Consider the following 57,671-nt stretch of genomic DNA (forward strand, 5'->3'; position numbering starts at 1 on the left):
CGATTAACACAATGCTCATTGAAATGATTACGCCAGCACGCAAAAGTGTCCCCAGAATTACCTGGATATCTTTATCATTCAGATTTTCTTTTTTTGCTGTCCCCATTATAATCCGCTTATTCCTTTATAAATCATCTGCAGAGCCAAAAAGGCAACCACTACGGCAAATACAATTTTCAGTTTATCTGTTTTTGCCTTTAATAAAACTTTAGAGCCTAAAGAAGCGCCTGTTAAAACCCCGATACAGACTGGCATGGCAATACCAGGATCAATCTGCCCGCGATGCAGGTACACTACCGCACTTGCTGCAGCGGTAACACCCATCATAAAATTACTGGTGGTGGTTGATACCTTAAAGGGTAAACGCATGATGTTATCCATCGCGATTACTTTTAACGCTCCACTCCCAATACCCAGCAATCCGGATAATGTTCCTGCAAAAAGCATCATCAGGAAACCGCCTGGCACATGTTTTACAGCATAAGGATGATCAACACCTTTATCGGGAAAAGACCCGTTCAGTTTAAAAAATTTGGCCCATTTATCGGTATCATCAAGAGTGCTATGGTCTACCTTTTTCTTTAAAGTCATGATGGCAGAAAAGATGAGGATACAGCCGAAAAGAATGGCAATGTAATTGGCATTGAGGTAAACGGCTACAATTGCCCCGCACACCGCCCCTATTGTGGTCGCGATTTCCAAAAACATCCCGATCCGGATATTAGTGATGCCCTCCTTCACATAAGCTGCAGCCGAGCCTGAAGAGGTCGCAATTACCGAAACAATAGATGCACCAATGGCATAATGAATATCTACACCCAGGGCTAAAGTAAGTAAGGGAATAATAATTACCCCTCCCCCTAAGCCTGTTAGCGAACCTAATAATCCGGCTAAAAAGGCACCTAATAAAACGATAATCGTAAACAGCAATACCGACATGCGGGCAAATATAATGCACTGTTTTTGGGGAAACGAAAGATTAAGCGAATAAAATAAAGTCTATATGTTATATGGATAAATAGAATTTTAAATGAGTGAATGATTGAGTAGGTGAGTTTTATAATAGAGAAGAATAGGCGTTTACTCATTCAATAATTGATTCATTCAAAATTCAATAATTCTCTCATTCCATAATTACTTATAAAGCTTGCTTTCCTTACTCAAATCAACACCCCGAAAACTTTCAAGTAGTTCGAAAGCAATTTGCCTTACTGTTTCGGCTATTGGAGAAATAGTTGATTTGTTGCCATTCGCATCTTTAACTGTCCAGCCTGAAGTATTTAGCGATAATGGACTGGAACTAGCCAGCGATTTAATTATTTTAGCTCTGGTAAAAGGCAAACCATCCGAATCGACAATCACTTTTTTATTGTTCCACCAGTTTTCTTGCGATACGGTTGTTAAAGCAGAACGATCTAATTTGGCCAAATAACTCCACCCCTTTTCAGCACAATGTGTCAGTTTTAACAACCCTATAAAATTGGTGAGGCTTTTGGAGTTGTAAATCTCAGAACTGCAATACAGATCGAGATGACTTAATTTAAGCTGACTTACCAATGCTTTTGCCTGACCGGAGTTATGGAAAATCACCACGATTCGCTCTGCAATCGGATAGATAACAGATTCGTTTCCGCTATCGTACTCATCACAAAGTATTTCTATCTCTTTTAGTTCTCCCTCCAGCTGCGAAACCAGTTCAGGTTTATTTAAAATGGGTTTCATTCTTAGTGGTTACTTACCCAATCGCTTAATCATTTCTGCACTCAAATCCCTACCATCATTTAAACGGTTGGCAAAAAATGATTTGGCAGCTTCGAAATGTTCTTTATACCCTTTTAAATCACCATAACCAATAATCGATGCCCATTCGTGCACGGCGGTATGGAATTCCAAATCATCACCACGAATAGATTTATCATATAATGCGGTATGAATCGATTCTTCGAGCATTTCTTCATTCTTGAAAAGATATTCGGCAATACCCAATCTCAATTTAAAAGGAGGCGTTTGGCAGATCAGATTATCGTAAGGATTTACGCCCATTTTATACCAGGCATATACCATACTCAGCAAACTTAAATGCGAATTGGGTTTTTGTTTATGGCTGGCATCCGATAGGCTGAATTCTTTCATGATCTTATCATCCAACAGTAAAAGCGAACGACTTTCATGAAAAACAAAATCGCGGGCAGCGTAAATCTTTTCCCTAAACTCAGCTTCATTTTCACAGATCATCAGTTTAAATAGCTCAGATTCTGCCTGCGCGTAATATTTTACCTGTTTTTGTGCATAAGGGTTTAAAATGGCCAGACCTGCATAAATGTGAGATTTATAACTAAAAATTCTCAGCGTAGTCAAAATTTTCACATTATCAATTCCACCCGCATAGGCAGGATTATCCCAGGGGAAGAAACCGGCATTTTTCCATGCAGAGCCCATGCTCTCGAAACCCATGTGTGTTACAGCCTGTGTATCGGCTACAATACGATCGTGTTCCCTGTAATCGTCCATTTCAATAATGTTCGATTTTAAAGATTTATAGACCTCAAGGGCCTGCGCATAAACCTCATCTGTAGCACGATGACGCACCACCACTAATGTTTGCCCTTCAGGGCTAAAAGCAGGACCATGCAAAGAATGGCAGGTTACAATCTGGGTATCGTTTGGAAGGTATTTTTCAAAAGCAGCAATTTCCGGATGTTTAACCGATGTTTGGCCCGAAACAATTGCACCATATTTAGTAGAGCGCGCAAAAACAGCTACCACTTCATCAATTTTTTCGGCTTCAACGCAATAGATGATAAAGTCAGATTTACGCGCTACCTCATGGCCATCAATTAAAACTTCGATTCCTTTTGGTTCCAGCTCATTTTTTAAATCTGCAAAACGTAAGGGCATATCTGCCCCAAATACTTTATAACCTGCATTTACAAACGATACAGCGTACAATTTGCCCATATCGCCTAAACCAATAATTCCTATTTGCATGAAACAAATGTAACCTATCGCAAATAATTTTATAATAAAACTTAGATAAAATTGTTATTTAACATGTTAAACACAAACATTTTGATCTATCGTTCCTAAACTTCACCTAAAAATATTAAACAGGGAAATAGATAAAAATGTAGTTTTACATTCAAACACCTATATTTAAACTATGCAGAAAATTAAACACACCCTATTGTTTTTAGGCGCTATGCTATTTTTAAACGTTGCGTTTGGGCAAGTTAAGCCAGACACGACCAAGAATACTGATCCATCTCTAAATGGACAGTATCAGTTCATGTTAAAAAAATCTAAAAGTTTGTATGGCGCAAGATTGATCAATCCTTCAAGGTTATCATCTTTATGGAAAAGTGTTAACGATACGCTGAAAAAGGAACGCAAGCAATTGCAGGAAGCCAGGCAGGAAATTAAGGCACAGGCAGGCAATATTTCGAGTTTAAAAGGAGAAGTAACCGGAAAAGAGAGCTCGCTGGCCAATGCTACCGCTTCGCTGAACGAAATTAAGTTTTTAGGAATTTCTTTTGATAAAGGCACTTATAATACCATTGTGTGGACCATTATTATTCTGTTAGGTATAGGTTTGGCCTTTGTTATTTTCCAATCTGGCAAATTTAGGCACGAAGCAAAGTACAGAACAGCGCTTTACCAGGAAGTAGCCGATGAATTTCAGGCGCATAAAGTAAAGGCAAAAGATAAAGAAATGAAACTTGCCCGTGAGCTTCAGGACGAACGGAATAAATGGGATGATGGCCGGGGAAGATAAAAAAGATCTAGCCACAGATGCGCAGATCAACACGGGGAAATTGCTTGTATCTGGCACAAAGATTAAATTGTTCGAATTGAATGAGTGTCAGATGGCAACATCTGACACCACTGAAAATTCAATCAAAGCCAATACCAGTTCCTTTAATTGGCAAATTGTGAGCGGGTTATTTTACCTAGAAGTACAGCTTTAGGTTTCTGACGGGAAAGATATTCCCTTAATATTCCGATATAAATCTACGGCGTATAGGTCTGTCATTCCAGAAACAAAATCCAGTACACTCTGTATAATAGAATAAATATCGGTCAAATCGGTATGATACTGTTTAGGAATAAGTTTAACCAGTTTTTTGTAATAGTGTGTATTATTATGAATAAGTGCAGGAACAAACTCTTCTAATAAACCAGCCATAATTTTGTACCCTGCTACCTCTTTCTGTATAACCGACGAGAAATTGTATATGCGCTCCACTGAGATTTTTTCAACGGCTATCCAGGCCGAGATATACGGTTCGGGTAATAGATCGGTTAAGCTATAATTGAGTTCACCCTTTAATAGTTTTTCTTGTTCTCTAAAAAATATGGCAGCACATTGGTTGGTTAAGGTATTAATCGCTTTAGCACGGAGCAGACCAATTTTGGCATCATCGTCTTCGTAATCGTTTTTTAAACGTTCTTCTATTGTTGTTGAATTGGCAAAAGGTAACAGGTAGTTTTTCACCTCTTCATACGACAGAATTTTTAAACGGTGTGCATCTTCCAGATCAATGATGCTGTAACAAATATCATCAGCAGCTTCTACCAAGTAAACCAAAGGATGGCGTTTATAAATGAGGTATTCATTATCTTCCTGCGCCAGGTGAAGTTCGGCTGCAATCTTTTTAAAACTCTCTTCTTCTGACTGGAAGAAACCGTATTTTTTACGGTGCAAAAGGCCTTTTTGTTTACCGGCAATCGAGGCACATGGATATTTAGCTATAGAGGCCAAAGTAGAATAAGTAAGCGCATAGGCATCATTTCCTTTTCCCTTTAGCGGATGAGTAAGAATGCGGATGGCATTGGCATTTCCTTCGAAATTAATCAAGTCGTGCCATTGTGTTTCGCTCATTTCCTTCTGATACACCTTACCATCACCATCGGTAAAGTAGCGCGAGATGGCTGCTTCTCCTGAATGGCCAAAAGCCGGGTTACCCAAATCGTGCGCTAAAGCAGCAGCAGCCACAATATTACCTACTTCATTAATTAAAGGAACATCTTTAATAAGTTGTGGCTGATGTTCTTCTATACCTTTTAAAAATATATTTGCCATTGAACGGGCCACACTTGCCACCTCTAAACTGTGGGTTAAGCGGTTGTGTACAAAAACACTTCCAGGCAATGGAAAAACCTGGGTTTTATTCTGCAATCTTCTAAAAGGAGACGAAAAAATTAACCGGTCGTAATCACGCTGAAAATCTGACCGTGCACGATCTGTGCTGGCACCATATTGCTCTTGTCCGTATCTCTTATTCGAAAGTAAATATTTCCACTCCATTTATCCCGTTGGCATTTAAAATTTGGCGCAAGTTAAACAAAACGGGAAAATGGTTAAGCATAAAGCTTCAGTTAAAATTAAATTACATTCATTAAAAGATATCTTTATATTCACCAGAAAATTAAACAAACAAATAATGAAAAAAATCTTATTAACGCTCGCAATCATATGCTGCTTTACGGTTTTAACCAAAGCACAATTTGAAGGCTCGAAGCAAATTTTTGAAAGTCCAAAACTGAAAGAAACGATCAAAACGCACAAAATTGTAGCCATTTTACCTTTCGAAGTAAAAATCTCTTACAGGAAACAACCAAAAAATTTTAGTGCAGAAGCAAACAAAAGTCAGGAAGAATCAATGGCCAGGTCTATTCAGGCAAGCATGTACACTTTTTTGTTAAGAAAAGCTTCAGACTATACCGTAACTTTTCAGGATGTTGATAAAACAAATATCCTGTTAAAAAAAGCTGGAGTTTTAAATAAGTTAGACGAAACTACTAAAGATGAAATAGCTAAAATACTTGGAGTTGATGCCGTAATTGGTGGCCGTTTTGAAACAGAGCAAACCAAAACTGAAGCTGGCGCAATTGCCTCAGCGGTTTTATTCGGTGGTTTTGGAGGTAAATCTGGAACAGGCACCATGTTCTTAACCATAAATAATGGAGCGGACGGGGAATTATTGTGGCGTTTCTTTAAAACAATGGACGATAACATTATGAGTTCTACTGATGATATGGTAGAGCGGATGATGCGAAAAATATCACGGAATTTCCCATATAAAAATTAAACCGGAGGCAGATAGAAATATCTGCCTTTTTTTTGTTAATACTGTTATTGATTTATCCTGATTCAAACTATTTGGCCTTCGCCCTGTTTATTGGTAAAGCGATAATAGTATGAAAACGAGCATCTATAATAAGGAAGAACACACTGAGGGTTACGTAGGACCAGATGGTGGAAAAGAAGAAAAATCTGATGTGCAGAAAGCTTACGAAGAGGGCAATGATACCAATGTTGTAACCGCTTATGGAAAGGAACCAAGCGAATTGATTAAAGGCAATCCTTTAGCAAAAGATGGTTTCGATAATTCTGGTACACAGGGTAAAGATTCGCTTAGCGATGATGCATATAACAGTGCTGATAAAAACCCAACCATACAGAGTGCTGAAAGCCATACCGGGAGTTCATCTGAAGATTTTAAAGCAAATGCCGGCATCAATGAGGATGATGAAAACCATGCATTAAATACAGGAATATAAAGAGACGGTTATGGGATTATTAAAATATGCAATTTTAGGCGCAGCAGCTGTATACGGTTTTAAATACGCCACAAAAAAGCGTGCAACTGATGGAAAATCTTTAATTGATGACTTTAAGGAAAAAGTTCCGGAATATGTCGATGAAATTAATAATTATACTACAAAAATAAAGCAGGATTACCGGCAAACCAGCGAGTTATATTAATAATGTTATAGATTATCACCCAAATAAATTAGCTTAGGTAAACCCGCTTAAAGCACGGTTTACTACGGAGTTTTCTGCTGCACTACAGGTGAGTATACCTACTTAGAATTGAAAGATCTACTAGATCTTAAAGGCAGTTTATTAATCAAGTTTGGGTTAATGAGTACACATTACCGGGACACAAAATTGATATATATCAATATCTTAAAACCGGATTCTTTGTGAATTTACCATAAGTTCTTGAAATTTGCTGTACTGTAGGATTCGCGACAAAGATTAAAAAATCATTAACTAACTATTTAAGGGCATTTGCTACTTAATTAACGCATTACAGTTGTCGAATCCTAAATAAATTCCATCTACCGGAAAATGCATAAGTCTTGTAAAGGGATTATTCTATAAGAATAGTCTCTTTATAACTAAATCATAAATCTTTCCCACTTAAACCCTTCTCATTATTCTTATTTCTGTTTCCAATGTCTTCACCCTGACTTAAATTTGAATTATTTAAATTTTCATTTACAGCATGATTAGGATCATTTTCTGTTTTCAATAAATGCGATGCCTCTGGTTCATCCTTACGTTTAAAATCAGTGCGTTTATGGCCGTAAGTAGCCTCTCCATTATCCCATTCTATATGCTCGTCATTGTGGTTAACCCCAGCATTAGGATCAACATTTTTATTTTCGTTACTTTCCATAGCCATTTTTATTTGTAGATAATCTCCTTTAACAACATTGGCACAATAAAAAAAGTTTAACAGATCCCTTTATATATTGCCCAGTCTTTCCACCTCATCTTACCGATCCGCCAGTCAATTGCAGTTACTATACACCTTCACTTTGATCAATCTCTGTACTACTATCCAAATCGTCTTTGGTTGATCCATTTTCATCACGATGTTTTGGTGGATTTTCCATTCTACTTTTTTCCAGTTCTGAAAAATCACCGTCTTTTTGATTGGCCACTTCCCCATGTGAAGAAGGTTTATTTGTTAGTTCTTCCTTTGGGTCGGCAAAATCCTGTCCCTCAATTGGTAATTCTTCTTGTTCCTTATCCTTAGTCATATTATTACAACCAGTCTGCACAGCTTTTGTTTTGGAATTTGAATGCATAAAAAAAGGCCTCGATTTGCATCGAGACCTTTTCTGTTCTTTTTAAAATCAATTAAACTTTGATTTCAACTTCAACACCGCTAGGCAATTCAAGTTTCATTAAAGCATCAACTGTTTTAGAGTTAGAGCTATAAATATCCAATAAACGTTTGTAAGCGCACAATTGGAACTGCTCTCTAGCTTTTTTGTTTACGTGTGGAGAACGTAAAACAGTAAAGATTTTTTTCTCTGTAGGAAGTGGAATCGGACCACTAACCACTGCACCCGTAGGTTTAACAGTTTTTACGATTTTCTCAGCAGATTTATCTACTAAGTTGTAATCGTAAGATTTTAATTTAATTCTGATTCTTTGGCTCATCTTATTTTTAATTATGGTTTCCTGTTAGAGCTATTAACAACAGAAACCGGATTTATCTTTTAGTAGCAAGTATTTAGTAGCAAGTACTTAGTAGCAAGTATTTAGTATTAAGTATCAAGACTGATAATCCATCTTGATACTTGATACTTTTATCTTAATACTAATTAGTCTTCAGATTTAATTCTGCCTTTAGATTTAGCAATTACTTCATCCTGTACATTTTTAGGCGCAGCTTCATAGTGGTCAAATTCCATGGTAGAAGTTGCACGGCCTGATGTGATGGTACGTAACTGCGTTACATAACCAAACATTTCAGAAAGAGGCACAGTTGCTTTAATTACCTGAGATCCGTTACGGGTATCCATACCTAATAACTGACCACGACGACGGTTCATATCACCGATCACATCACCCATGTTTTCTTCAGGGGTTAAGATTTCGATTTTCATGATTGGCTCCATCAAAGTAGGTTTACATTTAGGTAAAGCCTCACGGTATGCCATTTTAGCAGCAAGCTCAAATGATAAAGCATCTGAATCGACCGCGTGGAATGAACCATCTGTTAAACGAACTTTCATATCAGGAAGTGGATAACCAGCTAATACACCATTTGCCATAGAAGCAGCAAAACCTTTTTCTACTGAAGGGATAAACTCACGAGGAATTGAACCACCTGTAATTTCGTTTACAAACTGTAAACCACCTTTTTCAAAATCAGCATCAATTGGGGAGATAATTACTGAAATATCAGCAAATTTACCACGACCACCTGATTGTTTCTTGTATGTTTCGCGGTGTGTTGTTGAACCGAAAATAGCTTCTTTGTAAGCTACCTGTGGTGCACCTTGGTTAACCTCTACTTTAAATTCGCGTTTTAAACGGTCAATTAAAATATCTAAGTGTAACTCACCCATACCAGAGATAACAGTCTGACCAGTTTCCTGATCTGTTTGAACTCTAAATGTAGGATCCTCTTCAGCTAATTTACCTAAACCAATACCTAATTTATCAACGTCAGCCTGAGTTTTAGGCTCAATAGCTAAACCGATAACTGGTTCTGGGAAATCCATTGACTCAAGAACGATTGGGTTTTTCTCATCACAAAGCGTATCACCTGTTTTGATATCTTTAAAGCCAACTACCGCAGCAATATCACCAGCAGCCACATTTGGCACAGGGTTTTGCTTGTTAGCATGCATTTGGAAGATACGGGAAATACGCTCTTTATTTTCTGAACGAGAGTTATACACGTAAGAACCTGCTTCTAAGTTACCCGAGTAAACACGGATAAAACATAAACGCCCTACGAATGGATCGGTTGCAATTTTAAAAGCTAAAGCTGCAAATGGCTCACTAATGCTTGGTTTTAATAAAACCTCCTCGTTAGTATCTGGGTTTGTACCAATAACACCTTCGCTATCCATAGGTGAAGGCAATAATTCCATCACATAATCAAGCATAGTTTGTACACCTTTATTTTTGAAAGATGAACCACAAACCATAGGTACAATTTTAGCATCTAAAACAGCTGCACGTAAAGCATCTAAAACTTCGCGTTCTGTGATTGTTTCTGGCGCTTCGAAGAATTTTTCCATTAGAGACTCATCATAATCAGCAACTGATTCTAACAATTTCTCTCTCCACTCAGCAACCTCATCAATCATATCTTCTGGGATTGGCACTTCAGTAAAGGTCATCCCTTTATCATGCTCATTCCAAACGATACCACGGTTGTTGATCAAATCAACCACACCTTTAAATCCGTCTTCAGATCCGATAGGTAATTGTAACGGAACTGCATTACTACCCAACATTTCTTTAACCTGTTTAACAACTTTTAAAAAGTCTGCTCCAGAACGGTCCATTTTATTAACGAAACCAATACGAGGTACACTGTAGTTGTTTGCTAAACGCCAGTTTGTTTCTGATTGAGGCTCAACACCATCAACAGCTGAAAACAAGAATACTAATCCATCTAGTACACGTAGTGAACGGTTTACCTCTACGGTAAAATCCACGTGACCTGGAGTATCAATCACGTTAACGTGATACTTTTGACCCCTGTAATTCCAATCAACAGTAGTTGCAGCAGAAGTAATGGTAATACCACGCTCTTGCTCTTGTGCCATCCAGTCCATTGTTGCAGCACCTTCGTGCACTTCACCAATTTTATGACTTACACCAGCATAATAAAGGATACGCTCAGTTGTTGTAGTTTTACCCGCATCAATGTGAGCCGCGATTCCAATATTTCTTGTAAATTTTAAATCTCTTGCCATGTTATGTTTTTGATTTATCTGATTTTAAATGATTACACCGATTATGTTAAAACAAATCGGTGTAATTTATCTAATCAGTATAATCTTCTAATTAAATCTGTGTAATCTTACTAATCTGTTAATCCTAAATTAGAATCTGAAGTGAGAGAACGCTTTGTTAGCCTCAGCCATTTTGTGCGTATCTTCTTTCTTCTTAACAGCAGCACCTTCACCTTTAGCAGCAGCTACGATTTCACCAGCTAATTTCTCTTTCATGGTTTTTTCACCACGACGACGAGCGTATAAAATTAACCATTTCATACCTAAAGCTGTTTTACGCTCTGGTCTAACCTCAGTTGGAACCTGGAAGTTAGCACCACCAACACGACGAGATTTAACCTCTACAGCTGGCATAATGTTAGTTAATGCGCGTTTGAATATCTCTAAACCGTTTTCACCTGCTTTTTTCTCAGCAATTTCAACAGCATCATAAAAAATTGAATAAGCGATAGATTTTTTTCCATCGTACATCATATTGTTTACAAAACGAGTTACCTGAACATCATTAAATTTTGGATCAGGAAGAATAATTCTCTTTTTTGGTTTTGACTTTCTCATTTCTTATTTCCTCCCGATTATTTCTTTTTACCTTTTGTTGGTGCCGCAACTACCTGTCCTGGTTTAGGACGTTTAGTACCATATTTAGAACGACGTTGGTTACGACCAGCCACACCTGATGTATCTAATGCACCACGGATGATGTGGTAACGTACACCTGGTAAATCTTTAACACGACCACCACGGATCAATACGATTGAGTGCTCCTGTAAGTTGTGACCTTCTCCAGGAATGTAAGCATTCACCTCTTTACCGTTCGTTAAACGAACACGGGCTACTTTACGCATTGCTGAGTTTGGTTTTTTAGGGGTAGTGGTGTACACACGTGTACATACACCTCTTCGCTGTGGACAGCTGTCCAACGCTGGAGACTTACTCTTGAACTCCAGTGCTACTCTACCTTTTCTAACTAATTGTTGAATGGTTGGCATTGTGCTTTTTTATGTTTTTTTATTAAAAAATTTACCGCTCCCCCGGCATCCTTGCAGATAGCCCATAAAACGGACTGCAAAAGTAGAACAATTCTTTTTAAAAATCAAGGGGTTAGCGTAAAAATTTTTCAGTTGGCACTAATCAGTTTTCAGTTGAAGATTAAGGAGTTGCAATTCTTCCTTTCTCTTGTCGTCATTGCGAACTGAAGCAGAGGCAATGATAGTGGCGTGAAGCAATCTTTCTCGCCTTAAACATTCAAGTCACCTAGGCATCGTTTCATCATTATTATACGCTTATTTGGAAAGCAGTTTCACTATCCTTAGGCTGGGTTCGGCCCCGCTAATGTTACAAGCTCGTGAAGGACTCGCTTTCCACGTATATCGGGTTTAGGTTGCAAAGCAGGCTTAAGTTGGCTTTTTTATCTAATGATTCAGGAGTTGAGGCTATTCCTTCTTCTTGTCGTCAATTGCGAACCTAAGCGAGGGAAATGGCGATGGCGTGAAGCAATCTATCTCACCTAAACATTAAATAATGCAAAAAAGTCTTCCAGTTTTACCTGAAAGACTTTCCTTTTCTAAGCTTTAGCTGCTTTTTTTGTGTGTTTTTTATGATGATGTTTTTTATGACTTTTTTTAGTCATAGATTTTTCTGTAGTTGGTTTTGCAGGTGCTGCAGTTTGCGCATTAACCGTTGCAAAGGTAAACATGGCTAATAAAGCGATGCTTAAAACTTTAATTGCTTTCATTTTCAAGTTGATTAATAATGAATAAACCTTGTTATTTTTTTATTAAATCTCGGAAAGCAAAATGAAGATTTAATGAATTATGGCAGGTCAAAAGCAAAAGTATAATTTAGCTTTTTACCAGTCAAAATATATTCGGAAACCACTTTCCCATCCACCAGAATTTTATACTCTCCTTTTGATTTGGATTTAGCGGTAGCCAATGTTTTAAGCAGAACAGGTGTACCTGATTTTAAGGTTACAGTCTTTTCCCATACACCCTTAATTTCTTTTAGTTCTGTCTGTTTTCCACTTTTAGTGGTGTAAACAATATCTGCCATTAAACCATCGCCAAAATTTGCCTGATACACTACGCTATAAGTTTCTTTCTGAGGAATATCTATTTTACCACGCGACATGGAATAGATGGTTGTCATGGTTGATAAAGCACAACTGCTTAAAATGATCGCCAGCAAAAAAGAACAGAAAATATTTTTCATTTGATATGGTTTAGATCGAGATGACGATGGTTTTAAAGAAAAGGTTGCAAAGGAAAGAGAAATGATTAAATGATAGCATGATTGAATGAGAAAATATTGGATTAGACTAGCCTATTCACTCATTTTATCATTCAAAACTCACTCATTCTAAACACACTCATTCCATCATTTATCAAAGGTATCAAGGTATAAATCTTCAACCTTTTTTCTGGCCCAGGGCATCCTTCTTAAAAATTTTAAGCTCGATTTGATCGTTTGGTTATTATTGAAACAATCAATCCTGATCAATGATCCCAGTTTTTCCCAACCATAATGCGTTTGCAGATCGGTTACTATTTTTTCCAGAGTGATACCGTGTAAAGGATTATTTTTTTGCTGTTCGGCCATTTGGCAAAGTTAAGGCAAAATTATCAGGGTTTGTACCGAGCCATCCAAACATTTGCACCACCGCAATCCGGATCGTTTATTTTGTACCTGAGCACTTCAAATTGATTTGCCTGAAGCAGGGTCTGATATTCAGCGGTATCCAAAGAAGCATGAAATAAATTTTCGCCACCATTCATGCCCCATACTTCTCCCCTTTCCGTTCCAGACGTAAACAGCAAAATACCGTTGGGCCTAAGGTGAAGTTTAAAAATAGTAAACATATTTGGCTGATCATCGGCAGGAAGATGAAAAAAACTGTGCCAGGCAATAATCGCATCAAATTTTTCGTCGAGATCGAGTTCACGCATATCTTTTAGCAGAAATCTGGTAGAGGGGAAATTAATTTTTGCCAGCCCGATCATTTGCTTGCTGGCATCAACCCCTAAAACATTTACCCCATGGTTAATAAAATATTCCAATATGGGTTTTCCATCACCGCAGCCCAGGTCTAAAACCTTTGCATCTGCTGGAAGTTGTTGGAGGATATCATTTAAATAAGCTTTCTCTACCGAATCAGCATAACGGTTTTCAGCAAACCAGTGGCCTATCTTATTGTAAACTTGGTAAACGTTTTTGCGTTCTCCTTTTTCCATCCGTGTAAATTTTCGATTATTGATGTTAATCTTTAATTCAAAGTTTTAAAATATCCTGGACACCACCCCTTGCATTAACAACACTAAAATAAATATATTCTATTTTTTTTTGGAAACAAAAATGCAGTGGTTCTTGACAAATGCAGCCCTGCCATCCGCTTTACTCCGTTGCACTTCATGCCCGCTACTGTCAGGTTTAGGATGTACGGTCTGCTTCCAGCATCACGCCAAAGGTATTGGACCCTTCATTTTCAAAACAATATCGGTTTAACAATTGTAAACGGGTTTATAAATTAACCAACAGCCGTAGCATCAATTTCGATTAACATGCCATTTAAGGCCAGCCTTTGTACCGGGATAAGCGTGTTTACCGGGAATTTCTGATCAGGCCATATTTTGTTCGATTCTTCGATCAGAATCTCATGTTTAGCGTCATCGTAATCTACCACCAAAGTAGTCAGTTTTGCAATGTTGGCCATGGTTAAATTTCTGCTTTTTAAGGCTAAAGCAATATTCTCGAATACAATAACAACTTGTGTTCTAAAATCATCACTTAAAATGCCGTCTGTTCTACTGCCGCCCTGACCTGCAACAAATACTAGCTGACGATCGGCAGGAACGGAGGCAAGGTGAGAATAACCATGTGGACGGGGATCATATATGCCGGTGGGATTGGTAATTTCTAAAATAGGTGCTGCCATATCTGTAAATTTATACTGCTAAATTATCTGATAGTTTTCCGTAAACCGTCGGTAATTTGCAATAAAAAACCTCCTGATCTTTTAAAATCAGGAGGTCTGGAATTATTTAAGGTAAGCCCGGTTGCTCATTAAGCTAAAGGGTAAACCTCAAGAAGTCTTCGACTACGCTACCATCGACAGAATCTATCAGTACGGCCGTCATTCTCGCGCAGGCGGGAATCTTAAAGCGCTTGCATTACGATTCCCAATCAAGTTGGAAATGACGATTCCTCGCAACTATAATTCCCTAAAAATTCTGTCACTCATATTGATTTTAATACAATAAATTAACCCTCAGACTGACAACCGCAGCACTTAATTTAATAACATTGGCTTAGTTGCCTGTAGCGGTCCACGTATCGTTATCAGGATTTGAATCTGGCAATACTTTATCCGGGTCTAAAGTAACCGATTCAATTTCTTCAGTTGTAGGGAAACGAACCAGCCAGCTTGTATTTTTCATCCAAACATCAACCGGAACTTTTACCGTTTCAGTTTTTCCGCTTTTGGTTTTAACCTGAAGAATGATCGGCATTGGCATTTTCTCTAAGTTTACCACTTTAATGTTATAGCCTACCAATTTATCATCTTTTTTAACGGCTTCAACGGCAGCGATACCCTGATCCATTTTCCAGCTGTTTAAAAACCAGCTTCTCCAGAACCAGGCCAAATCTTCACCCGCTCCGTTTTCCATTGAACGGAAGAAATCGAATGGCGTTGGATGTTTAAATGCCCAGTTTTTAATGTACTGACGGAAAGCATAATCAAAACGGTCTTCGCCTAAGACCTGGTTTCTCAAAATATCCAGGCCCCATCCTGGCTTACTGTATAAGTTAACACCTATATTTCTTTCGGCCATACCATCAGGCATCTGCATAATATTTTCGTAAATCGGGTTACCGATCACATTTTTACCAATTCTGTGTAAATCAGCCGGAGGACCTGCATATTCGCCATTATTAAAGTTTTTCTTAGAAATACCGTTGATGAAAGTATTAAATCCTTCGTCCATCCAACCATATTTACGCTCGTTAGAACCCACGATCATCGGGAACCAGGTGTGCCCAAATTCGTGATCGATTACTCCCCATGCGCCGGCCTTTTTAGCAGTCCAGCCACAGAAAACAATGCCAGGATATTCCATACCACCAATATTGGTAGCCACATTAACAGCCATTGGATAAGGATATTCGAACCATTTTGATGAATAATGCTCGATGGTAGATTTCACGTATTCTACGCCACGGCCATAAGAATCAATACCATTGCTTTCTACCGGTTGCGCAGAAACGGCCAAACCTGTTTTTCCACTTGGCAGTTTATACCTTGCGGCATCTAATACAAATGCTTTTGATGAAGCCCAGGCCGCATCGCGTGCATTGGTAATTTTAAATTTCCAGGTTAATTTATCTTTCGCCGGACGTGATTTTGGATCGGTTACTTCTGCTTCGGTACGGATGTGCACGGTAGCATCGCTCAGTTTAGCCGCATTCCATCTCTTTAACTGCTCTGGTGTAAAAACTTCAGCAGGATTTAATAATTCTCCGGAACCCATAACGATATGGCTTGCCGGTGCAGTAATGGCAAAGTTGATATCGCCATATTCGCAATAAAACTCACCCCCACCCCAGTATGGCAAAGTATTCCAACCAATTACATCGTCATACACACACATACGTGGGAACCACTGTGCAATGGCAAAAATTTCACCGTTTTTTGTAGTTAAATGTCCGGTCCTGTCCGATCCTTCTTTCGGTACAATGTACGAATAATCCATTTTGATGGTTACCAAATCGCCATTAGCGGCCAAAGGTTGATCTAAACGGATCTGCATACGGGTATCTTCAACAATAGAGGTGAATTTTACTGCACCTGTTTTTTGAGCTACGCTGATGTTCTGGATTTTATAACCTCCATCAAATTTTTCGCCCTGTGCACCATAACGGCTACGTGAAGGGGTAATGGCATAACCACGTGAAGTTTCTTTAAAAGTATTCTGATCTAACTGCAACCATAAATAAGGCAATTTATCGGGACTGTTGTTTTTGTAGGTAATGGTAACTGTTCCGCTAACCATGTTCTTCGTTTCATCGAGGTTTGCGGTAATGTTATAATCAACATGGTTTTGCCAGTATTTCGGACCTGGTGAACCAATTGCCGAGCGGAATTCATTTCCGTTTTGGGTATAAAATAGTGGTCCAAATGCTTCAGCGGGATTATAGTTGCTTGCTGGTGCGGGGGTTGTAGCCTGTTGGGCTGATGCTGAAAAAGCAAAAACACAACAAACCAAACCAAAATTAATCAGTTTAGTCAATTTCATGATCATAATAAGGTTGTAATACTGCGGTAAATATAAAAAATAACCACATATAGATTTATATGTGGTTATAATGTTACCAATAATGGTATAATGTTATCAAATTCTGTGAAGAAGTACCTAATTAGCCTTTAATTTTGGCAGATCCTGCAATTTTCTTTCCTGTGGTGTTAATTTTTTCCATGCTACAAAGGCACGTGAGATGTAAAAAGCATAACGGAATGGTCTTTCAGCCTTTACAGCCTCAATAGACGGCCTATAAATGATCATAAAATTTTTAAGGTCTTCACCTTCCAGTTTAGTAAGATCAGTGATAGCCTTTGGCGTGAAGTTTTCATCGATTTCATCCTGGTACATTTCCTTTTCTTCTAAATCGGCTTCTTTACGCTGCTGTCTTTTATATTTACCGTAACCTAAATTCAGGTTCAAGCCACCCACCTTATCTTTCATACGCTTACGGTTTAGGTTGCCCCCGGTATTAAGCAAGGTATATTTTTCTGCCAGGGGATCTTTAGCGTCAGTTACCTGGCTGTTCATGCGGACCGCAGTAATATCGACATCTTTTAAACTGTTCGATTTTACCGGAAGGTAGATGGTTCTGTTTAGGAGATTGGTTAAATAAAGCGTGTCGGTATGATACCCTATTGCCGAAAATTCAATCAAATCGCCAATGTTGGCTGCAATGGTATACTTACCTTCTTTGTTGGTACTGGTAGATTTTTTACTGTTCAGGTTTCTGATGGAAACGCCAGGCAGTGAGAGTGTTTTTTTCGAATAATCGAAAACTGTACCTGTAGTTACCGTTTGTGCAAAAACGCCAATCGGCAAGGCAAGCAATAGAAAAATGATCAGTTTGTACATACTCAAAAGTAACTTAGTTCGACATTTAAAAGCTGCATTTAACAAACTTTAACATTAGAACAATTGAATCAGGCTAGTGTTTTTAAATAATTTTCATCGTCAAATCCAATTAATATGGCTTTGTTGTTTTGCTCGATAATCGGTCGTTTTATGGCGCTGGTATTTTCTTTTAAATAAGCGATCGCCAACTCCTGATTATCAATTTTGGCTTGTTCTTCTTTGGTGAGTTTCTTCCAGGTTAGACCTTTACGGTTCAACACCGTTTCCCAGCCGAAAGTATTACACCATTCGTTTAACTTTTCGCTGTTAATGCCTTTTTTCTTAAAATCGTGAAATTCGAAATCTATCTGATGTGCTTTTAACCAATCAAGCGATTTTTTAACTGTATTGCAATTTGGAATTCCGTAAACGGTCATGTTGAGTTGTAATAATGTAAGATGGAAAATGGACGATGGAAAAACCAATCCTGCAATCCGTTTCAAAGATAATAAAATTGTTTATCCGTGGTGTTGGATATTACTATCCGACACAAAGTTGAATTATTGATTTCGCAAACAGTCAGATGGTAACATCTGACTGCACAATTATCGGATTGCCCAACCGATCTTAAAATCACGCAATCCTATAAATCCTATTCATTCGTCACATTTTTAGCCCTATCCATCACATTTTAAATATTGTGACCGGTTCTCTTTGTAAAATTGCGCCATTAATTAAAACAAAAATGGAAATTCTTTCAGGTAATTCAACGGCCATTAAATCCAAAAACATCAACCAGCTTGAGTTTTGGATTTCTACTACATTATACATCCTTGCATTGATTAGCATTTGCACGCAGACCACTTATGGTTCTGGCGGGTCTTACCGTTTTTCTGAAAATTCGGTTGAGTATAGCATCATGGCGAATTTCTTTCTGCCTGAAATATTTAAGATCAGTATCATTTACTTCAGTTTTTTGCTTTTCAATTTTGTTTCAATGCCTCAACTGGCAAAGGGCCGTAACGTGCCCATGAACCTGATCATGACCATTGCTGTTACCGCGTTTTCTATTATTGGATGGATGATCGCTAATACCTATTCGGAAGCTTACCGCCTTGTGGAATATGATGATATAGACCGCGGTTACGACATATTTTTTGGAGAAGCTTTTACCTATATATTTTTTATTTACTTGCTTTTTAACGCTTACGCCTATTTTAACGAGCGTGGCCTGGAGCTTTTTAATAGAATCCATTTTTTAAAGAATTATAACCAGAATATTGTATCAGAGATATTTGTGAGCACAAAAATCTGGCTGATTACGCTCATGATTTTCACCGCAGTACTTTCTGTTAAGATAGATTATGAGTTATTGGTCATCTGGATTATTGTACCACCGGTAAATATTTTTATTGCCTTTTGTGCCATTTATTACATCATTCCAAACCTAAGAAAGGATTTTAAAGGCTTTGGCCGGTATTTTTGGGGAAACGTAGGCATAACCATTATTGTTTCGCTACTGCTTTTGATTGTCCTTATTCCTTTTATGCGCAATGGTGTAGTTGTGCCAATTACCTTAGGTTTAAATGCAATATGTTTAATCTGCATTACCACACCATCTGCCTGGTATGTTTACAAACATAAATTTGAAAAACTGAGCGAAATACAGATGCTTAAAACAGAGCTGGGTAAATCGGATGCCAATCTGAATTTCTTAAAATCGCAGATTAACCCACACTTCTTGTTTAATGCTTTAAACACCCTTTTCGGAACGGCCTTACAAGAAAATGCAGAAAGAACGGGCGAGGGTATTCAAAAACTGGGCGATATGATGCGTTTTATGCTCCACGAAAATACTCAGGATAAAATTTCGCTAACCCGCGAGGTAGAATACCTGAACAATTATATCGATCTGCAAAAACTGCGTACCTCACGCTCGGCAGATATCAGGATCGACACCCATATTGAAGAACAATTAAACAATTTGCAGATTACGCCAATGTTGTTGATCCCCTTTATCGAAAATGCATTTAAACATGGGATCAGTTTGCAACAGCCATCGTATATCAAAATTACATTGCAGACAAAAGAAAAGACTTTATATTTCGATGTAAGCAACAGCATTTATATCAAGGCAGATAACGATCCTGAAAAACTAAAAAGCGGCATCGGACTTGAAAATGTTAAACAACGCTTATCATTACTTTATTATGGAAAACATGAATTAATTATCCGCGAAAGTGCAAACGAGTTTTTTGTTCATTTAACTTTGCAGTTAGATTAGTGATAAGTATCTTTCAGAAATCAAATAAACGAGTAAATAATTAAATTGATAAATTTGGGCGATTCGTCATTTCGACTGGAGCGTAGCGTAATGGAGAAATCTTTGACCGAAGTTAAAAGATTTCTCCACTACGGTCGAAATGAAGATCGCCTTTGAGCTACTAGAGATACTCCCTTCTTCAGCATGACAAAAGAGAAAACACAAAGACCAACCAAAAATGATTGCCATTGCTATAGATGATGAACCGATTGCATTAGACATTATAAAATCGCATGCCTCAAAAGTTCCGTTTGTAGAGTTGCAGCAAATTTTTACTGATGCCTTTGCAGCCATTACTTACCTCCAGCATAACAAGGTCGACCTGATTTTTCTCGACATTAAAATGCCCGATATCAGTGGAATTGATTTTTTAAAGAGCCTGAGCAAACCACCTATGGTGATTTTTACTACGGCTTATACCGAACATGCGGTGCAAAGTTTTGAACTTGATGCTGTTGATTATTTGTTAAAACCTTTTTCACTTTCGCGTTTTTTGAAAGCCTGCAATAAGGCACACGAACTCTTTAACCTGCGTAGCCAGAAGCAGGAAGCTAAAACGGAATACATTTTTGTAAAAGATGGTTATGAACAAATTAAGGTTAATTTAGACGAAATCTGTTATGTGGAAGCCTCGGGAAATTATACGCAGATCCAGCTTAAGGATAAATTACTGAGCTCACGCATCACCATAAACGACCTTGCTGAACTGTTGCCAAAAACAGATTTTATCCGCTGTCACCGGGCATTTATTGTTGCAAAAAACAAAGTATCCAAATTTGACCGCAGCCAAATCTGGATAGGAGATAAAGTTATACCCATTGGGGCTACTTACGTTGGAATACAACTTACTTAATGCAATTTAAGCCTCGCAGGTTTCGAAATCTGCAGGGGCTGGAACAGCGATATGAAACACAGGCCCCTTGTTAAATAAACCTGATAGTAGCGTAAAACCCGAAGGTGAAGCACGAACCGAGGCTTTGAAGCGGAGCAGGGAGCAGATAGCATGATGTATAGGGATAATTTCTCACACGGTCGTCATTCTCGCGCATGCGGAAATCTTAATGCACTCGCTATTTTCTTGCCCTTCGCGCAGTCTTGCCTCGGCTCACCGCCGCCGAGGGGCTCTTTCTTTTGGCTTGGCCCAAAAGAAACAAAAACCCAAGGCTTGCATCTTTCTTGTAAAAACCTACGGAAATCTTAATTGCGGCAGCATCGAGGCTCTTACCCCTGCTTATCCCAACGCTCCCGCTTTGATCCTGCCTTAGGTTGTGGGGTTATGATGGGGAGGTGCAAAGATTTCCGTGCTTTTTCCGGCGAAAATCTGCCAGGCCGGATGAGCAGGGACTTTAATAACCCAAGTACACAGAACCCTTCTTTTCCAAAAAAATATTGACCACCTAAGTCACCTGAGTGCATCTAAGTAATCTGTAGGTTTAAACCTCGCAGGTTTTAAAAACCTGCGAGGTTTGTAAATCATTTATTTTACAGTTACCCTTATCCCTGCAGAATGTGTGGTAAACTCTGGCGCATACATACTTTGTAAACTGGTAATTCCATTCGAAAAATTGCCTGCATGGGTAACCCGTAAAGGATATTCGAATACATAAGTTCCTTTTGGCATATAACTGATAAAGAAATTGGTTGAAGCATCTTTAGTACTTTCATAATAACCCAAACCATCCTGATATTTATACTGGGAGATCACATTTACGGGTTCAAAACCCGATGAACGCATATCTTTTAAATGGATATATTCCATATCCCTATCGCAGTTAATTTCTATTCGTACTTTCAGCAAATCGCCCGGCAACAAAACATTGCTGGTGGTAAGCGGTGTTAACACATCACCTTTATTACTGGCTTTCTGGATGAATAATTGTTTTTTAATTTTGACCCCAGTGTTGGCTGATGTGATTTTATCCAATTGCTCAAAATATTGCCAGTACAGTGCTCCCCAGGCTATGGTTTGGTTATTGTTTTTAACCTCTACCCTGCCCATTTCAGGTTTAACATTCGCACCTGCAATGCTTACTTTCTGATAACCGGTTCCTGCCTCTTTTGTAGCATTGGGTTGCTGCAGCTCCACTAATTTCTGACCACCAATGGTGATCTCCGGTTCATTACTTTCGCTTAATAAATCGGTACCTTTCATTAATAATGCATAACAGGCAGCTGTAGTGGCTTTTGTAGTTTTCCAATCTTTGGTTTGTTTATTTTTGAGCAACCAGATCTTCATTTCCTCTACCGCTTTGGTATCATTGGCCACTTCATCAAAAGCCTCAATCAACAAAGCCTGCGTTTCAACCGGACTTTGGTACCACCACCAACCTGCTTTGTTGTTAGCCCAGTACATTCCCAGTTCGTCGTTTTGTTGTGCGGTTTGACTTAACAGCGTAATGATTTTCTTCGCTTCTACACTATTGCCGTTTCTATTTAAAACCAAAGCTGTTTGTGCCAGTTGATAAGTATCAAAGGTTTTCCAGTTGGCAACCAATTTTTTGAGGTAAAAATCTTTAGCTTTTGTAAAATCGGCAGTAGTATTTTTTTGATTGGTATAACTTCTGGCAAAAAGATAATGTAACGGCAAGTAGCCAGAACGTTTCCCTTTCACTTCATCCTTATAATCCTTAACGAATTCCGCATCTAAATAAATAATGGCTTTATTGAGCATAGCATTAAAATTTGGATAAGCTTTTTCGTCAATCAGTTTCAGTTTTTTTAACTGGCCCATGCCCAAAACGATGTGCTGGGTAATGTACCTATCCTCCCGCATGCCACTAAACCATGGGAAAGCACCGTTATTAAACTGCATTTTTTCTAACTTCTCAAAATTGGCTTTTAACTCATAGGTCATTCTGTTTAAGTCGAAAAGTGTAGCCAAACGTTTTTTACGTTCGCTTTCATTATCTGCATTGTGTACCCAGGGAGTTTCTTCTAATAAAATCGATTTCAATTCCTGGTTTTTCTCCAGGTTCGATAACAATGCTTCGCCATTATTGGTGTTTTTCCATTGTTCAAAAACCGTTTTAATTTTTGGCGATGAATTAATAATTCCCGTTGCAAAACTATTGGCATAAAAGCGGCTAAAAGTTTGCTCAGCACACTCATACGGATATTCCATCAAGTAAGGTAAGGCCTGCACCGCATACCAAACCGGATTGGAGGTAAACTCAAATGTTAAACTTTGGTTGCGTAAGGTTTTTGAAGCGCCTGATTTCTCCAGTTTTTCAAAATCGAAAGTTTTGGTGGTTTTGCCGCGCACATTTATGGGCATACTTTCGGTAACTAACATGGCATTTGCTAAAACCGGAATGGTATTTTCTTCACCATCGCTAAACTTGCCACTTTGCGCTAAAACTTTATAAGTAACAGCACTAATGCCTGATGGGATAATCAATGTCCATTTTAAAACGGCATTGCCCTCATTATCTACTTCAAAAGTTTTTTCTGACTTATCATTTGAGCCTAAAATCTGAACCGGTTTTGCCGTTAAGGCATCGGTAAGTTCTAAACTGGCATTGCCGACCAGTTTTGTACCAGCAAGGTTATTCAGCTTGGCACTTAATAAAATCGTATCTCCTTCCCTGAAAAAGCGTGGGGCATTTATGGCAATGGCCAATTGTTTCTGGGTAACCAATTCATTAGTGATAGATGCCGTTTTTAAATCTTTGGTGTGTGCAAAACCCATCATTTTATAGCGTGTTAAACTTTGGGGGATGGTAAACTCGATCTTGATTTCACCTTTAGCATCGGTTAACAATTGCGGATAGAAAAATGCGAGTTCGTTAAAGTTGGTACGTGGGGTAATGTTAGGTTTTTTGATGACTGGCTTACCATTTACGATTTCTAAACCTGTTTTAGGATCGTAACTGTTAATGCTTGCGAAATCATATATCCCAGTATCATCTACCGCAACTGCTTCCTCTTTTAACATTTGAACTGTAGGTGGCTCAGCACTTAATCCCGCAGCCTTCCCTTGTAAAGTTGACACCCCTCTAATCTTAATAACTGAACCAGTCATACTTTGTTTTTTTTGTGCTCCATATCCGGTAACTAGCACCTCTCTTAAAACCGTACCATCCTCTTTCAACGTTACATCAACACGCTTTTTACTGCCTATTTTTATAGCATAGTTTTTATAGCCGATAAAAGAAAAATTCAGTATCTCTCCTGCTTTGGCATTAATGGTGTAAATACCTAAAACATTGCTGGTAGTTACCGTTTTACCTACGCTGACCTGTACGCCCGGCAGTATTTCGCCCTGACGATCGAACACCACCCCATAAATTAGTTTACCATTTTCTAACTCCACCAGTTTTTTTAATGCTTCCGTAGATAAGCCTTTTCGTTTAGCCCTTTGTAAATTACTAATGTAGTTCCGGTAACCAGAGTTGTATCCGCCATAATAGTTATAACCAAACAGATTAAGGTTTTCATAACCCCGGTTAATTACGCTATAATCTCTATCCTGTCTTAAAAACCATAGGTAACCTGGGTTAGCAACATTGTTTGCATTGAAATTCCAGTTATAAAAACCATAATTAAAACTGTTTTGCAGATTCGTATTCCAGTTCATCTTCCTAAGGTCGTCCAAACTGGCATCGTAAAGTGTGGCTACCATTTCTGCCATTTGTTTTTCTCCCTTGTTATTACTGATCTGCAGTTTCCAGCTTTCCTTTTCACCGGGCTGTAATTTATTACGAAAGCTTAAAAAGCGGACGTTCAGCTCTTTTTGCGGATCAAAAATTTTAACCTGTTGCATGGAGTTGTAAACAGTACCTTGATGCACCATGGTAAACTGCACTGCAAAACCATCCTCGTAATTGGCTTTTGGTTGTATTTTAACAATGGTCTGTTTTGGCGATAAATTAACCCACACTTTTTCGGCTATGCTATCGCGATAATAAACTTCGTAATAAGCCTTGCTGTTTTCTGCCAAACCTGCCAAACGGAATACAGCGCTTTCGTTTGGTTTGGTCACCGTAACTTCTGGTGTAATCCATTCGATGTTTGATTGTATTACCGCAGGCGCTGCATGATAAATCACCAGGTATTTATCTACTTTAACTGTATCATTTTGCCCATTTACAGCCGTTAAGCTGATTTTATAATAACCTGGTTTCAGGTCTTTCTGACTAAAACTTAAGTTTCCACGACCGTTTTTGGCACTAAGGTTTTGTTTAAATTCTATTGATTTTACCGGCCATTTGGCTACTTCAAGTTCATTGTTATAATCATCATGGGGAAAGTTCTTAATAAAATCTTCCTTGCTCATGGCATAATTTTCGGCATAAAAAGGACTTTTGTTCATTAGCCTTGATGGTGCCTCCAATAAACTCCACTCTGCTTTAACATCAGCCTTAATGGCTTCATTGTTTAAATTGGTAACCGAAAGGGGGATACTATCTGTTTTATTGCTCACGTACACAACTTGCTCTGCATTGATATTAAGTGTTATATCTTTCTTTCCAACATTTATAGTAGTCGTCTTTGAACGGGTTTCGCCATTTAAATCAGTGATATCAGCCACAATTTCGTAGCTATAATTTGCTCTGGTATCCGTAACGTTTGCAAAAAAAGTAATCTCGAATTTACCTCCTGCTTTGGTGCTTGTTTTGCCGATGGCTACCTGTTTTCTTTCAGCATACATCCTTGAGCCATAAATAACACTCCGCTGTTCGTAGCTGAGCCTGTAATCATCCATCACTCTCCGGAAAACTTTATAGTTTACCTTCGCGTTGCTCACCGAATAGCCTGAAAAAGAACTGGCTTTACCCTCTACTTTAATGCTATCATTCAGTTTATAGTGTTTGTTGGGTTTATCAAAAACCACTTCGAAAGTAGGCCGCTTATATTCTTCAACTTGTACAGCAATGCGGCCATATTCGGTTTCAATTTCCATCTGACCGTTCAATATGCCCATTGGGATGGTAAACGAACCTTGAAATGTGCCGTAATCGTTACTCATCAATTTCGTTTTGGTAATCTCTTTTCCATTGGCATCATTAAAAGAAATATCAACGGCCCTATTTACGGCAATTTTATTTTTTCCATTCAGGATGTTCAAACACAATCCTTTATAATAAATGGTTTGTCCCGGGCGGTAGATCGGTCTGTCGGTAAATAGAATTACACGTTCTTCATCTTCGTCATCCCGGTAGATATTATAATTGTTAATGTTGATCTGCAATTCATCTTTACCAAGCTTTAATAATGCAGCACTCATTCCAGACTGAGTTTCGGCCGTACTGGCGTAACCATTCGCATCTGTAGTTAACAATTCACCATCAATATATTTACGGGTATTGTAATCGTATCTCCGTTGCCTGATCGTTACGTTTTTTAAAGGTGCACCATTATTCAACTGACTAACAAAATATTCATGATTATCAAAATTACGTCTGTTAATAACCGCCATTGCTGTAACCTTAAAATTGATGTTGCTATAAACGGTATCGTTCTGTTTGCGGTTAATGGTTTGCGCAATTAAAGTATAACTACCAAAAGGCAATGCCTCAATTTTATCAACTAAACTGTGGGTTTGATAATCGTTGGTTTTAGGCGCAGCTATTGTCCACTGCTTAACTATTTTATTCTTCCTTAAAAAAAGTAAAAAATCGGCCTTATTGTTAAACTGTTCATAGTCATTTTTTAATTCGGGTGAATGGTACAGCTTCAGCTGTATCGTATCTGTATTTTTGTAGGATAGATATAACTGGCTGGGTTGATCGGGCTGTACAAATTCTTTTACTTTAACCGATAAACTGCTGCTTTTAATCTCTTCAATTAAATTCCTGGCATTCTGTGCCCCAATGCTTTCTGGAAAGGCATTTATCGCTTTTTCGGCCAATGCAATTGCCGTAATCAGGTTTTGTTTATTGGTATCAACAGGTAATTGTGCGTTTTTATGTATGGTGGCCTGCTCATATAAAATATCAGCAAAAACTTCGCTTTGGGTACTTTGCTCAGCCAACTGACTTAAAGCGTTGTAGTACAATTCTTGTTTGTCGCCGGTAAAGTGCTGTTGTACAAACTTTAACCTTTTTAAATCTACATCTGCCAGTGCTGAAGGATTACTGCTGTTCTGGTGAAATCGGATCAGGTTTTTAAATAACTGCAAAGCCTGCACTTTAAAAGAAGAACTATCGGCCGGTATTTTAATATTTAAAAATAGCTGTCTGTTACCAAACCAGTCAACATTGCTCATGTCGATTAATTCATCATCATATTGCGTAAGGTTAAGTTGTGTATTGCTAAAAACATCGATGGCACGGTGGGCCAGCAGATCGTATAAGGTAGGCCTAAAGCTTCTGTATTTTTTATCACCTGCCAAAACCGCATCCAAAGTATCTACTTTCGTCTGTTGTAAAATCTTACTGTCTTTTAATGAGAGTAGGTAATATTTTACCGTTTCATCATTCAGTTTTTTAATGTTCCAGGTTTTAATATCATCTCCTATATCGCCCTGTACCTGTGTACGCTGGTTAATCTGCCAACGGTTCTGTTGCAGGTAGTTCCAATATGTTTCGGCTAAAAGTGATTGTAAAATGCTTTTTTCAGGCTGTTTGGCTATATTGATATCTTTTTGCAAATTGATCAAAATCTTATCAAAGGCATTTTCCTCCAGGTAACTTTGAAACATCATCCGGTAAATAACCGATTTAACGAGCAAGGGCGTATTATGCGTTTTACGTGCCTGCTCATTTATTTTTTCAATTAAAGCAAGTGCATCTTTTGGTTTGGCCTGGTTGGCAATAGAATCGACCCTGTAAAAATCGTTAAGTGTGTATTTCTGTTGTGCAGAAACACCTAGCGACAGCAAAATGAGGAGAAAAAATAAAGCGGGGCGGCGTAATGATATATTCATAGGTAACTTGCGTTTTAATATAGATGGACTGAACGCCTAAATTCCATAAGCGGTAGATATTTATCTGATTCTTATACGAATCTAAGTATTAATGAACTAAATGTTACAAGCAGCAAACATTAAGGTTTTTAACATTCGCGGCATAACATTATCTTTGCCCCATGTCAACACAATTAAAAAATCTATCCGATTTCTCTCATACCACTGTTCCCAGCGGTGCAAACTATAAATTCGGGATTATTGTAGCCGAATGGAATGCTGAAATTACCGGTGCATTATACAATGGTGCATTAAAAACCTTGTTAGCAAATGGCGTTGCTGAAGAAAATATAATTTCTTTACCTGTACCCGGAAGTTTCGAATTAACAGGTGGTGCCGAAATTTTATTGAGCAAAAGAAGCGATATAGATGCCGTAATCTGTTTAGGCTGTGTAATACAGGGTGACACGAAACATTTCGATTTTATTTGCGATGCAGTAGCGCAAGGTGTAACCAATGTTGGCATTAAATACAGTAAACCAGTTATTTTTGGGGTGCTAACCACCAATAATTTAGAGCAGGCGCAAGACCGTGCAGGCGGCAAGCATGGCAATAAAGGCGATGAAGCTGCAATTACCGCGATTAAAATGGCCGATTTTTCTGCACAGATTTAAACTTGTGTTTTAATAATTATTTGTAGCTTAGAGATTTAAACTTATCCGATCAATGAAAAAAGTAGCCATCTTATTATTGGCGGTGTTCTGCACCATTACCATTTTAGAATCTTGTTCTTCTAAACTTTGTCCTGCCTATGGATCTTATCCAGAAAGTAAACGCAGAAATTAAGCCTCATATATCTACAATCTTCATATTCAGGTCATTTGCAGAACTTTATTTAAATGCAATTGTTATCCTGTAAAATAATATTTATCATATCATGACTTGGGTTAACTTAACTTCAATAGAACAGCTTGATGAAATCAAAAACGCAAGCGGTTTTAGCCTTATTTTTAAGCACAGCACGCGATGCTCCATTAGTTTAATGGCTAAAAAGAATTTCGAATTTGATTGGGATGTAATTCCGGCAGATACTAAACTTTACTTTTTAGACCTGATCAGTTACCGCGAAATTTCGAACAAAATTGCCGAAATATTTCAGGTAGCCCACCAATCGCCACAGATTTTGTTGATTAAAAACGGCGATTGTGTATTGGAAGCTTCACATAGCGATATTTCTGCAGATGAAGTTGCAGAAGTAATCGCAGCCTAACGATAAAAAAGATTTCAGACAAAGGGTATTCAAGCATTTGGATCCCTTTTTTTGTGGTTTAGTGTTTTTTTTCAGAAAAGCAATGCCTGTTTTTTATCGGTTAGTGTAGTCCTGCTGTACACTGTACCTTTTTGGCTGCCCTTCGACTCCGCTCAGGGTGACAACCAAAAAGCTGCCGCTCCCATCAGGTTTATTACCGTAGGGTCTGTGTAGGAAAATCACCAAACGTTCCTTCGGAACGAAAACGCCTATTCGTTTATATTACCTATGAGACGTTCCGATGGAACGTATAACAATATACATAACAAACATACCGTTACGTGCGCCGTCCCAGAGGAACGAATCATGGGTAGCACAAATAATATTTTATTATTAGTGTCGTTCCGTAGGAACGTTTCGTGAAACAACAATTGATTATTGATCAGATTTCAGTCTGTGCGGACACAGACCGAGGATGCGGGAACGCACCAATGCCCATGCATATTAATTATATGCGCCGTTCCAGAGGAACGCATCATAGGTAGACAGGGTAACAACAAAAAAGGTCCCGATTTACATCGCGACCTTCTAAAATTTATAATTGTTATGGCTTAAGCTACCACAGTATTTTCTATTTTCAACACCTTTGAAGTTTTATTTCTGGTTTCTTTACAAAGCGCTGCGTCCTGAGCAAGTGATTTTCCATAAGTAGGAATCATCTCTTTAATTTTTGCCTGCCATTCTTCAGTGGCCAGATCTTCAGCAAAACAACGGTTTAATAAATCAAGCATGATCGATACGGCTGTTGAAGCACCAGGAGATGCACCCAGCAAAGCCGCAATAGAACCATCAGCAGCACTTACCACCTCTGTACCAAACTCTAAAACACCACCTTGTTTTTCATCCTTTTTAATCACCTGAACACGTTGACCGGCATATTCCAATTCCCAATCTTTAAGTTCGGCAGTTGGTAAATATTCTTTCAGTGCTTCCAATCTATCTTCTGGTGATTGTCTTACCTGTTCGATTAAATACTTGGTTAAATCCATATTATGTAATCCTGCAGAAATCATCGGACGGATGTTATTGAATTTTATCGATTTTGGTAAATCCAAAAACGAACCATTTTTAAGGAATTTGGTAGAGAAACCAGCATAAGGACCAAACAATAATGCTTGTTTACCATTAATCATTCTGGTATCTAAATGCGGAACCGACATTGGCGGTGCGCCAACTGCAGCCTTACCATATACTTTAGCGTGGTGTTTTTTAATAATTTCCTCATTGGTACATTTTAACCATTGTCCGCTTACCGGGAAACCGCCAAAACCTTTTCCTTCAGGAATATCCGATTTTTCTAACAATGGCAAAGAACCACCACCTGCACCAATAAATACAAATTTAGCTACGCGTTTACGTTTATCGCCACTCTCCAAATCTTTAACCTTTACAATCCAGTTGCCGTCTTTATTTTTCTTCAGATCACGGATTTCGTGGTTAAAATACATGCTCACATTGCTTTGCTCCTTTAAGTTGTTGAACATGTCGCGGGTTAAAGTACCAAAGTTAACATCGGTTCCCAGATCCATCTTGGTTGCGGCAACTTTTTCGTTGCTCTTGCGGCCATCCATAATCAATGGTGCCCAGTTTTTTACCTGCTCAGCATCCTCCGTATATTGCATCTCGCTAAACAGATCGCATTGTGTTAATGCATCATAGCGTTTTTTAAGATATTCTACGTTCTTTTTGCCCCAAACAAAACTCATGTGGGGAATATTGCGGATAAAATTGCAAGGCTCAGAGACCAATCCTTTACTGACCAAGTAAGACCAAAACTGCTTAGATACCTCAAAATGCTCTGCAATCTGCACTGCTTTTTTAATTTCAACCGTACCGTCTTTCTTTTCGGGTGTATAGTTTAATTCACAAAAAGCAGAGTGACCCGTTCCGGCATTATTCCAGGCGTCAGAACTTTCTGCCGCCGCAATATCTAAACGTTCGTAAATTTCTATGCTTAAATTGGGCTCTAATTGTTTTAATAAAACACCCAGGGTTGCACTCATGATGCCAGCCCCTATTAAAATTACATCAGCGTCAGTTTTACCAACTGTCTTTTTCTTTTTTGTCATCTTAGTTTAAAGGAGTTACAAATTTAGAATGATTTTAAACATACCACGAATTTTAAAGCATTAAATCTTAAAAAATTGCCTAAAAATTAGAAATACTTTCTGTTTTTTGACAACTTCTAATCAAATTTTAATCCAAAACACAGTTCGAATACGAACAAGCAAAAAAAGATAGTAGCACCTTATTAAAAGCGAATTATTAACTTGCTAATTGCACCGCCCATTCCTTTAAAATATTTGCCATTTTATTCATAAATGACTAAAAAAAATTAAATTTCGACAACATGTCCAGCCGTTTTACAGACGAAATGAAGAAGAATCTACAATTCTGATTTTTTTCCAATCCTAAAATGTTAGTTTTATAAATCTATTTGCTTAAAACATACCCATGAAGAATTTAGTTTTATTTTGCACCGTCCTATTTTTAGCTGCCTGTTCTGGCGAAAAAACCGATCAGCTATTGCTCGAACTCGACAAAAAGAAACTGGCCGAAAATATCAACTACGATAAGATCACTTTTTATAAGTTTGCTAAAATAGCTGTCCGCTCAACTGCTGTTCAGGATACTACCCAGCCCGAGTATCAAAAATTCAGCAAACAGGCGCAAAGTGTTGTTCGAACCTTAAACAAAGTGAACGGGCATGGAAATGAAAACATTTCTGTAATAGACGCCTTAAGATTATATAAAGAATATCGATCGGTTAAGCAGTTTGTGAAAGAAACCGATGAAGATGTTTTCCCTCTCTTAACTGCTGGACTTATTGCCATGAATAACGGAGCAAGAACCCCTGTTCCCTTTTTTAAAGATTTTAACAAAGCCTACTATCAAAACATAGAACATGCCATTTTAAGTATGGCTGTACTAACCACAAGAGATTTAGGGCAGCCTTTTGCATTATACGAATGTTCTAAAACCCAGCCCGAGCTACTTGATGACTGCGAAATTAAGACCCTGCTCGAATTTGTCCGCGGCTTTTTATTTTTTGGTAATAACCTATTTTATCTTTCAGAAGATGGTCTTTCCAGAAATATTAAGTGGCTGGATAAAAACGAGAAAATCCCACTCCCCTATACCAAAGCATTTTTTGGATGGAGCCGTTTAAGCGATGAGCAAACCCATGTTGCATTTCATAGCATGAATTATCTTTTTAGAGGTTTCGACCGGATGAGAATGGAGCGAAAAATTGATGAAGAAAGATCACTTGAAGATTTTGAGGCATTTTTAAACGACATGAATAAACTGGGCATTCAAAACGAACTGGTTTGGGGAATAACCGCTTACCTGAACTTAAAAAAAGAAAAACCAGAACAGTCGTTACCAGCGTTAGAAAAGTTAAGCAAAAGCCCATTATTCTCTAACAGCGAACGCGAAGCCCTACAACAAACTATAGTTTATGTAAAAGATCGCAAATCAGATAAGGCTTTAACAAATGTGTTCGACAAAGCATTTATCGGTAAAATTGCCACCAAATATATGATAGCACTCCTATCGAAGATAGATTGGGAAAAACTGATGAAACAGCAGGGAGTTCCTTATACCGAAGAAGTATTTGCCGGTATAGGCAAGTTTAAAGCACTTTCCAATTCGGTGAGTGAGTATACTCAGCCATCAACCATAGAAAAGGGAAAGAAAGAAATTGGCAAAAAAGGCAGCGAACTGCTCGAAAAAGCTAAAGGGTTATGGAATTAATTGCAATCATCATGATAAGTTAAGAGATTCGTCATTCCCAACTTGATTGGGAATCTTACTACATTATACATGTTTATAAGATTCCCGCCTACGCGAGAATGACGAATACACCAGAAACCTCCCCTATCATTTTTTAAGCTTCGCTTTAAATATTTTTTCCAGTTTCTCTATTTTGGGCTGGATCACTAACCTGCAATAAGGTTCACTTCCATTTTTATTGAAATAATTCTGGTGATAATTTTCGGCAACATAAAATGGTTTGGCCGCTTCAATAGCGGTAACCACTTTTTTACCATAAGCATTGGTTTTATTCAATTCTGCTTTATATTTTTCAGCCAAAGCTTTTTGTTCAGCTGTGTGGTAAAAAACAACTGAACGGTATTGCGTACCACTATCAGCCCCCTGACGATTTAGTGTAGTCGGATCGTGGCTTTTCCAAAAAACTTCCAATAAATCATCGTAAGAAATCACCATTGGGTTATAGGTAATTTCTAAAACCTCAGCATGCCCGGTAGCACCGGTACATACTTCTTCGTAAGTTGGATTAGTTAAAGTACCACCTTCATAACCTGATTTAACCGAGACCACGCCTTTTAAACGTTGAAATATTGCTTCCGTACACCAGAAGCAACCCATTCCGAAAGTTGCTTTTTCGGTTTTTTTTCCTTGTGCCTGAGCTTGATTCAGAGCTAAAACCGATAATAGAATTAAAATTATTTTTCTCATTGTGTGTTTATTTGTTTCTATTCGTTATGAGGCTATCATGATTTATCACTTGATTTTTGATATGCTTAATCATGATGCTTTCATTGTGTGTTTTTATTTATTAGTCGAAAATAATCCCTAAACCTTACAGCTAAATTGAATTATCTACATCTAATTATACGCAAAAAAACAGGCAGTAGTTTGCATCAAACCAATAATGGGTTTTGTATGACAATCGCAACAATTTGCCAATTTCGTTGTTTATGTTAATAACTTAAAAATCTGATTAACAAAATTTTAAATTGCTAATCCATCATTCAAAGCCACTTATTAACAATTCTTTTTAAATTCGTATAACATTAAATATAAAATTATGTCTACACCGTATATTCCTTGTTTAGATTTAGGCTCTTACATCAATGGTACCGAAGAAGAGCGCAAAAAGTTTTCTGATGAATTGGGCAGGGCTTTTAACGATTCGGGTTTTGTTACCATTACCAACCATGGTTTAAGCCAGGAATTAATTGATAAGCTTTATGAAAATATTAAAGCTGCCTTCTCGCTACCTGTTGAAATCAAAAGGAAATATGAAAAACCAGAGTTAGCTGGTCAACGTGGTTACACCAGTGCTGGTAAAGAAACCGCCAAAGGTGCAAAAACACCAGACCTGAAAGAGTTCTGGCAAATTGGTCAGGAAGTTACTGACGGCGATCCGGTTAAAAATGAATATCCTGACAATGAAGTTTTAGAGGAATTACCTGAATTTAACAAAGTAACGGGCAACATCTATAAAAAACTGGAAGAAAACGGAACGCATTTATTGCGTGCCATCGCTACTTATTTAGAACTGCCGATTAATTATTTTGATAAACATGTTCATAACGGAAATTCTATTTTAAGGGGTATCCATTACTTTCCGATCGAAAACCCTGAGACTATTCCTGATGATGCGGTACGTGCCGGTGCGCATGAAGACATCAACCTGATTACCTTATTAATTGGCGCCAGTGCTGATGGCCTTGAAGTGTTAACCCGAAGCAACGAGTGGTTGCCAATTAAAGCACATCATACTGATATTGTGGTGAACGTGGGTGATATGTTACAGCGTTTAACCAATAATAAATTAAAATCGACGACGCACAGAGTGGTAAATCCGCCTCGTGAACTAATGAAAACATCGCGCTTCTCTGTTCCATTTTTCTTGCATCCACGCAGCGATATGGATTTAACCAGTTTACCATCAACCATTGATGCGGAACACCCTAAAGCTTATAGCGATATGACCGCGGGCGAGTACCTGGATGAAAGATTAAGAGAAATTGGATTGAAGAAATAGTTTGGAGTCGTGAGTCCTCAGTCTTGAGTCTCCAGCGATTTGTAAAGAAAGATCAAAGCATCGGCTAAAACCGGTGCTTTTTTGTTATTTTCAAAACATGCATTCAACAACTTTAGAAGTTTTCGCCGGGATTGATGGGATTGGTTCTGCTTCAGGCTTGTTCCTTCAGGAAGATTTACTGTATATCATTGGCGATAATAGTGGCTATTTGAACGAATATAACATCAAAACCAGGAAGCTTCGGAAAATTCAGATCTTATTTGATAGCTCACTTAATCAGTTAGAAAATATACCTAAATCCTTAAAACCCGATTTCGAAATCCTTTGTCATCATGACAATAAACTCTACATTTTAGGTTCTGGATCAACACCCAAAAGAAACCTGATGATCGAATTCGATCTGAAAACACAAAAGTTTGTTCAAAAAGACCTGACCAGTACCTACACCAAACTTAAAGCTATTGCCAAAATAGATGATCAGAACTTTAACCTCGAAGGGGCAATTTTTACGGGAACCGAGTGGATGCTTTTTAACCGTGGCAACGGAATAGAAGCAAAGAATGGCATATTCAAAATCCAGGGAGCAGATTTAGCTAAAATTCAACAAGCTCAGTTTAACTATTTTAAGCTTCCTAATATTAATCACGTTGAATCATCTTTTACAGATGCTGTATTGGTAAAAAATGAGATATTTTTTATTGCTACCGCAGAAGATAGCCAATCGACTTATGCCGATGGCGAAATTATGGGAAGTTTTATTGGCAGTATTAACCTGCAGACTTTAAAGCTAACTTTCAGCAATAAAATCTCTGGCAAACATAAATTTGAAGGCATTACTTTATTTAGTCAAACCGGGCATAATACAACTTTTTTATTGTGTGAAGATCTTGACACCGAAGAACTTAAAACGGTTATTTATAAGTTGGCAATCAATTTTTAGGCAGAAGAGTTGTCAACTTTAATGGCCAGTTTGCCAGAAAGTTGACAATTCTAAGTTTTAATTTTTCAACAAACTCCTTACACTAACCTTTGGCGTTTCTCAAGCCGGCACAATAAAAATCGCATCGTTTTCGATTACCTGCCCTTCATCAAAATAGTATCCGGCAGTAACCGGAATAATGGCTGTGATTGATTTTCCGTCTTTGTCTTTTGTAGGATAGGTGACATTAATTAAATGGCTTTTCATGCTCACCTGAACCTTTTTGGAGGTTAACCTCGCCCCTGTGGCATTCACACAATCCAATTCTACTATTTTCGAACTATTTATACCCGACAGATCCAATGAATTGGCCAAACGGATGTTAAAAGATTTACCCGTATTGTTTTTTATAGAAGCTAAAACTTTATAGCGGTCGAAATCCTGGTCTTTTATGGTAAACTTTTCTTTATTGATAACAGAATAGGTTACGGCAATTCCGTTTACATTTACGGTTTCTCCATCTTTAATCTGCTGTGCATTTGCGATTGAAATCATTGCCAAAAAAGGCAATAAAAAAATTAATGTTTTAATTAATTTCATAGTATTAAGCTATTTTTAGGTTTATATTCTGAAATTACGAATAAAAACAAACTTGATCAATGATTACAGGTAATTCTATTTCTTCGATTCATCAATCGCCTTGTTTACCACATCTTGTATCCTACCCCTAATTTTCAGGTTAGAAAGTTTATCAGTAACGGTAGGATTAACCCGGTTCGACAGAAACACATATACCAAACCACGTGATGGATCTACCCACACACAGGTTCCGGTATAGCCCGTATGTCCATAAGTTTGTGGTGAAGCTAAATTAGAAGGGTAATGTTTGGTACTATCCGGATCCCAGCGATCGAAACCCAAACCTCTGCGACTCACATTTGACTGTTTCGAGGTAAACATATCCACTGTTGTGTTTTTGAAATACTCCACCCCACCATAGGTACCACGGTTCAACAGCATCTGGTAAATAATAGCCAGATCGTTAGCGCTGGCAAATAAACCCGCATGACCAGATACACCACCAGCCAAAGCCGCCCCCTGATCGTGAACGTAGCCAACTAAAAGTGTTTTCCTGAAATAGGTGTCCATTTCTGTTGGAATAATCTGCTCTGGTTTAAAACGGTTGCGTGGCAAAAAACCTGCAGTTTGCATGCCTAGTGGTTTATAAAAATTTTCGTAAGTGTATTGATTTAAAGGCTCTTCACTAATATGCTCTACAATATCTTTCATTACATACATACTGATATCGCTATACACATATTTACCACGTGTTCTTATTGGCGAATTGAGCATTTTAGGCCACATAAAATCTTTAAAAAAGCCTTTTTTGATATAATAGTTATCGGCTACTTTGGTTGGATAAGCTGCCGATGAATCTCTGCTGTAATCGCCTGTTTTAACATAATCGTGAAAAGGAATGTAAGGGATAAAACCGGCCTGGTGCAACATCACTTCTCTTACCTGAATATTGTTCATGGGTGTGGTGCGGGCCTTGGGGATATAAGCGCCAATGTTGGTATCTAATTTCAACTTTCCTTCTTCGAACAAACGCATAACCGCAGGTGTGGTTGCCGTTATTTTGGTTACAGAAGCCAGATCAAAAATATCGGTTACCTTATCAGGCACATTGGTATCGTAAGTATGGGTACCATAAGCCTTATTAAAAATCACTTTACCGTCTTTCGCTACCAAAACCACCAATCCTGGCGTTGCTTTCTGTGCGATCGCTTCGGCAGCAATAGCATCAATTTCTTTTAAATTGTTCGAATTCAAACCTGCATCTTCGGGTACAGTGTATTTTAAGCGTGTAGCTGTTGTAGTAAAACCTGAACCTGTGGTATAACGGGCAGAATAAGCAGTAGTTAACTTATTTGAAGCGGCAATGCCTCCAAAAATATATTGCGGTACAATGGCAGCCGCATCTGCATTGTTTTGACCGGTCCATACAATCGGCGATTTTAAGAGATCGAATGATTTTAAACCAGGTCCGTTACCAAAAAAGGAAATAATTACCTGTTTATTTTTACTGATACTGTTAATGAAATTAATGTATCTTGCTTTGTTTACATTTTGATCATCAATAGAAATTAAAATGGTATTGAAATATTTAAGGTCATCTTCTAAATCGTTCAAATTCAAACTATCTCTATAAGAATCGGCAGAAAATGAAGTGATTTTATCGTATTTATTTGCCAAACTATCAAAAACGCTACTGTAAGCAAAACTCAGGCTGACCGAAGCAATATTCTTTTTTTCTAATGATTTTAAAGGAATAATTCCATCCTGGTTGTTTAACAATACTGTTGCGTTAGAAATCGCATTGGCAACAGCCAGTTTTTTCTCATTCGCTGTATGATCCTGTGCGCAAGCCATTAAACATAAAACATTGCAGCAAAATGCTACAGCCAGGATACACAATCTATTTCGCTTCATATACTTTTTCTCCGTTCAAATAGGTTTTTAAGACTTTGGTTTTTAATATGTTATGTGGTGTTGATTTTAAAATATCGTGATCGAGCATAACAAAATCGGCAAATTTACCTTTCTCCAAACTTCCTTTTTCTTCTTCCTCAAAATTGGCTTTGGCGGCCCAAATGGTCATACCGCGTAAGGCTTCTTCAGGAGTTAAAGCATTTTCCATCTGAAAGCCACCTTTCGGAAAGCCTTTTGCATCTGCTCTCACTGTTGCAGCATAAAACGTTAATAATGGATTAATGTTTTCAACTGGAAAATCGGTACCCAAAGGAATCCAACCATTTTGCTTTAACAATTGTTTATAAGCGTAAGCACTTTTTAACCTTTCGGTGCCCAAACGCTGCCCGGCCCAATACATATCGGAAGTGGCATGTGTAGGTTGCACGGAAGGGATAATACTGGCTTTCCCGAACAGGTCAAAGTCTTTAGCGTTAACTACCTGTGCGTGTTCGATGCGCCAGCGCTGATCGTTTTTACCTTTTAAAATTTTATTGTAAATATTCAGGATTACCCGATTGGCCGAATCGCCAATGGCATGGGTACACATCTGGAAATGATTGGCAGCAATTTTTCTGGCTACTTCTTCAAAATGTTTCTGATCGCTTAATAAAAAACCTGTTTTGTCTGGCATATCGCTGTAAGGATGCAGCAGGCAGGCACCACGCGAACCTAAAGCACCATCGGCATAAACTTTAAAAGCCCGAACATTTAACCGATCGGTTTTAATTGGCCCGCGGCTAAAAAGATATTTATAATTATCTGGCTCATCAGAGAGCATTACATAAAGCCTCATTTTCAGTTTATTTTCTTTCTGCAGTTTTTCGATGAATTCTACAGCCAGGTAACTCAGTCCACAATCATCAATGGTGGTTAAGCCAGCAGCAAAACAGTTTTTCTGTGCGTCGATAAATATCTTTTCAGCCAGTTTAGCATCTGGTGATGGGATTTTACGTTCTACCAGGGCTACAGCATTATCGATTAACACACCAGTAAGCTTTCCATTTTCGGTAAGCATATCGCCACCTACCAATTTCTGTTCACTTTTAATTCCGGCATCATCCAACGCTTTTTGGTTAGCAATGGCTGCGTGCCCATCGATACGGTTTAAAAATACCGGGCGATCCGGAAAAAGTGTGGTTAACTTTTCATTTGTTGGGAAAGCTTTATTGTCCCAATCGTTTTGGTCCCAGCCATTGCCAATTAACCAGCCATCAGGATGCGTTTTGGCAAAATCAGATAAGCGCTTAAGCACTTCATCCCAGGATTTCGTTTCTCTTAAATCAGCTGTTTGCAAACTTTGTCCGTAGCCATAAAAATGGGCATGCGCATCTATAAAACCTGGATAAACAGCTTTACCCCAGGCATTAATCTCTTCTTTACCAGCATATTTTGATTTGATATCATCACTCGTGCCAAGTTCCAGGATCTTACCATTTTTTACTACGAAGGCCTCAACCGTATCAAATTTACTGTTAACGGTATAAACTTTTGCATTATAAACAATTACATCAACCGCCTCTCTCCTGGAACAAGAAGTGAACAGTATAACCAGAAAAAGACCGTATAAAATGGATTTCATATCGATAAAGATAGAAAATTGGAAGCATTTGACTTTGTAAATTCGGTTTTACAGAAATGTCTATTGTCATGCTGAGGCACGAAACATCTGTAACCGATCAGCACATCTGTTGAATTCTTACTGGCTAATTCAGTGACTATATTTATTCGGTAAAAGATTCTTCACTGCGTTCAGAATGACAGCCAAATCCGTGGTCTGTGTCTCCACAAACCGCTTTCCTTTCTCTTAGCATTTCGTTAAGACCACTATATTTTTTTGCCACGGAGGCACAGAAAGCACGGAGAATATATCTTGAGTTAATTAAATACCAGTAAGCCTGGGGAAAATTCTTCACCAGGTTCAGAACGACAGGCCTATATAAAATAAACCTGATGGGAACGGCATGCCGATTTTTTTCAATCGGGATACAGTGTACAGCGGGACTACCGTACCCGATTGGTATAGGAGCCTGCTTTTCAAAAAACAAAACCTCAGCAGGAATAACAAATTGTTCCTGACAAAGATTCTTCACTACGTTCAGAAGGACAGGTAGCAATTCAATTCTATTTACCTACAGTCATTTACATGTTGAGTTTTAAACAAATCAGGTTCCTTAAGCTTATTTTGCATAATTTAGCGAATTCACTTTGCCTTAATACATGACTGATATTATTCACTTATTGCCTGATGCTGTTGCCAATCAAATTGCTGCCGGAGAAGTTGTTCAACGACCTGCTTCTGCGGTAAAAGAATTGCTCGAAAATTCTATTGATGCCGGCGCGGATAGAATCCAATTAGTAATAAAAGATGCAGGTAAGGCATTGATTCAGATTATAGATAACGGCTGTGGAATGAGCGTTACCGATGCCAGAATGTGTTTCGAACGCCATGCCACTTCGAAGGTAAAAAAAGCCGAAGATTTATTTGCCATCCGCACCATGGGTTTCCGTGGCGAAGCCATGGCCTCTATTGCGGCAATCTCGCAGGTAGAGATGAAAACCCGCAGGCATGAGGATGAAATTGGCACCTGTATCTCTATCGAAGGCGCACAGGTAACCAATCAGGAACCGGTTGCCACCTCACCAGGAACACAGATTTCGATTAAAAACTTATTTTTCAATACACCTGCCAGAAGAAACTTCCTTAAAAGTAATCCGGTAGAAATGCGCCATATCCTGGACGAATTTCAACGGGTAGCATTGGCACACCCTGCTGTATTTTTTAGTCTGCACCACGATGGCACAGAGATTTTTAACCTGCCAAAAGGCAATTTAAAACAGCGTATTGTCCATCTTTTTGGCAACAATTATAACGAACGTCTGGTTCCAGTTGAAGAAGAAACCACCATCATTAACCTCAAAGGGTATATTGGTAAACCTGCTTTTGCAAAAAAAACCAGGGGCGAACAGTTCTTTTTTGTGAATAACCGTTTTATTAAAGATCCTTATTTAAACCACGCGGTAAGCTCTGCTTTCGAAGATTTATTACCGGATGACAGCTACCCGCTGTATGTTTTGTTTATTGAGATCGATCCGTCGAAAATCGACGTAAACGTTCATCCCACTAAAACAGAGATTAAGTACCTGGACGAAAAATCCATTTACGCGATTATGAAATCGGCGGTAAAACGTTCCATTGGCCGTTATAACATTTCACCGACTTTAGATTTCGATCAGGAAACTGGTTTCAGTAATATGATTACCCATAAAGCGGTTGAAGATATTGTACCACCGAGCATTAATTTCAATCCTGATTTTAATCCGTTTGCGAGTGATAGCAGTTCTACATCTGGTTATGCTTCATCACCAAGAAATTATGACGCAAAACCAAGTGCAAAAAACTGGGGTTCGCTTTATGATATAACTGAACAGCCAGTTGTAGAGCAGACCTCTATTTATGCTGATGAAACTGTTTTAGAAACCAAGCAGAAACAGTACATGCAATTGCACAACCGCTATATTGTTTCGCAGATTAAGTCGGGCTTAATGGTGATTGATCAACAAATGGCACATGAGCGGATCCTTTATGAACGTTTTCTCGTACATCTTGACGACCGCAAAGGCGCATCGCAGCAGAGTTTATTTCCGCAAACCATTACACTTAATGCCAACGATTTCGAATTGGCAAAAAGTTTACTGGACGATATAAAAAGTTTAGGCTTTGATGTACGCGAATTTGGAAAAAATACGTTGGTAGTAGAAGGTGTTCCGGTTGACCTGGGCAGCAGTAATATTAACGAAACGCAATTATTTGAACAACTGATCGAGGGCTTTAAAAACTCGCAACAGGAATTAAAATTGAGCAAACGCGATAGCCTCGCGAGAAGCCTGGCTAAAAACAGTGCAATAAAAGCGGGAACAAGCCTTGGCCAGGAAGAAATGAATACCTTGATTGATGAGCTTTTTGCCTGTAAAACACCTAACTTTAGCGTAAGTGGCAAACCAATTATCCAAACCATTACTTTGGCAGAGCTGGATAAGAAGTTTGAGAAATAGGTTTAGGGTTTAGGGTTTAGGGTTTAGGGTTTAGGGTTTAGGGTTTAGGGTTTAGGGTTTAGGGTTTAGGGTTTAGGGTTTAGGGTTTAGGGAAAACAATTGAAGATTAAACTTTGCCGCTTAAAAACAAGAAAAAATTAAATGAACAAAATATATATCCCACCAGTAGTAAAAAATCTACTGATTATTAACATCTTATTTTTCGCAGCAACTTACTTGCTCACAAACCTTCACCTTGATGACCTGTTAGCGGTATATTATTTCGATTCTCCGAAGTTTGAGCTATGGCAACCTATTAGCTACATGTTTATGCATGGAGGCATAGCGCACATCTTTTTTAACATGTTTGCATTGTATTCTTTTGGAAGTTTGTTAGAATCAAGATGGGGAGGCAAAAAATTTATTATCTTTTATTTTATTACCGGACTAGGCGCACTTGCATTACAATGGGCCGTACAGGCTTACGAAGTGCATCAGATTATCGGTAGCGTTACTAATAACGGAAAGATAAATCTTACCGCATTATTTCAGGGGGAGTTCGACACAAATCAACTTTCCATGGCACAAGCAGTTACCCTACGGAGTATTTACTTTGGCGGAATGCTTGGTGCATCCGGCGCAATTTTCGGCTTGTTGGTTGCTTTCGGCATGCTTTATCCAAATGCAGAATTATTGATCATGTTTATTCCGGTTCCGGTGAAAGCAAAATATATTATACCAGTTTATATTTTAGTAGAGTTATCTTTGGGTGTTGCCCAGTTTGAAGGCGATTCTGTAGCACATTATGCTCACCTTGGTGGTGCTTTAATCGGCTTTATACTTGTTAAAATATGGAAAGACAAGAACGATACATTTTATACGCTCTATGAATAATACTTTTAAAGATTTAAAATACAAGGTTTTTCAATCGGGCAATCCATTATTCTTCTACATTGGGATTAATGTAATGCTATTTTTATTGATCGCCATTATTGGCGTATTTAGCAAGCTAAGCGGCCATGGTAATATTATCGATTTATTTGTAAGCGATTATTTAGGTTTACCAGCCAGCATTTCGAAACTACCTGAGCGCTTTTATACCCTGTTTACCTACATGTTTATTCATGACGGGATTCTTCACATCCTGTTTAATATGCTCGGCTTATTTTGGTTCGGCAATATATTCATGAATTTCTTAAAAAGCCGTCAGTTTCATTTTGTATACCTGGCAGGTGGTATTTTTGGTGGTTTGTTTGCCGTTGCTGCATTAAATATATTCCCGCTTTATGCCAGCGGCCTGGCCGGCGTAACCATTGTTGGCGCATCAGCCGCAGTAATGGCCATCATTTTTGCTTCTGCAACACTGGTACCGAATTACACCATTATGTTACTTTTCTTTGGTGAGGTTAAAATTAAATGGATTGCCATTATCTATTTTGTGCTCGATTTTATTGCGATCGGCTCCGTAAATGCAGGTGGAAGTTTAGCGCATATTGGTGGTGCACTTTTAGGTTTCACCTTTATTAAAAGTTTGCAAAACGGAAGGGACTGGAGCAAACTCTTTGAGCGTAAGCCGAAACTAAAAGTTGTTCGGAATGAAAAACCTGTTAAAAAACCCGAATTCAAAGGTGGCGTTTCTCAACAGGAAATAGATACCATTTTAGACAAAATATCGACTTCAGGGTACGATAAATTAACAGCGGTAGAAAAAGAAAAACTATTTAAGGCAAGTAAAGATTAATGGCCACGAACAAGAAGAAATATAGTTTTCTGGATAAACTCCTTTTGCCTGTTGCCATTATGTTGGCAATCGCTTTGCTATTGGGGGTTCTTGCCGGAAATATGGACCCAAGAAAACATGCCATTATTGCTTTTTTCGGTCTTGCCTATCCTTTCGTTTTATTCGTTAACATTATCTTCCTCGTTTGGTGGTTTTTAAGCAAAAAATGGATTTTTGCCATCGCAACCATTCTGGTGATCGCACTCGGTGCTAAAACTTTAAAAGCCACCTTTGCCATTGGTGGCAATGAGGGAGGCACTGAAAAAGCAGACAATAGCATCAGAATGATGACTTACAACGTGCATAGCTTTAAACTATACGGCGAAGACAATACCGAATCGGTGAAAGAAAAAATGCTTCAGGTGGTGAAAGATCAAAACCCTGATATTATTTGCTTTCAAGAATTTTTTACCCGTTACAAAGGTGCTTTTGATACCGTTGACAGCCTTAAAGCACTGTTAAATACAAAATACTACTACTTTGTACCTACTAATAAAAATGATTACGAAGCAACCGGCTTAGCTATATTTTCTAAATTTCCGATTAAAGATTCGGGTAAAATTCCTTTTGTTGAAGGTTTTCCCGGCAACATGAGTATTTACACCGATTTAAACATTAAAGGAAAAACATTAAGGGTTTACAATGTGCATTTTCAATCCATCTCTTTTGAAAAACAGGATTACGAATACCTCGATAAGGTTAAGGAAATGAATACCGAACTGCAACCATCCAAACGGATTTTAAGAATGCTGAAAAGTGCCTTTTTGAAACGCAGCGGTCAGGTAGATATTATGAAAAAGGAAATGGCAACCTGCAAAACACCTTACCTTATTGCGGGCGATTTTAACGATACGCCGGCATCTTACGTGGTTACCCAAATTACAGCCGGATTAAACAATAGTTTTATTAAAAAGGGCAACGGCTTTGGTAAAACCTATAATGGCAAATTTCCTAATTTCCAGATTGATTATATTGCCACTTCTAAAGAACTTGAGGTATTAAATTACAAAATCACCCAGGCTAAATTATCCGACCACTTTCCGGTGCGCAGCGATTTGAGGTTTATTCCCTAAGGTTTAAGTCTTATAGTACGTGAGGACAAACCATGGCGGTGGAAAAATTACCTTTTCGATGATAGTTTAATGATTTTTCATTTGAAGCGCAAGGCCTGAATAAAACAATAAGTTTCTTCCCGTTTTCCGTTTTTACGCTTCGCTTCCTCGTGCCTCGTCGCTGCAGGGTAACACTTCAACCGGGGCTAGGTGGCCGCATTTGCATTTCATTTTAGGGGTTGCAGGGTACAGAACCCTTGTTCATAAACCTGATTAAGCGGAATAGCCCGCGGCGCAGCGAGGACTATAAGCGAAAGCAGGGCTGAAAACCTCCAAGAACCACAAGCCATTCATTTCCTAATTTCATTTCGGTCGGTGAGACACCAACCGATAAGATAAAATGATCATTCCTTATTGGAGCGCAAGGCCTACATAAAACAATAAGCTTCTTCCCGTTTTCCGTTTTTACGCTTCGCTTCCTCGTGCCTCGTCGCTGCAGGGTAACACTTCAACCGGGGCTAGGTGGCCGCATTTGCATTTCATTTTAGGGGTTGCAGGGTGCAGAACCCTTGTTCATAAACCTGATAGAGCGGAATAGCCCGCAGCGCAGCGAGGACTATAAGCGAAAGCAGGGCTGAAAACCTCCAAGAACCACAAGCCATTCATTTCCTAATTTTAATTAAACTCTTTCATAATTTGTCATTCTGAATTATTCCATTTCGGTCGGTGAGACACCACCTGATAGGAAAAAACAAGCAATATGTAAGCTTAATGCAAATGACTATCAAATCACTCGCTATTTCATTTTCTTACCATACATCAACAATATGTTTACTCCTTATTTACATCTTTGTTTCATAAAATTTAAAAAAAATCTTCAAAATATGAGCTTAATAGATGCACTTAACTGGCGTTATGCCGTTAAGAAAATGAACGGTCAACCTGTTGAACAGGAAAAAGTTGATAAAATTATTGCAGCAGCACATTTGGCGCCTACATCATCCGGCTTACAGCCTTTTAAAGTGGTTGTAGTAACCAACCAGGAATTAAAAGAGAAAATTGCGCCGATTGCTTTTAACCAATCGCAAGTAATTGATTCTTCTCACTTATTGATTTTCGCGGCAAACGAAAATTATACAGAAGAAGGTATTGATGCCGTTTTTAACAGAATGAATGCAGAGCGTGGCTTACCACTGGATACGACAGATGCTTACAAAGCACAACTTAAAGGCATGATTTTATCCAGAACGGCGGAAGAAAACTTCAACCATGCAGCCCGTCAGGCTTATATTGCTTTCGGTATTGCCATTGCTGAAGCGGCTGTATTAAAAGTTGATGCTACGCCAATGGAAGGTTTTAACGGCCCTGCCTTAGATGAACTTTTAGGTTTAGATAAAAAAGGCTTAAAAAGTGTTACCCTATTGCCATTAGGAAACAGGGATGAAGCCGGCGATTGGTTGGTAAATCTTAAAAAAGTGCGTTCACCTAAAGAAGAATTCCTGATCGAGTTTAAATAACAGGCAAACACCATTATATTTAAAACAAGCCGCTTTTAGCGGCTTGTTTTGTTTTAGCAGAGTTAGTTTGGCGCTGGGAGTCTAGCGTTTGGAGTCGATTAACCGGTTTAAACAATTAACTGGTTAACCTTAAAAGCACATCACATGTAGATCCTGAAACAAATCCCATAGCGATCGGATCATGATGACGATTAACATAAAAATTTTTGTAAAAAAATGTTAAACATCATTACATTTTATGTGCTCTATTTATAATTGGATATATTTACGGGCTAGCATTTAATATCCAATCCATGAAGATTTTTAGATTATCGTTTATCATACTGTCACTTTTATCAACATTAAGTTTTTCTTCTTCGGCACAAACCGATACCATTAGCATAAACAGTATCATTACCAAAACCAATAAGGTATTAAGCGATTATCCTGCTGAAAAGATTTATCTTCATTTCGATAAGCCTTATTACGCTGTTGCCGATACGGTTTGGTTTAAAGCCTACGTTACCGAAAACCAGAATTTCTTATCTGCAATCAGTAAAATCATTTATGTGGATGTGATTAACCAGAAAGATTCGCTTATCCAAACCCTAAAATTACCCATTACCGGTGGCTTTGCTTATGGCAGTTTCCCCTTAGATCAGATTAACTATAAACAGGGTAATTACCATATCAGGGCTTACACAATGTGGATGCTCAACAGTGAAGATCCTGCTTATTTTAACAAGACCTTTTATGTTGGCGAAGCGATTGATAAAGAGGTAAAAACCCATATCACTTATAAAAATACCTCAACAGATAAGCTGGAAAAAATTGATGCGCGTGTACAATTTAAAGATGCCAATAATAAACCCTACGCCAATAAAAACGTAAGCTGGCAGGTGGTTACCAGTTTTACGGTTATTGCCAAAGGCAGAGGCACAACAGATGCGAACGGTTATTTAACCATCGCAATGAGCAATGCACAGAAGGCGGAATATCAATTACAAAAAGGCGAACTGATTACCAGTATTAATACCACCGATAAAGATGTAGCGAGCAGCAGCTTTCAACTTAAAAACGCCATCGTAAGCAAAGATTTTCAGTTCTTTCCGGAGGGAGGAAGTCTGATTGCAGGTTTAACTACTAAAGTGGCATTTAAAGCGATTAAGAGTGATGGTTTGGGCATCAGTTCAAAAGGTACAGTTACCGATAATGATGGCAAAACAGTAGCAACATTTACTGCCCAACATTTAGGAATGGGCAGTTTTAACTTACTGGCCGAAGCCGGAAAAACGTACAAAGCAGCTGTTACCTATGCAGATGGAACCGCTCAAAATTATAACTTACCGGCAGTTGCTGCAAATGGTGTTTCTGTAAATATAGATAACAGCAGTGCAGATAATATAGCCATCAAAATTTCGGCTAATGATGCCTTCTTTGAACAGAATCAGGGTAAAAAGCTTTATTTAATAGCACAGAGCAAAGGCGTGATTTGTTATGGTGCGCAAACAGCCTTATCAAACAAAGAATACAATACCACTGTGCTTAAATCTAAATTCCCGAATGGAATTGCCCAATTTACCTTGTTTAATGAATTTGGTAAACCACTAAGTGAACGATTGGTTTTTGTACAGCACAAAAATACCATGGCGGTAACTTTAACCAGCGCTGCAGCTACTTACGGAATCAAGAAAAAGGTTAAGATAAATGTTGCTGCTAAAAAAGATGGCGCTCCTGTTGAAGGAAACTTCTCGGTAGCTGTTGTAGATGAAACCAAAGTTCCATCCAGCGAAGATGCAACCAGTACGATATTAACTGGCCTGTTGTTAAGCAGCGATGTTAAAGGTTACATTGAAAAAGCAAATTATTACTTTAATGCACCTGATGCAAAGAAAAATGCAGATTTAGATGTATTACTCCTTACCCAGGGATACCGCAGTTTTAAATATACCGATATCATCGCCAATAAATTGCCAAAAATTGATTTCTTACCTGAACAAGGCATTGAAATTTCCGGTATTCTGCGTCAAAACAATGGTATTCCGGTTAGAAAAGGAGCCTTATTGTTAACCATACCTGATAAACGTTTCAATCTGGAAAGTACTACAGATCCTGTTGGGAATTTTAAATTCCAAAACCTGGTATTTAACGACTCCTCTAAAGTGACCATTACCGCTAAGTATAATGTAAACTATAAAAACATGACCTTAAGCTTAAATGGTGCACCGGTACCTACTCTAACCAGAAACTTTAGTGCAGCCGAAGAGGTTTTAAATATTGATAGTGCTTTAACCAGTTATTTAGATAACAGCAAAAGACAATACGCTTATTTACACACACTAAAAGATGTAAATATTAAAGCCACAGTGGTTCCGAAAGTAAGTCATAAGGATTACCCTGCACTAAGCGGATTAAGCCAAATGGCCGACCATGAAGTTAGTGGCGATCGATTTAAAGGCTGTGGTTTATTGATTAATTGTTTACAGGGCATGCTGGCAGGGGTTACTTTTGCCGATAATAACTTTTACGTAACCCGAGATTACAACCAGGGCAAAAAAATCCCGATGGGTATTTTCATCAATGGCATGAACGTGGATGTAAACCAGATCAATACTATAGATGTCAACCAGCTCGAATCGGTTGAGGTATTTTTAAGGGACGATTTAGGTTTGGTAAACCGTGCTAATAATGTAAATGGTGTAATTGTATTTAACCAGAAAAAAGCACCTAAAGGCACCAGGATTACGAAAGCCCAATTAATGGATATGCTTCCTAAGTATTATGAACTTACATTCTCGCCACAGGGTTATAATAAAGAAAAACAGTTTTACTCCCCTAAATATGATGTTCCTGCCAGCATGAACCGGAACGATTTAAGAACCACCATTTACTGGAACCCTAAAGTAGTTACTGATGCAACGGGTAATGCTTCTTTTGAATATTATAACGCTGATGGAAAAGGACAGTACAAAGTAATTATTGAAGGAATAGATGCCAATGGAAATTTAGGAAGATCGGTGTTTAAATATCTCGTAAAATAGAATAGAGGCAAATGGTTCATAGTCTGATGGTCAATGGTTAATAACCCTAAATGAAAAATGTAAGATGGATGAGGGAAGGAATTCAATTCCATCATCCATCTTACATTTTCCATGTTACATCTTACTTCACTTCAAACGGCAGCTTCTCCCCTTTCAACCCGGCAACGATATTCTGCACAATAATCTGCGCCATGGCTGCTCTGGTTTCTTCGGTAGCCGAGCCGATATGTGGTAAAACAGCAACGTTTTCCATAGCCAGCAAAGGATTGTTTTTATCCATTGGTTCCGGGTTGGTTACATCCAAACCTGCTCCCCATATTATTTTTTCATCTAAGGCTTTAATTAAGTCCTTTTCATTGTGAATACCTCCCCTGGCTGTATTAATGAAAATTGAATTGGGTTTCATCTGCTTAAAAACATCAAGCGTAAATTTATCTTTGGTTTCTGGTGTTAAGGCGGTATGTACGGATAACACATCACTTTGTGCTAAAAGTTCTTCAAAAGACACATATTTTGCATCGGTTTCTCTTTCGGCTTCTTCGTTACGCGATCTGTTGTGGTAAATGACCCCCATTTGGTAGGCAGCAGCACATTTTTTGGCCATCTCTAATCCAATTTTCCCCAGACCAAAAACACCAAGCGTTTTGCCATTTACCTCAATTCCGAGTTCTGGTGAAGGCTCATAGTTTTTCCATTCGCCTTGAATGATTTTTTTGTGTGAGAAAAAAGCCTTTCTCGATACGGCCAGCATCAATAAAAAAGCAGTATCAGCAGTTGCTGCACTCAAAACACCTGGCGTATTACCAATTGGAATATTTAATTTTTTAGCTTCAGCTATATCTACCTGATCGTAACCTACCGAATGTAGCGCAATTACCTTTAAGTGGCTACAGGCATTTAAAAATGCAGCATTGATTTTATTTGGCCCAACGCTGATCAAGCCATCCTGTCCCTGACAGGCCTCAATCAGTTCTTCGGCTGTAATCTGCCTGTTTTCTTTCCATTGGGTGATGGAGATATTGTTTTCTTCCAGTTCTTTTATTCCAACCGGAGCAATGTTGCCGCTTATAAATACTTTCATATTAATTTAACAGTAAATCTGAACAGGAGTTTTGCTTAATGTTTACTTTACAGTAGCCGTGAGTACCTGATAGGTATTTGCGCTGAAATAACCCAATGCATTATTCGAAAGATTTGATGTGGGGTTGGCCGGCGTGGTACCCTGGTTAGGCCCGCGGTCTGCTTGCTGGCTAAGTGCATACCAGTAATTAAAAATATTACTGTCAACACATTCCATTTCAATCCTAACCTTATCATTGGTATTCAGCTCGTCGCTGTCGTGATCGTTATTGGGTTTAAAAAAGAGCTGAATCCGCAAATCATTACCATTGGTTAGCCTGTCGTTACTAGCATAATAGCGTCGCGACAAAACATCGTTTACATACAGGTTAAAATGGTAGAAATTTACTTCATTAACCGGATCTTTAAAAAAGACTGCCGCTGTTTTACGTTCACGACCAAAAAAAGTGTTATTAATGATCCCAATTGAATCCATTTTAACCAAATTAGGCATTTTAGAACTGGCGGTATAGTTTTGTCCTTCAACAGTCGCATTTAAATTATAGGTAACACCTGGCTCACCCTTCATGCGACTAACATAAGTACCCTGCTTAGTTCCTTCTTTGAATACAAACGTATTTCCCTTGCTATCGGTTACGGTAACCGTGGCACCCGAAATTTTGGGGAAAACATTTTCCTCGGTATAACCTATCGTTTTGCTGATTTTAATTTCCTGGTCCATCAACTGGTTATTAATGATCCCTTCAATTACTAACTGTGGGTCGGCATTCTCCGTATCAATGGAAATAATTTTCTTGCATGAAGCGAGGCACAAGGTAAACAGGACAAAATATATTGCTAATTTTTTCATGGCATTAAAATTTAAAATTCCAGGTAACAGATGGAATAAGTCCAAAAAGAGAGGTTTGCTGTGCAGCAGTTTTGTTCGGATTTTGCGGGTCGGTAATGAACTCTATGGAGTAAGGATTTTTTCTGGCCAGCACATTGTAAATACCAAAATTCCAGCTCGATTGGTATTTGCCTTTTTTCTTGCCTTCTAATGTTGCACTTATATCTAAACGCATATTGTAAGGCATGCGACCTGCATTGCGCTGGGTATAATAATAGGCTGGTTGCCCACCAACGGTATATTTACCTGCCGGATACGTAACTGCATTGCCTGTACTATAAATAAAGCTTGATGAAAATGTCCACCTTGGCGTCATGTTGTAAATACCAACCACCGAAATATCGTGTGTACGGTCTTGCCTCGCCGGAAAATATTTGCCGTTATTCAGTTCTGTAAATTTGCGTTCAGTGCGGGATAAGGTGTATCCTACCCAGCCATTCAGCTTGCCAAATTTCTTTTTAAAAAACAGTTCCAGCCCGTAAGCCCTACCTATGCCGTATATCAGTTCCGATTCTACATTCGAATTGGCCAGCAACTGGGCGGCATTTTTGTAATCGATCTGGTTTTGCAGCCATTTATAATAAATTTCTGCAGAGAGTTCATAGGTATTCTCTTTAATATTTTTAAAATACCCCAGTGCCACCTGATCGGCAATTTCTGGTTTAATATTATTACTGCTCAACACATATTGATCCGTTGGCGAACTGGAAGTGGCATTGGTTAAAATGTGAACATTCTGTGTATTGCGGTTGTACGATGCTTTAATAGAATTTTCTTCGTTAAACAGGTAACTCATAGAAAAGCGGGGCTCCAGGTTGAAATAGTTTTTGTAAAACTTGCCTTTGGCTACATTTTCTGTTGATGCGATATTCCCATCAGTATCATAAGTGCTAAAATTACCAGGGCCCATTAGAGAAAAAGCAGCCAACCTTACACCATATAAAAAGTTAAGGTGCTCGTTTACACTCCATTCATCAGAAATATACGCAGCAGATTCTATCCCATACCTACGCTCTTGTGTAAGCGAATTTACCTGCGAGGATACATCGCTATCAATATCAATCGGTGAGATGCGGTGCTGGGTAGCATTTAGCCCGAACCTGAGAATATGTTTGTTGCTGAAATACTGAAAATCTTCCTTAAAATTAAAATCGCGTACCAGCGAAGTCGCCTTAAAATTAGTCGCATCATTTAACAAACGAACGGTATAATTGTAGTTGTTGTAAATTAACGAAGTATTAGAAAACAAGCGGTCGTTAAAAATGTGGTTTAAGCGGATGGTGGTAGTTACGTTGCCCCAGTTATTCTCAAACAAATCCTTCACCCCAATATTATCCTTGCCAAAATAGCCCGAAATATAAATGGTATTTTTATCATTGATTTTATAATTCGCCTTTGCGTTAATATCATAAAAGTTCAAGGTACTCCCGTTAACAGACGAATCTGGCGAAGCTCTTAAAAACAGATCAATATAAGTTCTGCGGAAACTCACCATAAACGAACCTCTGTCTTTTACAATTGGTCCTTCTGCTTTTAAACGTGAGGCGATTAAGCCAATACCTCCCTCAAACTTAAACTCTTTATTGTTCCCATCATCCATTTTAACATCTAAAACCGATGATAACCGGCCACCATATTGCGCTGGCATACCACCTTTGTATAAACTTACATCTTTAATTGCGTCGGCATTGAAAGTAGAGAAAAAGCCAAGTAAGTGGGATGAGTTGTACACCACAGCCTCATCCAGAATAATTAAATTCTGATCGGCAGCACCACCGCGAACGTAAAAACCTGTATTCCCTTCTCCACCTGATTTTACGCCCGGTAATAATTGGATGGTTTTTAAAATATCCTTTTCGCCCAGCAACACCGGGATAGAATTAAGCGTTTTCATATCAATCCTTTCCAAACCCATCTGCGCACTTTTAACGTTTTCGTTTTTGCGGTTATTGGCGCTTACTGTTACTTCATCTAAATCATTTGTACTTTTTAATTCCTCATTTAACTTCGTATCTTTTGTTAAACTGATGGTTTTAACAATGGATGTATAGCCGGTATAACTTACCGCCACCGTGTAGGTTCCTTCGGCTTGTGTTAAAGCAAAATATCCATAATTATTAGTTAAGGTTGCTGCGGCAGATGCTCCGGAAATTCTTACCGTTGCACCAATTAAGGTTTCGCCTGTGCCCGCATCGCGAATAGTGCCGCTGAGGGTAAATTTCTTTTGTGCAAAAATAGAGGTGGATAGAAAAAGGAAGGAGAATAAAGCTAAGTAGTATTTTAAGGACATATTGGCTACTATCTAATTTTAAGGTAGAAACCAAATGTACGAAATCCAAGTTCTATTAAAAGATATTGGAGCAGTTCTTAATAAAAGTTTGGTTTTACTTATTAATAACGGGATAAATGGCAATATGGTGTGAACGTAACAGGTAAGGGCTTAAATGATCTTTACCTGCCTGTTGAAAGGTGATCAGTTTTGAAGGTTCTATAGGCATATGGCAGTCGATACAATTGGTACTCAGCGATCCCTTGGCTAAAGTAGCTTTGCTGTGATTGGTCGTTTTATGGCAATTGATACAACGCTGTGAGTAAACTGTTAAATTACCCTTAATATTTTCATGTGTATTGTGGCACGATTGGCAGGTCATGGTTTCACTTTTCCGATAACAATTACTGCCCTTTAGCATGGCACTTTGGTTACCGTGTACATCAATATTACCACCACCAAAACCTTTAAAATCCTGCGAATAGTAAGCCTCTAAATCGTCGCCCGGCTGGAAACCGAATACCGATCGTTGTGCCACCAAAGTATTGCCCGAATGGCAAACGGCGCAAACATCCATCTTTTGCTTACGGGTAAGGGTTTTATAAAGGGTGATGAATTTTGCAGTTTTTTCTTCCGGATTTTCCATATGAAAAACAACATGCTGTTTCCCAGGGCCATGGCAGCGCTCGCAATCTATCCCATAAATAACAGTGCCTTTTTCCATCTCTTCATCCTTTTCAAAAGTAGATTTTTGCGTGATTTTAATAGCTACATAAGAGGCATGGCACTCTAAACAACGACTCGTTATCGCCCGGTCATAATAAAAGTTTTCTTTTGGAAAACCAGGACTGATGGCCCAGTTCTTAATGGCAGTGAAGTAAGATAAAGGTAGTTCGTACATTTTTTTGCCTTGCCAATAGGTATACGTATAGGCTTTTTCGCCTGAGCCAAACTGCATATCGAACTTTTGCGCACGCACAGCTTTGCCATCCTGATAAGCGACCTGAAACATACCGCTATCTCTCTTCTCTACTACTACTTTTTGGCTTGCATCATATTGGAAACTGTTCGAATCAGGGGCGAAAATTTTTAACAAAGCTGCATCTGCAACAGGCTTAGAAGTTAAACCATGCGGATTATGTGCATAAGACTGCGATAAATCTTTATGGCATTTAACACAGGTAGCTGCCCCGGTGTAGGCCTCACCCCGCACATCTGCGGGCAATTGATCAGCCGCATTCATGCATCTTGAAAGAATAACGATTGCAACAGCAATTGCCCCTAAAATAAACAGGATCCGTTTTGCGCCTTTCAAGGTGATGTTTTGCTTTATTTTATAAATTGAATATAACGAAAATTATAGCCCCCTGCATCTGCCAGTACCTTAATTTTTTGCTTGCCAGCTTTTAAAACAACGTTCTTCACCTCAAAGGTTGCAAACTTCTTATTATCTCCTGTATCTGGAACGACAATATTTCTAGCTGCCACTTTGTCGTCGATCATAATGGTCATTCTACCTGAAGCATGATTTGCCGCAGCATTTATTTTTAAAATATAAACACCTTTTTGAGCAACATTAACCGTGTATTGCAACCACTCCCCTTTTTCGATATGGTTTACATAATACTTTTCGTACCGTGTAGAATCTTTAACAATATCCACCCCATCATTTCTGTAAATATGGCCGCGGTTGCCTGCACTTCGTTTTCCTGTTGAGGTATGGTAATCGGCAGTATCGGTATCGAAATAAGCAAAACCGTTTTTACCTAAATCGTAATCTACAGCGTAAACAATACTTTTATCTTTAATTAAATTGGGCTTAAAAGCTTTGGTTTCGTTACTAAAGGGCTGGCGGATCATGGCATCTATCACATCGCGGTGGATAATCGTATTTTCTAATCTCGAATAAATGGCCAGCTCCATTAACCCGCTATATACATTGCTATCCTTAGGTTTGTTTCCACCATTATTGAAATACTTTACCAGCTCATCATAATTAGGATTCGATTTAATTTCCATTGGGTTATTGGCACCTATCTTTTTCAATGGCCACCAGGCCCAGCCAATATTATTCTTCTCTAAAAGATGGATGGCATCCGTAAACCAAACATTAGAATTTTCTCCTGTTTCGCCCAGCCAAACCGGAACATTCTGCTCATCCCTGGCTTTAATAATGTGTGCTATTGAAGCCTGATCGTTATAATTCCAGTATTTATGATAACTCAAAACCATATTTTTATCCCATAATGGAAAAATGCCATTGTAATTATTGCCCCAGCCATTTCCTTCGATAACAATGATGTGTTTTTGATCAACCTCACGGATGGCTTTGGTAATCTCGACCATTAACTTACGCAAAGGCGCATTTACTTTTTCTTTTGTTCCATTTTTATCCTCTTCAGGATTGGTAAAACCATAGTTGGGTTCATTCAAAATATCGTATGCACCAATGTAAGGTTCATTTTTATAACGCTCTGCCAGTTTTTTCCAAAGTGCAATGGTTTTCTCCTGGTTAGCCGCGCTATCCCATAAATATGGTTTTGACGGATCGCGGTCGGCAATGTTTAAATCGTTCCCTTGTCCACCAGGTGCAGCATGTAAATCTAAAATCAAATACATTTTATTTTCCTTACACCAGGATAACAGGCTATCGGTTAAAGCGAAGCCTTTTTCCAGCCAGGTATTTTTCCCGGCAACAGGTTCTTTATCTGCTGGTAAAGTGTATAAATTGTAGTGCATGGGTAAACGGATGGAATTAAAACCCCAGCGTTTCATTGAATCCACATCTATTTTACGCATGTGGTTTGCCAGCCAGGCATCGTAAAATTCCTGAGTCTGTTTTGGCCCCATCAGTTCTTCTATGCGCTCGCGAATACGGTACTGCTGTGCTTCTTTGTTAATTTTGAGCATATAACCCTCCTGTAACATCCAGCCACCTAAGCCAAAACCACGGAGTAAAACATTCTCCCCTTTTTGGTTGACTATTTTTTTACCCTCGGCTTTTAAAAACCCCTGACTAAACCCTGTAAACGAAATGGTACTGAGCAGAAAAATATATAATATCGATTTTTTGAAAGACATAACAATAAGATTAGGTTTTAGAGAATTACCAGATGTATGTAGCTACAGATCCTTTATCGAGCGTTGCAACAAGTATTTTACCATTAAAAGTAATGTTAAAGGTATTGGCGCTCTTGCCGCTATTGGCTACAATTAAAACATGTTTCCCTTCAGGTGTTTTAAAGGCAACATTTGGCAGGTTGGTTAAATCGTTTGTAGCCACCCGAACAGCGCCAGGCCTTACAAACTTAGCAGCGTGGGCAATGGAATAATAAGCCAGGTTTCTGCTATAAGTATCTTTATCAATGGTTATTGCGCCCTGACACATCGAACAGCCGCCCCTGTCAGTATAGGGTTTATTTTCAGGATCGGCGGCTAAATTCCATTCCAGTACATTTTTGCTCCAGTTGCGTGTAGCCCCGATAATTAAGCGTGCTACCGGATTTACGATATTAATGGTCGTGGCATCGGGCTGTTCTACTACCATTTGCTCAGAAAAGTAAATATTCTTGTCAGGATGGGCATTGTGCACATCACTTAAAGCTTCGATTCTTCCCCC

48 protein-coding genes (2 of these 48 cut by a window edge) are annotated in these 57,671 nt (G+C 38.5%); 17 read left to right on the top strand and 31 right to left on the bottom strand.

The window, feature by feature from the left end:
• From KYH19_RS16320 to KYH19_RS16335, 4 genes are all read right to left on the bottom strand, one after another.
• Nucleotides 1-106, bottom strand: the beginning of a protein-coding gene (locus tag KYH19_RS16320; RefSeq protein WP_121283867.1) for a DUF1634 domain-containing protein. Its footprint begins 290 nt before the window's first position; 106 of the gene's 396 nt are visible here — the first part of the coding sequence; the start codon lies at nt 104-106; its stop codon lies off the left edge, out of view.
• Entirely contained in the window at nt 106-939 is an 834-nt protein-coding gene (locus tag KYH19_RS16325) for a sulfite exporter TauE/SafE family protein (RefSeq protein ID WP_121283868.1), read from the bottom strand. Before KYH19_RS16325 ends, KYH19_RS16320 begins: the two co-directional genes overlap by 1 nt.
• A 195-nt stretch (nt 940-1,134) precedes the next feature.
• Nucleotides 1,135-1,722, bottom strand: a complete 588-nt coding sequence (locus KYH19_RS16330; protein ID WP_219075867.1) for a hypothetical protein — start codon at nt 1,720-1,722, stop codon at nt 1,135-1,137.
• Between the two features lie 9 nt (nt 1,723-1,731).
• A complete protein-coding gene (locus tag KYH19_RS16335) occupies nt 1,732-2,988 on the bottom strand; it encodes a prephenate dehydrogenase (RefSeq protein WP_132398556.1) in 1,257 nt (418 codons plus the stop codon).
• 172 nt (nt 2,989-3,160) lie between these two features.
• On the opposite strand from KYH19_RS16335, the gene KYH19_RS16340 reads away from it, so the two are divergent.
• Complete coding sequence (locus KYH19_RS16340) at nt 3,161-3,772, top strand: hypothetical protein (protein ID WP_132398554.1); 612 nt, start codon at nt 3,161-3,163, stop codon at nt 3,770-3,772.
• A gap of 189 nt (nt 3,773-3,961) precedes the next feature.
• On the opposite strand, the gene KYH19_RS16345 is transcribed toward KYH19_RS16340, so the two are convergent.
• Nucleotides 3,962-5,305 carry a deoxyguanosinetriphosphate triphosphohydrolase gene (locus tag KYH19_RS16345; protein ID WP_132398552.1) on the bottom strand — a complete coding sequence of 448 codons (1,344 nt, stop codon included), beginning with the start codon at nt 5,303-5,305 and terminating at the stop codon, nt 3,962-3,964.
• A 136-nt stretch (nt 5,306-5,441) separates the two neighbouring features.
• Between KYH19_RS16345 and KYH19_RS16350 the strand changes: the two genes are divergently transcribed.
• The 3 genes from KYH19_RS16350 to KYH19_RS16360 all read left to right on the top strand — a co-directional run bounded on the left by KYH19_RS16350 (nt 5,442) and on the right by KYH19_RS16360 (nt 6,766).
• Nucleotides 5,442-6,089 carry a hypothetical protein gene (locus tag KYH19_RS16350; protein WP_219075868.1) on the top strand — a complete coding sequence of 216 codons (648 nt, stop codon included), beginning with the start codon at nt 5,442-5,444 and terminating at the stop codon, nt 6,087-6,089.
• A 109-nt stretch (nt 6,090-6,198) separates the two neighbouring features.
• Nucleotides 6,199-6,561, top strand: coding sequence for a hypothetical protein (locus KYH19_RS16355; protein ID WP_219075869.1), 363 nt, complete (start codon nt 6,199-6,201; stop codon nt 6,559-6,561).
• A 10-nt stretch (nt 6,562-6,571) separates the two neighbouring features.
• Nucleotides 6,572-6,766: a YtxH domain-containing protein gene (locus KYH19_RS16360; RefSeq protein WP_219075870.1), complete on the top strand. Its 195-nt coding sequence runs from the start codon at nt 6,572-6,574 to the stop codon at nt 6,764-6,766.
• 424 nt (nt 6,767-7,190) lie between these two features.
• Here KYH19_RS16360 and KYH19_RS16365 read toward each other — a convergent pair whose 3' ends face one another.
• The 14 genes from KYH19_RS16365 to KYH19_RS16430 form a co-directional block, all read right to left on the bottom strand.
• Nucleotides 7,191-7,466: a hypothetical protein gene (locus KYH19_RS16365; protein WP_219075871.1), complete on the bottom strand. Its 276-nt coding sequence runs from the start codon at nt 7,464-7,466 to the stop codon at nt 7,191-7,193.
• A gap of 127 nt (nt 7,467-7,593) precedes the next feature.
• Nucleotides 7,594-7,833, bottom strand: coding sequence for a hypothetical protein (locus tag KYH19_RS16370; protein WP_132398542.1), 240 nt, complete (start codon nt 7,831-7,833; stop codon nt 7,594-7,596).
• 100 nt (nt 7,834-7,933) lie between these two features.
• The gene (rpsJ, locus tag KYH19_RS16375) at nt 7,934-8,239 is read right to left on the bottom strand and encodes a 30S ribosomal protein S10 (RefSeq protein WP_008244591.1); all 306 of its coding nucleotides are present in this window, start codon (nt 8,237-8,239) and stop codon (nt 7,934-7,936) included.
• A gap of 164 nt (nt 8,240-8,403) precedes the next feature.
• Nucleotides 8,404-10,518, bottom strand: a complete 2,115-nt coding sequence (fusA, locus tag KYH19_RS16380; protein ID WP_219075872.1) for an elongation factor G — start codon at nt 10,516-10,518, stop codon at nt 8,404-8,406.
• 129 nt (nt 10,519-10,647) lie between these two features.
• Nucleotides 10,648-11,115 carry a 30S ribosomal protein S7 gene (gene rpsG, locus KYH19_RS16385; RefSeq protein ID WP_056097505.1) on the bottom strand — a complete coding sequence of 156 codons (468 nt, stop codon included), beginning with the start codon at nt 11,113-11,115 and terminating at the stop codon, nt 10,648-10,650.
• Nucleotides 11,116-11,132: 17 nt separating this feature from the next.
• Nucleotides 11,133-11,546, bottom strand: a complete 414-nt coding sequence (gene rpsL, locus KYH19_RS16390) for a 30S ribosomal protein S12 (RefSeq protein WP_029278631.1) — start codon at nt 11,544-11,546, stop codon at nt 11,133-11,135.
• A 575-nt stretch (nt 11,547-12,121) separates the two neighbouring features.
• A complete protein-coding gene (locus KYH19_RS16395) occupies nt 12,122-12,292 on the bottom strand; it encodes a hypothetical protein (protein WP_219075873.1) in 171 nt (56 codons plus the stop codon).
• 77 nt (nt 12,293-12,369) lie between these two features.
• A complete protein-coding gene (locus KYH19_RS16400) occupies nt 12,370-12,768 on the bottom strand; it encodes a hypothetical protein (RefSeq protein ID WP_219075874.1) in 399 nt (132 codons plus the stop codon).
• A 165-nt stretch (nt 12,769-12,933) separates the two neighbouring features.
• Complete coding sequence (locus tag KYH19_RS16405) at nt 12,934-13,155, bottom strand: VF530 family DNA-binding protein (RefSeq protein ID WP_132398530.1); 222 nt, start codon at nt 13,153-13,155, stop codon at nt 12,934-12,936.
• A 23-nt stretch (nt 13,156-13,178) separates the two neighbouring features.
• Nucleotides 13,179-13,787, bottom strand: coding sequence for a trans-aconitate 2-methyltransferase (locus KYH19_RS16410; protein ID WP_219075875.1), 609 nt, complete (start codon nt 13,785-13,787; stop codon nt 13,179-13,181).
• Nucleotides 13,788-14,080: 293 nt separating this feature from the next.
• A complete protein-coding gene (locus KYH19_RS16415) occupies nt 14,081-14,488 on the bottom strand; it encodes a RidA family protein (RefSeq protein WP_219075876.1) in 408 nt (135 codons plus the stop codon).
• A 373-nt stretch (nt 14,489-14,861) separates the two neighbouring features.
• Entirely contained in the window at nt 14,862-16,847 is a 1,986-nt protein-coding gene (locus KYH19_RS16420) for a M1 family metallopeptidase (protein WP_219075877.1), read from the bottom strand.
• 117 nt (nt 16,848-16,964) lie between these two features.
• The gene (locus tag KYH19_RS16425) at nt 16,965-17,705 is read right to left on the bottom strand and encodes a carboxypeptidase-like regulatory domain-containing protein (RefSeq protein ID WP_219075878.1); all 741 of its coding nucleotides are present in this window, start codon (nt 17,703-17,705) and stop codon (nt 16,965-16,967) included.
• 68 nt (nt 17,706-17,773) lie between these two features.
• On the bottom strand, nt 17,774-18,187 hold the full coding sequence (locus tag KYH19_RS16430) for a Spx/MgsR family RNA polymerase-binding regulatory protein (RefSeq protein ID WP_255562450.1): 414 nt from the start codon (nt 18,185-18,187) through the stop codon (nt 17,774-17,776).
• Between the two features lie 242 nt (nt 18,188-18,429).
• Between KYH19_RS16430 and KYH19_RS16435 the strand changes: the two genes are divergently transcribed.
• Both KYH19_RS16435 and KYH19_RS16440 read left to right on the top strand, forming a co-directional pair.
• The gene (locus tag KYH19_RS16435) at nt 18,430-19,968 is read left to right on the top strand and encodes a sensor histidine kinase (protein WP_219075879.1); all 1,539 of its coding nucleotides are present in this window, start codon (nt 18,430-18,432) and stop codon (nt 19,966-19,968) included.
• Nucleotides 19,969-20,185: 217 nt separating this feature from the next.
• Nucleotides 20,186-20,860 carry a LytTR family DNA-binding domain-containing protein gene (locus KYH19_RS16440; protein ID WP_219075880.1) on the top strand — a complete coding sequence of 225 codons (675 nt, stop codon included), beginning with the start codon at nt 20,186-20,188 and terminating at the stop codon, nt 20,858-20,860.
• A 624-nt stretch (nt 20,861-21,484) separates the two neighbouring features.
• Here the strand turns inward: KYH19_RS16440 and KYH19_RS16445 are convergent.
• Nucleotides 21,485-27,874 (bottom strand): alpha-2-macroglobulin, encoded by a 6,390-nt coding sequence (locus tag KYH19_RS16445; RefSeq protein WP_219075881.1) that lies wholly within the window; start codon nt 27,872-27,874, stop codon nt 21,485-21,487.
• 161 nt (nt 27,875-28,035) lie between these two features.
• Between KYH19_RS16445 and ribH the strand changes: the two genes are divergently transcribed.
• Nucleotides 28,036-28,527, top strand: a complete 492-nt coding sequence (gene ribH, locus KYH19_RS16450) for a 6,7-dimethyl-8-ribityllumazine synthase (protein ID WP_025145257.1) — start codon at nt 28,036-28,038, stop codon at nt 28,525-28,527.
• A 263-nt stretch (nt 28,528-28,790) separates the two neighbouring features.
• On the top strand, nt 28,791-29,123 hold the full coding sequence (gene ytxJ / locus KYH19_RS16455) for a bacillithiol system redox-active protein YtxJ (protein WP_121283890.1): 333 nt from the start codon (nt 28,791-28,793) through the stop codon (nt 29,121-29,123).
• A gap of 590 nt (nt 29,124-29,713) precedes the next feature.
• Here the strand turns inward: ytxJ and KYH19_RS16460 are convergent.
• Entirely contained in the window at nt 29,714-31,231 is a 1,518-nt protein-coding gene (locus KYH19_RS16460; RefSeq protein WP_219075882.1) for a malate:quinone oxidoreductase, read from the bottom strand.
• Nucleotides 31,232-31,616: 385 nt separating this feature from the next.
• Here KYH19_RS16460 and KYH19_RS16465 point away from each other — a divergent pair, with 385 nt between their 5' ends.
• Nucleotides 31,617-32,918 (top strand): hypothetical protein, encoded by a 1,302-nt coding sequence (locus KYH19_RS16465; RefSeq protein ID WP_219075883.1) that lies wholly within the window; start codon nt 31,617-31,619, stop codon nt 32,916-32,918.
• Nucleotides 32,919-33,044: 126 nt separating this feature from the next.
• Here KYH19_RS16465 and msrA read toward each other — a convergent pair whose 3' ends face one another.
• A complete protein-coding gene (gene msrA / locus KYH19_RS16470; RefSeq protein WP_193425213.1) occupies nt 33,045-33,644 on the bottom strand; it encodes a peptide-methionine (S)-S-oxide reductase MsrA in 600 nt (199 codons plus the stop codon).
• 352 nt (nt 33,645-33,996) lie between these two features.
• Here msrA and KYH19_RS16475 point away from each other — a divergent pair, with 352 nt between their 5' ends.
• Together KYH19_RS16475 and KYH19_RS16480 are read left to right on the top strand one after the other, a co-directional pair.
• Entirely contained in the window at nt 33,997-34,959 is a 963-nt protein-coding gene (locus KYH19_RS16475) for an isopenicillin N synthase family oxygenase (RefSeq protein WP_219075884.1), read from the top strand.
• Nucleotides 34,960-35,056: 97 nt separating this feature from the next.
• Nucleotides 35,057-35,899 carry a hypothetical protein gene (locus tag KYH19_RS16480; protein WP_219075885.1) on the top strand — a complete coding sequence of 281 codons (843 nt, stop codon included), beginning with the start codon at nt 35,057-35,059 and terminating at the stop codon, nt 35,897-35,899.
• Nucleotides 35,900-35,998: 99 nt separating this feature from the next.
• On the opposite strand, the gene KYH19_RS16485 is transcribed toward KYH19_RS16480, so the two are convergent.
• The 3 genes from KYH19_RS16485 to KYH19_RS16495 form a co-directional block, all read right to left on the bottom strand.
• Nucleotides 35,999-36,478 (bottom strand): hypothetical protein, encoded by a 480-nt coding sequence (locus KYH19_RS16485; protein WP_219075886.1) that lies wholly within the window; start codon nt 36,476-36,478, stop codon nt 35,999-36,001.
• A 75-nt stretch (nt 36,479-36,553) separates the two neighbouring features.
• Nucleotides 36,554-38,371, bottom strand: a complete 1,818-nt coding sequence (locus tag KYH19_RS16490; RefSeq protein ID WP_219075887.1) for a serine hydrolase — start codon at nt 38,369-38,371, stop codon at nt 36,554-36,556.
• Entirely contained in the window at nt 38,358-39,992 is a 1,635-nt protein-coding gene (locus KYH19_RS16495; protein ID WP_219075888.1) for an amidohydrolase, read from the bottom strand. The genes KYH19_RS16490 and KYH19_RS16495 overlap by 14 nt, the downstream gene beginning before the upstream one ends.
• 638 nt (nt 39,993-40,630) lie before the next feature.
• Here KYH19_RS16495 and mutL point away from each other — a divergent pair.
• The 6 genes from mutL to KYH19_RS16525 all read left to right on the top strand — a co-directional run bounded on the left by mutL (nt 40,631) and on the right by KYH19_RS16525 (nt 49,814).
• Nucleotides 40,631-42,466: a DNA mismatch repair endonuclease MutL gene (gene mutL, locus KYH19_RS16500; protein WP_121283900.1), complete on the top strand. Its 1,836-nt coding sequence runs from the start codon at nt 40,631-40,633 to the stop codon at nt 42,464-42,466.
• A 141-nt stretch (nt 42,467-42,607) separates the two neighbouring features.
• Nucleotides 42,608-43,339, top strand: coding sequence for a rhomboid family intramembrane serine protease (locus KYH19_RS16505; protein WP_132398498.1), 732 nt, complete (start codon nt 42,608-42,610; stop codon nt 43,337-43,339).
• Nucleotides 43,332-44,186: a rhomboid family intramembrane serine protease gene (locus tag KYH19_RS16510; protein ID WP_219075889.1), complete on the top strand. Its 855-nt coding sequence runs from the start codon at nt 43,332-43,334 to the stop codon at nt 44,184-44,186. The genes KYH19_RS16505 and KYH19_RS16510 overlap by 8 nt, the downstream gene beginning before the upstream one ends.
• Nucleotides 44,186-45,298, top strand: a complete 1,113-nt coding sequence (locus tag KYH19_RS16515) for an endonuclease/exonuclease/phosphatase family protein (protein WP_219075890.1) — start codon at nt 44,186-44,188, stop codon at nt 45,296-45,298. Before KYH19_RS16510 ends, KYH19_RS16515 begins: the two co-directional genes overlap by 1 nt.
• Nucleotides 45,299-46,161: 863 nt before the next feature.
• Nucleotides 46,162-46,794: a nitroreductase family protein gene (locus tag KYH19_RS16520; RefSeq protein ID WP_219075891.1), complete on the top strand. Its 633-nt coding sequence runs from the start codon at nt 46,162-46,164 to the stop codon at nt 46,792-46,794.
• A 293-nt stretch (nt 46,795-47,087) separates the two neighbouring features.
• Nucleotides 47,088-49,814, top strand: coding sequence for a carboxypeptidase regulatory-like domain-containing protein (locus KYH19_RS16525; RefSeq protein WP_255562451.1), 2,727 nt, complete (start codon nt 47,088-47,090; stop codon nt 49,812-49,814).
• Nucleotides 49,815-49,935: 121 nt separating this feature from the next.
• Here KYH19_RS16525 and KYH19_RS16530 read toward each other — a convergent pair whose 3' ends face one another.
• From KYH19_RS16530 to KYH19_RS16555, 6 genes are all read right to left on the bottom strand, one after another.
• Nucleotides 49,936-50,895, bottom strand: coding sequence for a D-glycerate dehydrogenase (locus tag KYH19_RS16530; RefSeq protein WP_219075892.1), 960 nt, complete (start codon nt 50,893-50,895; stop codon nt 49,936-49,938).
• 42 nt (nt 50,896-50,937) lie between these two features.
• Complete coding sequence (locus tag KYH19_RS16535) at nt 50,938-51,744, bottom strand: DUF4249 domain-containing protein (RefSeq protein WP_219075893.1); 807 nt, start codon at nt 51,742-51,744, stop codon at nt 50,938-50,940.
• A 4-nt stretch (nt 51,745-51,748) separates the two neighbouring features.
• A complete protein-coding gene (locus KYH19_RS16540; protein ID WP_219075894.1) occupies nt 51,749-54,073 on the bottom strand; it encodes a TonB-dependent receptor in 2,325 nt (774 codons plus the stop codon).
• A gap of 94 nt (nt 54,074-54,167) precedes the next feature.
• On the bottom strand, nt 54,168-55,367 hold the full coding sequence (locus KYH19_RS16545) for a multiheme c-type cytochrome (RefSeq protein ID WP_219075895.1): 1,200 nt from the start codon (nt 55,365-55,367) through the stop codon (nt 54,168-54,170).
• 14 nt (nt 55,368-55,381) lie between these two features.
• A complete protein-coding gene (locus KYH19_RS16550; protein ID WP_219075896.1) occupies nt 55,382-57,133 on the bottom strand; it encodes a cellulase family glycosylhydrolase in 1,752 nt (583 codons plus the stop codon).
• A 25-nt stretch (nt 57,134-57,158) separates the two neighbouring features.
• Nucleotides 57,159-57,671, bottom strand: partial view of a glycoside hydrolase family 30 beta sandwich domain-containing protein gene (locus KYH19_RS16555; RefSeq protein WP_219075897.1) — the final stretch only. Its footprint extends 894 nt past the window's final position; only the last 513 of its 1,407 coding nucleotides appear in the window; the start codon falls outside the window, past its right edge; its stop codon occupies nt 57,159-57,161.

The organism is Pedobacter sp. D749, assembly GCF_019317285.1.
GTDB lineage: Bacteria > Bacteroidota > Bacteroidia > Sphingobacteriales > Sphingobacteriaceae > Pedobacter.

Excerpts from the sequence above, each read along its gene's own strand:
- KYH19_RS16325 (WP_121283868.1), bottom strand. The coding sequence starts at position 939 with ATGTCGGTATTGCTGTTTACGATTATCGTTTTATTAGGTGCCTTTTTA.
- KYH19_RS16330 (WP_219075867.1), bottom strand. The coding sequence starts at position 1,722 with ATGAAACCCATTTTAAATAAACCTGAACTGGTTTCGCAGCTGGAGGGA.
- KYH19_RS16335 (WP_132398556.1), bottom strand. The coding sequence starts at position 2,988 with ATGCAAATAGGAATTATTGGTTTAGGCGATATGGGCAAATTGTACGCT.
- KYH19_RS16340 (WP_132398554.1), top strand. The coding sequence starts at position 3,161 with ATGCAGAAAATTAAACACACCCTATTGTTTTTAGGCGCTATGCTATTT.
- KYH19_RS16345 (WP_132398552.1), bottom strand. The coding sequence starts at position 5,305 with ATGGAGTGGAAATATTTACTTTCGAATAAGAGATACGGACAAGAGCAA.
- KYH19_RS16350 (WP_219075868.1), top strand. The coding sequence starts at position 5,442 with ATGAAAAAAATCTTATTAACGCTCGCAATCATATGCTGCTTTACGGTT.
- KYH19_RS16355 (WP_219075869.1), top strand. The coding sequence starts at position 6,199 with ATGAAAACGAGCATCTATAATAAGGAAGAACACACTGAGGGTTACGTA.
- KYH19_RS16360 (WP_219075870.1), top strand. The coding sequence starts at position 6,572 with ATGGGATTATTAAAATATGCAATTTTAGGCGCAGCAGCTGTATACGGT.
- KYH19_RS16365 (WP_219075871.1), bottom strand. The coding sequence starts at position 7,466 with ATGGAAAGTAACGAAAATAAAAATGTTGATCCTAATGCTGGGGTTAAC.
- KYH19_RS16370 (WP_132398542.1), bottom strand. The coding sequence starts at position 7,833 with ATGACTAAGGATAAGGAACAAGAAGAATTACCAATTGAGGGACAGGAT.
- rpsJ (WP_008244591.1), bottom strand. The coding sequence starts at position 8,239 with ATGAGCCAAAGAATCAGAATTAAATTAAAATCTTACGATTACAACTTA.
- fusA (WP_219075872.1), bottom strand. The coding sequence starts at position 10,518 with ATGGCAAGAGATTTAAAATTTACAAGAAATATTGGAATCGCGGCTCAC.
- rpsG (WP_056097505.1), bottom strand. The coding sequence starts at position 11,115 with ATGAGAAAGTCAAAACCAAAAAAGAGAATTATTCTTCCTGATCCAAAA.
- rpsL (WP_029278631.1), bottom strand. The coding sequence starts at position 11,546 with ATGCCAACCATTCAACAATTAGTTAGAAAAGGTAGAGTAGCACTGGAG.
- KYH19_RS16395 (WP_219075873.1), bottom strand. The coding sequence starts at position 12,292 with ATGAAAGCAATTAAAGTTTTAAGCATCGCTTTATTAGCCATGTTTACC.
- KYH19_RS16400 (WP_219075874.1), bottom strand. The coding sequence starts at position 12,768 with ATGAAAAATATTTTCTGTTCTTTTTTGCTGGCGATCATTTTAAGCAGT.
- KYH19_RS16405 (WP_132398530.1), bottom strand. The coding sequence starts at position 13,155 with ATGGCCGAACAGCAAAAAAATAATCCTTTACACGGTATCACTCTGGAA.
- KYH19_RS16410 (WP_219075875.1), bottom strand. The coding sequence starts at position 13,787 with ATGGAAAAAGGAGAACGCAAAAACGTTTACCAAGTTTACAATAAGATA.
- KYH19_RS16415 (WP_219075876.1), bottom strand. The coding sequence starts at position 14,488 with ATGGCAGCACCTATTTTAGAAATTACCAATCCCACCGGCATATATGAT.
- KYH19_RS16420 (WP_219075877.1), bottom strand. The coding sequence starts at position 16,847 with ATGAAATTGACTAAACTGATTAATTTTGGTTTGGTTTGTTGTGTTTTT.
- KYH19_RS16425 (WP_219075878.1), bottom strand. The coding sequence starts at position 17,705 with ATGTACAAACTGATCATTTTTCTATTGCTTGCCTTGCCGATTGGCGTT.
- KYH19_RS16435 (WP_219075879.1), top strand. The coding sequence starts at position 18,430 with ATGGAAATTCTTTCAGGTAATTCAACGGCCATTAAATCCAAAAACATC.
- KYH19_RS16440 (WP_219075880.1), top strand. The coding sequence starts at position 20,186 with ATGATTGCCATTGCTATAGATGATGAACCGATTGCATTAGACATTATA.
- KYH19_RS16445 (WP_219075881.1), bottom strand. The coding sequence starts at position 27,874 with ATGAATATATCATTACGCCGCCCCGCTTTATTTTTTCTCCTCATTTTG.
- ribH (WP_025145257.1), top strand. The coding sequence starts at position 28,036 with ATGTCAACACAATTAAAAAATCTATCCGATTTCTCTCATACCACTGTT.
- ytxJ (WP_121283890.1), top strand. The coding sequence starts at position 28,791 with ATGACTTGGGTTAACTTAACTTCAATAGAACAGCTTGATGAAATCAAA.
- KYH19_RS16460 (WP_219075882.1), bottom strand. The coding sequence starts at position 31,231 with ATGACAAAAAAGAAAAAGACAGTTGGTAAAACTGACGCTGATGTAATT.
- KYH19_RS16465 (WP_219075883.1), top strand. The coding sequence starts at position 31,617 with ATGAAGAATTTAGTTTTATTTTGCACCGTCCTATTTTTAGCTGCCTGT.
- msrA (WP_193425213.1), bottom strand. The coding sequence starts at position 33,644 with ATGAGAAAAATAATTTTAATTCTATTATCGGTTTTAGCTCTGAATCAA.
- KYH19_RS16475 (WP_219075884.1), top strand. The coding sequence starts at position 33,997 with ATGTCTACACCGTATATTCCTTGTTTAGATTTAGGCTCTTACATCAAT.
- KYH19_RS16480 (WP_219075885.1), top strand. The coding sequence starts at position 35,057 with ATGCATTCAACAACTTTAGAAGTTTTCGCCGGGATTGATGGGATTGGT.
- KYH19_RS16485 (WP_219075886.1), bottom strand. The coding sequence starts at position 36,478 with ATGAAATTAATTAAAACATTAATTTTTTTATTGCCTTTTTTGGCAATG.
- KYH19_RS16490 (WP_219075887.1), bottom strand. The coding sequence starts at position 38,371 with ATGAAGCGAAATAGATTGTGTATCCTGGCTGTAGCATTTTGCTGCAAT.
- KYH19_RS16495 (WP_219075888.1), bottom strand. The coding sequence starts at position 39,992 with ATGAAATCCATTTTATACGGTCTTTTTCTGGTTATACTGTTCACTTCT.
- mutL (WP_121283900.1), top strand. The coding sequence starts at position 40,631 with ATGACTGATATTATTCACTTATTGCCTGATGCTGTTGCCAATCAAATT.
- KYH19_RS16505 (WP_132398498.1), top strand. The coding sequence starts at position 42,608 with ATGAACAAAATATATATCCCACCAGTAGTAAAAAATCTACTGATTATT.
- KYH19_RS16510 (WP_219075889.1), top strand. The coding sequence starts at position 43,332 with ATGAATAATACTTTTAAAGATTTAAAATACAAGGTTTTTCAATCGGGC.
- KYH19_RS16515 (WP_219075890.1), top strand. The coding sequence starts at position 44,186 with ATGGCCACGAACAAGAAGAAATATAGTTTTCTGGATAAACTCCTTTTG.
- KYH19_RS16520 (WP_219075891.1), top strand. The coding sequence starts at position 46,162 with ATGAGCTTAATAGATGCACTTAACTGGCGTTATGCCGTTAAGAAAATG.
- KYH19_RS16525 (WP_255562451.1), top strand. The coding sequence starts at position 47,088 with ATGAAGATTTTTAGATTATCGTTTATCATACTGTCACTTTTATCAACA.
- KYH19_RS16530 (WP_219075892.1), bottom strand. The coding sequence starts at position 50,895 with ATGAAAGTATTTATAAGCGGCAACATTGCTCCGGTTGGAATAAAAGAA.
- KYH19_RS16535 (WP_219075893.1), bottom strand. The coding sequence starts at position 51,744 with ATGAAAAAATTAGCAATATATTTTGTCCTGTTTACCTTGTGCCTCGCT.
- KYH19_RS16540 (WP_219075894.1), bottom strand. The coding sequence starts at position 54,073 with ATGTCCTTAAAATACTACTTAGCTTTATTCTCCTTCCTTTTTCTATCC.
- KYH19_RS16550 (WP_219075896.1), bottom strand. The coding sequence starts at position 57,133 with ATGTCTTTCAAAAAATCGATATTATATATTTTTCTGCTCAGTACCATT.